The sequence below is a fragment of the Mesorhizobium sp. M0621 genome (assembly GCF_040320745.1).
In the GTDB taxonomy this organism is placed as follows: Bacteria; Pseudomonadota; Alphaproteobacteria; order Rhizobiales; family Rhizobiaceae; genus Mesorhizobium.
Genome location: NZ_JAMYQF010000028.1, coordinates 1 through 57,671 on the forward strand (window position 1 = coordinate 1; position 57,671 = coordinate 57,671).

At 61.3% G+C, this 57,671-nt stretch carries 42 protein-coding genes and 2 tRNA genes; 23 read left to right on the plus strand and 21 right to left on the minus strand.

Translation table 11 applies throughout. From position 1 onward, the window contains the following. A partial coding sequence (locus tag NKI38_RS19430) for an IS4 family transposase (protein WP_352659807.1) occupies positions 1-639 on the plus strand: 639 nt, incomplete at its 5' end. Positions 640-807: 168 nt separating this feature from the next. On the opposite strand, the gene NKI38_RS19435 is transcribed toward NKI38_RS19430, so the two are convergent. The 4 genes from NKI38_RS19435 to NKI38_RS19450 form a co-directional block, all read right to left on the minus strand. Further along, complete coding sequence (locus tag NKI38_RS19435) at positions 808-1,056, minus strand: Trm112 family protein (RefSeq protein ID WP_352632134.1); 249 nt, start codon at positions 1,054-1,056, stop codon at positions 808-810. Between the two features lie 97 nt (positions 1,057-1,153). Then, positions 1,154-1,825, minus strand: coding sequence for an LON peptidase substrate-binding domain-containing protein (locus NKI38_RS19440; RefSeq protein ID WP_352632132.1), 672 nt, complete (start codon positions 1,823-1,825; stop codon positions 1,154-1,156). Between the two features lie 203 nt (positions 1,826-2,028). Further along, positions 2,029-3,030 carry a thioredoxin gene (gene trxA, locus NKI38_RS19445; RefSeq protein WP_352659808.1) on the minus strand — a complete coding sequence of 334 codons (1,002 nt, stop codon included), beginning with the start codon at positions 3,028-3,030 and terminating at the stop codon, positions 2,029-2,031. An 84-nt stretch (positions 3,031-3,114) separates the two neighbouring features. Beyond that, positions 3,115-3,612 (minus strand): prolyl-tRNA synthetase associated domain-containing protein, encoded by a 498-nt coding sequence (locus NKI38_RS19450; RefSeq protein ID WP_352659809.1) that lies wholly within the window; start codon positions 3,610-3,612, stop codon positions 3,115-3,117. 259 nt (positions 3,613-3,871) lie between these two features. On the opposite strand from NKI38_RS19450, the gene NKI38_RS19455 reads away from it, so the two are divergent. Next, positions 3,872-3,946 (plus strand) — tRNA-Gly (locus NKI38_RS19455). 833 nt (positions 3,947-4,779) lie between these two features. On the opposite strand, the gene NKI38_RS19460 is transcribed toward NKI38_RS19455, so the two are convergent. Further along, positions 4,780-5,421 carry a hypothetical protein gene (locus NKI38_RS19460; protein WP_352659810.1) on the minus strand — a complete coding sequence of 214 codons (642 nt, stop codon included), beginning with the start codon at positions 5,419-5,421 and terminating at the stop codon, positions 4,780-4,782. Positions 5,422-5,614: 193 nt separating this feature from the next. Between NKI38_RS19460 and NKI38_RS19465 the strand changes: the two genes are divergently transcribed. From NKI38_RS19465 to NKI38_RS19485, 5 genes are all read left to right on the plus strand, one after another. Continuing rightward, complete coding sequence (locus NKI38_RS19465; protein ID WP_352659858.1) at positions 5,615-5,845, plus strand: helix-turn-helix domain-containing protein; 231 nt, start codon at positions 5,615-5,617, stop codon at positions 5,843-5,845. A 306-nt stretch (positions 5,846-6,151) separates the two neighbouring features. Next, positions 6,152-6,484, plus strand: a complete 333-nt coding sequence (locus tag NKI38_RS19470) for a hypothetical protein (protein WP_352659811.1) — start codon at positions 6,152-6,154, stop codon at positions 6,482-6,484. Positions 6,485-6,487: 3 nt separating this feature from the next. Then, positions 6,488-7,414, plus strand: a complete 927-nt coding sequence (locus NKI38_RS19475; protein ID WP_352659812.1) for a hypothetical protein — start codon at positions 6,488-6,490, stop codon at positions 7,412-7,414. Continuing rightward, a complete protein-coding gene (locus tag NKI38_RS19480) occupies positions 7,389-8,018 on the plus strand; it encodes a hypothetical protein (protein ID WP_352659813.1) in 630 nt (209 codons plus the stop codon). The genes NKI38_RS19475 and NKI38_RS19480 overlap by 26 nt, the downstream gene beginning before the upstream one ends. Before the next feature lie 242 nt (positions 8,019-8,260). After that, positions 8,261-9,046 carry an abortive infection family protein gene (locus tag NKI38_RS19485; protein WP_352659814.1) on the plus strand — a complete coding sequence of 262 codons (786 nt, stop codon included), beginning with the start codon at positions 8,261-8,263 and terminating at the stop codon, positions 9,044-9,046. Positions 9,047-9,260: 214 nt separating this feature from the next. On the opposite strand, the gene NKI38_RS19490 is transcribed toward NKI38_RS19485, so the two are convergent. Then, on the minus strand, positions 9,261-10,130 hold the full coding sequence (locus tag NKI38_RS19490) for a hypothetical protein (protein WP_352659815.1): 870 nt from the start codon (positions 10,128-10,130) through the stop codon (positions 9,261-9,263). A 186-nt stretch (positions 10,131-10,316) separates the two neighbouring features. Between NKI38_RS19490 and NKI38_RS19495 the strand changes: the two genes are divergently transcribed. From NKI38_RS19495 to NKI38_RS19515, 5 genes are all read left to right on the plus strand, one after another. Further along, the gene (locus tag NKI38_RS19495) at positions 10,317-10,853 is read left to right on the plus strand and encodes a hypothetical protein (protein ID WP_352659816.1); all 537 of its coding nucleotides are present in this window, start codon (positions 10,317-10,319) and stop codon (positions 10,851-10,853) included. 1,033 nt (positions 10,854-11,886) lie between these two features. Continuing rightward, positions 11,887-13,050 (plus strand): hypothetical protein, encoded by a 1,164-nt coding sequence (locus tag NKI38_RS19500; RefSeq protein ID WP_352659817.1) that lies wholly within the window; start codon positions 11,887-11,889, stop codon positions 13,048-13,050. A gap of 466 nt (positions 13,051-13,516) precedes the next feature. Further along, complete coding sequence (locus NKI38_RS19505; protein ID WP_352659818.1) at positions 13,517-14,056, plus strand: RNA polymerase sigma factor; 540 nt, start codon at positions 13,517-13,519, stop codon at positions 14,054-14,056. Next, positions 14,053-17,265 (plus strand): DEAD/DEAH box helicase, encoded by a 3,213-nt coding sequence (locus NKI38_RS19510; protein ID WP_352659819.1) that lies wholly within the window; start codon positions 14,053-14,055, stop codon positions 17,263-17,265. The genes NKI38_RS19505 and NKI38_RS19510 overlap by 4 nt, the downstream gene beginning before the upstream one ends. A 7-nt stretch (positions 17,266-17,272) precedes the next feature. Beyond that, on the plus strand, positions 17,273-20,392 hold the full coding sequence (locus NKI38_RS19515; protein ID WP_352659820.1) for a sacsin N-terminal ATP-binding-like domain-containing protein: 3,120 nt from the start codon (positions 17,273-17,275) through the stop codon (positions 20,390-20,392). Positions 20,393-20,685: 293 nt separating this feature from the next. Here NKI38_RS19515 and NKI38_RS19520 read toward each other — a convergent pair whose 3' ends face one another. The 3 genes from NKI38_RS19520 to NKI38_RS19530 all read right to left on the minus strand — a co-directional run bounded on the left by NKI38_RS19520 (position 20,686) and on the right by NKI38_RS19530 (position 26,565). Further along, positions 20,686-23,196 (minus strand): S8 family peptidase, encoded by a 2,511-nt coding sequence (locus tag NKI38_RS19520; protein WP_352659821.1) that lies wholly within the window; start codon positions 23,194-23,196, stop codon positions 20,686-20,688. Between the two features lie 6 nt (positions 23,197-23,202). Beyond that, complete coding sequence (locus tag NKI38_RS19525; protein ID WP_352659822.1) at positions 23,203-24,186, minus strand: AAA family ATPase; 984 nt, start codon at positions 24,184-24,186, stop codon at positions 23,203-23,205. Between the two features lie 1,260 nt (positions 24,187-25,446). Then, positions 25,447-26,565 (minus strand): hypothetical protein, encoded by a 1,119-nt coding sequence (locus tag NKI38_RS19530; protein ID WP_352659823.1) that lies wholly within the window; start codon positions 26,563-26,565, stop codon positions 25,447-25,449. Between the two features lie 356 nt (positions 26,566-26,921). Between NKI38_RS19530 and NKI38_RS19535 the strand changes: the two genes are divergently transcribed. Next, on the plus strand, positions 26,922-27,536 hold the full coding sequence (locus tag NKI38_RS19535) for a hypothetical protein (RefSeq protein WP_352659824.1): 615 nt from the start codon (positions 26,922-26,924) through the stop codon (positions 27,534-27,536). A 137-nt stretch (positions 27,537-27,673) separates the two neighbouring features. Here the strand turns inward: NKI38_RS19535 and NKI38_RS19540 are convergent, their stop codons facing one another. Beyond that, on the minus strand, positions 27,674-28,927 hold the full coding sequence (locus NKI38_RS19540; RefSeq protein WP_352659825.1) for a tyrosine-type recombinase/integrase: 1,254 nt from the start codon (positions 28,925-28,927) through the stop codon (positions 27,674-27,676). A gap of 174 nt (positions 28,928-29,101) precedes the next feature. Between NKI38_RS19540 and NKI38_RS19545 the strand changes: the two genes are divergently transcribed. From NKI38_RS19545 to NKI38_RS19555, 3 genes are all read left to right on the plus strand, one after another. After that, a tRNA-Ser gene (locus NKI38_RS19545) sits at positions 29,102-29,177 on the plus strand. Positions 29,178-29,380: 203 nt separating this feature from the next. Next, the gene (locus NKI38_RS19550; RefSeq protein ID WP_352659826.1) at positions 29,381-29,749 is read left to right on the plus strand and encodes a hypothetical protein; all 369 of its coding nucleotides are present in this window, start codon (positions 29,381-29,383) and stop codon (positions 29,747-29,749) included. Between the two features lie 144 nt (positions 29,750-29,893). Further along, entirely contained in the window at positions 29,894-32,056 is a 2,163-nt protein-coding gene (locus NKI38_RS19555; RefSeq protein WP_352659827.1) for a tetratricopeptide repeat protein, read from the plus strand. Between the two features lie 16 nt (positions 32,057-32,072). Here NKI38_RS19555 and NKI38_RS19560 read toward each other — a convergent pair whose 3' ends face one another. Continuing rightward, positions 32,073-32,573: a YHS domain-containing (seleno)protein gene (locus NKI38_RS19560; protein ID WP_502899338.1), complete on the minus strand. Its 501-nt coding sequence runs from the start codon at positions 32,571-32,573 to the stop codon at positions 32,073-32,075. 12 nt (positions 32,574-32,585) lie between these two features. Further along, positions 32,586-33,185, minus strand: coding sequence for an ankyrin repeat domain-containing protein (locus NKI38_RS19565; protein ID WP_352659828.1), 600 nt, complete (start codon positions 33,183-33,185; stop codon positions 32,586-32,588). Between the two features lie 524 nt (positions 33,186-33,709). Between NKI38_RS19565 and NKI38_RS19570 the strand changes: the two genes are divergently transcribed. Continuing rightward, positions 33,710-34,273: a type 1 glutamine amidotransferase domain-containing protein gene (locus NKI38_RS19570; RefSeq protein ID WP_352659829.1), complete on the plus strand. Its 564-nt coding sequence runs from the start codon at positions 33,710-33,712 to the stop codon at positions 34,271-34,273. Here the strand turns inward: NKI38_RS19570 and NKI38_RS19575 are convergent. Continuing rightward, on the minus strand, positions 34,270-34,560 hold the full coding sequence (locus NKI38_RS19575) for a SapC family protein (RefSeq protein ID WP_352659830.1): 291 nt from the start codon (positions 34,558-34,560) through the stop codon (positions 34,270-34,272). The two genes, NKI38_RS19570 and NKI38_RS19575, sit on opposite strands and share 4 nt — an antisense overlap. A 26-nt stretch (positions 34,561-34,586) precedes the next feature. Between NKI38_RS19575 and NKI38_RS19580 the strand changes: the two genes are divergently transcribed. The 5 genes from NKI38_RS19580 (at position 34,587) to NKI38_RS19600 (ending at position 39,232) form a co-directional block, all read left to right on the plus strand. Further along, positions 34,587-34,787 carry a hypothetical protein gene (locus NKI38_RS19580; RefSeq protein WP_352659831.1) on the plus strand — a complete coding sequence of 67 codons (201 nt, stop codon included), beginning with the start codon at positions 34,587-34,589 and terminating at the stop codon, positions 34,785-34,787. Between the two features lie 85 nt (positions 34,788-34,872). Next, positions 34,873-36,750: a TPR end-of-group domain-containing protein gene (locus tag NKI38_RS19585; RefSeq protein WP_352659832.1), complete on the plus strand. Its 1,878-nt coding sequence runs from the start codon at positions 34,873-34,875 to the stop codon at positions 36,748-36,750. Positions 36,751-36,887: 137 nt separating this feature from the next. Further along, positions 36,888-38,219 (plus strand): gluzincin family metallopeptidase, encoded by a 1,332-nt coding sequence (locus NKI38_RS19590; RefSeq protein ID WP_352659860.1) that lies wholly within the window; start codon positions 36,888-36,890, stop codon positions 38,217-38,219. Between the two features lie 26 nt (positions 38,220-38,245). After that, the gene (locus NKI38_RS19595) at positions 38,246-38,842 is read left to right on the plus strand and encodes a hypothetical protein (RefSeq protein ID WP_352659833.1); all 597 of its coding nucleotides are present in this window, start codon (positions 38,246-38,248) and stop codon (positions 38,840-38,842) included. 42 nt (positions 38,843-38,884) lie between these two features. Beyond that, positions 38,885-39,232, plus strand: a complete 348-nt coding sequence (locus NKI38_RS19600; RefSeq protein WP_352659834.1) for a hypothetical protein — start codon at positions 38,885-38,887, stop codon at positions 39,230-39,232. Here the strand turns inward: NKI38_RS19600 and NKI38_RS19605 are convergent, their stop codons facing one another. Together NKI38_RS19605 and NKI38_RS19610 are read right to left on the minus strand one after the other, a co-directional pair. After that, positions 39,233-39,358: a hypothetical protein gene (locus NKI38_RS19605; protein ID WP_352659835.1), complete on the minus strand. Its 126-nt coding sequence runs from the start codon at positions 39,356-39,358 to the stop codon at positions 39,233-39,235. 170 nt (positions 39,359-39,528) lie between these two features. Continuing rightward, on the minus strand, positions 39,529-40,317 hold the full coding sequence (locus NKI38_RS19610) for a SapC family protein (RefSeq protein ID WP_352659836.1): 789 nt from the start codon (positions 40,315-40,317) through the stop codon (positions 39,529-39,531). A gap of 263 nt (positions 40,318-40,580) precedes the next feature. Here NKI38_RS19610 and NKI38_RS19615 point away from each other — a divergent pair, with 263 nt between their 5' ends. After that, a complete protein-coding gene (locus tag NKI38_RS19615) occupies positions 40,581-40,850 on the plus strand; it encodes a DUF6916 family protein (protein WP_352659837.1) in 270 nt (89 codons plus the stop codon). Between the two features lie 155 nt (positions 40,851-41,005). On the opposite strand, the gene NKI38_RS19620 is transcribed toward NKI38_RS19615, so the two are convergent. The 6 genes from NKI38_RS19620 to NKI38_RS19645 form a co-directional block, all read right to left on the minus strand. After that, positions 41,006-41,533, minus strand: coding sequence for a GNAT family N-acetyltransferase (locus NKI38_RS19620; protein ID WP_352659838.1), 528 nt, complete (start codon positions 41,531-41,533; stop codon positions 41,006-41,008). Positions 41,534-41,551: 18 nt separating this feature from the next. Then, on the minus strand, positions 41,552-42,853 hold the full coding sequence (locus NKI38_RS19625) for a DUF8189 domain-containing protein (protein WP_352659839.1): 1,302 nt from the start codon (positions 42,851-42,853) through the stop codon (positions 41,552-41,554). 29 nt (positions 42,854-42,882) lie between these two features. After that, on the minus strand, positions 42,883-43,407 hold the full coding sequence (locus NKI38_RS19630; protein ID WP_352659840.1) for a phage tail protein: 525 nt from the start codon (positions 43,405-43,407) through the stop codon (positions 42,883-42,885). An 11-nt stretch (positions 43,408-43,418) separates the two neighbouring features. Next, complete coding sequence (locus NKI38_RS19635) at positions 43,419-43,922, minus strand: phage tail protein (protein ID WP_502899339.1); 504 nt, start codon at positions 43,920-43,922, stop codon at positions 43,419-43,421. 12 nt (positions 43,923-43,934) lie between these two features. Continuing rightward, on the minus strand, positions 43,935-44,438 hold the full coding sequence (locus NKI38_RS19640) for a phage tail protein (RefSeq protein ID WP_352659842.1): 504 nt from the start codon (positions 44,436-44,438) through the stop codon (positions 43,935-43,937). A gap of 135 nt (positions 44,439-44,573) precedes the next feature. Continuing rightward, on the minus strand, positions 44,574-57,557 hold the full coding sequence (locus NKI38_RS19645; protein ID WP_352659843.1) for an inverse autotransporter beta domain-containing protein: 12,984 nt from the start codon (positions 57,555-57,557) through the stop codon (positions 44,574-44,576). Positions 57,558-57,671 lie beyond the last annotated feature (114 nt).

The window sequence follows — 57,671 nt, forward strand, 5'->3', positions numbered from 1 at the left end:
ATCACCATCGAGCCCGCGGCGACCTATGTGTTCGACAAGGGCTATTGCCACTATGGCTGGTGGACGGCGATCGCCGAGGCCGGGTCGGTCTTCGTGACGCGGCCCAAGACCAACATGGGGCTGGCGCAGGTGTGCAACCGCCCCGTGGCCGAGCCGCAGGGCGACGGCTTCCTGGTCCTGGAAGACAGTGAGGTGAACCTGGTCAGCAAGGGCGCTTGCAAGCTGCCGATACGCCTGCGGCGCCTGCGCATCCAGCGCCAGGAAGGCGACACCATCATGCTTTTGACCAACGACATGGAGCGCTCCGCAGTCGAGATCGGGCAGCTCTACAAAGGCCGCTGGCAAATCGAGCTTCTGTTCCGCTGGATCAAGCAGCACCTCAAGATCGGCAAGTTCCTGGGCAACAACGGCAATGCAATCCGCCTGCAGCTCTTCGCGGCAATGATCGCCTATGCACTGCTGCGCATCGTCGCGCGCACCCGAGGTGTCGTCATTCCAATCCTGCGGTTCACAGAGCTGGTCGCCCAATACTTGTTCGGGCGGCGAAAAATACACGCCATCGATAAGCCGCCGCCGGTCAATCCGAGCCGACCAAGAGACCGATCCTGCCTCAATCAGATGGCCTTCATATATGAATAACTTTCCCCGGACAGTCCTGCGCAAGGGGGGAGATTACGCGTTCATCGGCTTTCGCCAATCTCCAGCGTCGCAGGAGATGCCGATCTCCCCACCTGCGGGGGCCGGCAGGCCAGAGGGGGGTGCTGTCCCGCTAGCCACGGCAATTTCTGCGCCCCAGCGCGCTCGAATTCACGAAGGCCCGCTCAGGCGAGGCGGCGGCGGGGCCAGCACATCCTCCACGGACAGCGTCCGCGCTTCCGAGGGCAGCATGATCGGGATACCGTCGCGCACCGGATAAGCGAGCTTGGCGACCCGCGAGACCAACTCACCGCGCTCCGGATCCCAGGTCAACGGCCCCTTGGTCAGCGGGCAGGCCAGCAGTTCCAGCAGCTTGGGGTCGACATTGACCTTCTTCCCGTCACGTCCAACCGCCGCCATAAGATTCACTTCCAGCCAGTTGCGGGCCTAAGATGTGTTGAGATTCAGCTCAGGCCGCGCCGTTTGCAGGCCGGCCTCACCTGAATATCGCCACATCTTACTGCAGACTCGACCCAAAATCCTCATTCTCGCGCGCCAGCGCCATTTCGGTGATGGCGATCAGCGTTTCGGCCCGCGTCTTCAGGTCGGCCGCTTCGAGCAGAGCCTGTTTCTCGGCCGGCCCGTAGGGCGCCATCATCGACAGCGCATTGACCAGCATGGCATTTTCCGCCCGGCTGACGCTTTCCCAGTCGGCCTCCAGGTCGTTGGCCTGCAGATAGGCGCGAAATGCCTTGAGCAGCGATGGCCGGTCGATCTCGTTGGCCGCCTGATCCTCATCGAGATCGGCGAGGAAGGGCGCCAGCTTGGCCTGCCGAAACGGCGTCTTGACCGTCAGTTCGCGGGTAATGCGGAACCGGCACACGCCCTGCAGCGAAATCAGATAGCGGCCGTCGCCGGTCTCGGAAAAGGCGATGATGCGCCCGGCGCAGCCGACATTGCAGAGTTCCGGCTCGCCGTCGTCGCGCAAGGCGCCGTCGAGACTGGGCTGGATGACGCCGATGAGCCGCGAGCCGGTGATGGCCTCGTCCACCATCTGCAGGTAGCGCGGCTCGAAGATGTTGAGCGGCATGCGGCCTCCCGGCAGCAAAAGCGCACCCTCGAGCGGAAAGATCGGGATCGTCGACGGCAAATGCTTGGCGAGCCGGTAATGCGCGTTTCCCGCTTGCACCTCATTCCTCCGATCGCGCCATCAAGAAGCGCGTCAATTCCCCGTCCTAGGACGTCCACCGTTTCACGAAAACGCTGAATCGCTCTATCTCTTTGTTTTAACGCATATCGTTCTCCCAAAGCCGGGAACACTTCTGGGCGATATGCTTTAATCTGGCGCGGTGATCGCCGACGCCAAGCCCGTGCGGCAAAACAACCGCAAGGTCAGGAAAACAGCAGCGCCGACAATTTGCGCCGCGCCGCAAGCGTCGCCTCGTCGGTCATGCCCCAGGCCTCGAACAGTTGCAGCAATTGCGTCCTGGCGCCGTCCTCGTTCCAGGTCCGGTCGGCCTTGATGATGGCCAGCAGATTGTCGGCCGCCGCGGTGCGGTCACCGTTGGCGTTCTGAATCATGGCCAGATCGAAACGCGCCTGATGATCCGCGGGATTCTCCGCCAGGCGACGCTCGAACTCGGCCGGATTACCAAGCGCCGCCGCTTGCGCGGCAACCGCCATCTTGGCACGCAGGGCGGCCAGCGGCGGCGCATCCTTCTTGGCTTCCGGCGCTGTTGCCAAAAGTGCCTCGGCGCCTTGCACGTCGCCAGCCTCAAACAGCAGCTCGCCCAGGCCGCCGATCGCCTCGACGGTCTCCGGCGCCTGCGCCAGGATGGCATCATAGATGTCGGCAGCGGCCTGCATGTCGCCGGCGTCGCGCGCTTCCGCAGCCGCGGCCAGCGCCTCGGCCACCGGCGGCGCGCCATCGCCCTTGCCGCCGACCTTGGTGATGAATTCGGCGATCTGGCTCTCCGGGATGGCGCCCATGAAGCCGTCGACCGGCTGGCCGTCCTTGAATGCGATAACCGCGGGAATCGACTGGATGCCGAGCTGGCCGGCGATCGAGGGATGGTCGTCGATGTTCATCTTGACCAGCTTGACCTTGCCGCCGGCGGCCTTGACCGCCTTCTCCAGCTGCGGCGTCAACTGCTTGCAGGGCCCGCACCAAGGCGCCCAGAAATCGACCAGCACCGGTTGGCGGCGCGATTCCTGGATGACGTCGGCGGCAAAGGCGGCGGTCGTCGTGTCCTTGATGACATTGGCAGGGGCAGTGGGCGCATCGCCAAGCGCGACCTTCGCCGGCGCCGGCGCGGTTCCACCATACTGCACGGATGTGGTGTACTGGCCGCCATTGCCGCCGAAGGGGCCGCCAAACGGATTGTTGTCGCTCATCTCTTTAACCCTTCCGTAGCGCGGCCGGCTGGCAGCCGGCGCCATATCCTTCAGACCATCGGTTTCAAGCCATCCATGTGGCGATCACGCGGAGACTTTCAAGATAGCAGCATCGTGCCCGGTTGCCTCGACGAATCTGATCAGGTCCACTGCGGCGATCGATGTCGTCGCCTCATTGGTCAGCGGATGCCCGTTGATCACCGCATGCTCCATCAAATCCTTGTCGAGCACGAGCTTGACCCTGTTTGCCGTATCGTTGATGACGCCAAAGACCGTGACAGCGCCCGGCGTGACGCCAAGCAGCTCCATAAGCATCTCCGGTTTGCCGAAGGAGACGCGGCTGGCGGCGCCGATCACCTGGTGGATCTGCTTCAGGTCGACAACCGCATCCTCGCCGACGGTGACGAGGAAGAAATTGTCCTTCTTGTCCTTCAAAAACAGGTTTTTCGTGTGCCCGCCCTCTATTTCACCACGCAGCGCCTGCGAATCGGCGACCGTGTAGAGAGGCGGATGGCGTTTCGTCGACGTGATGATCCCGAGTTCGGCAAGAAAGGCCATCAGGTCGGCTTCGGTCTTCGGCATCGGTTTGTCTTCGTCCCGTTGGTCAGCCCATGCCGTTTACGGCCAATGGGGCGGACGACACAAGACCGTCATGCGACATCACTGTGAGCGGCACCGCCCTTCGCGGTGCTGCCGCCGCCCACCACTCGCATGCCCGCCGCGCAGTGCCGGCGGCTTGCCGGCATCGCTTGCCGGTTGCAAAAAAGCCTGCGATTTCCCTGTTGCAATCGCCGCGCTCTTCAGCCATATAGGCCCGGCTTGCGGCCAAGACGCCGTGCGAGCGGGTGTAGCTCAGGGGTAGAGCACAACCTTGCCAAGGTTGGGGTCGAGCGTTCGAATCGCTTCACCCGCTCCAGTTTTCTCTAAGAAAATCAAGCGACTAAGAGGCGTCCTTCGGGGCGCCTCTTGCTTACATGGACTTGCGGACCGGTAGTGTAAGCTCCTTGTAAGCACGACAGGCGAAATCGTAAAAACCGGACTCTGGAGCGGTAGCAACCATCTGCGTCTATAGTCGTGCGGACTGCCGAAATCGGCGGCGACGCAGATTCGCTTGCGTGACGACCTGTCGGCCTAGGCCGTCTAGCGCGCGTCCAGCGCCGGTTCTTCGGTCGCCGCGCTGCCTCGGTCCGTATCGAGGACCGCCAATTCTTCCGATCAAGGCCGCCACCCGGCCGCGTACGCGCGAATTAAGATTCATCAAACCCTCAACGAGACGCCGGCCTTCCGCACTGGCGAAGAAGTCTATGCGCTCGTCTACCGGCAGAGGTCGAGTTTCCCGGGTGGTCTTGTTGCCCGGCAGGCCTTCGACGAAGCGCTGACGGGAACGCCAAGTGATGTGGAGATCTCGTAGAGCATCGATGCGCTCACGCGGTTCTTAGCGTTCTCGTATTTCTGGAGCTGCAGAAATCTGATGCCGTTGGATCGAGCAAGCTGAGCCCGCAAAAATCTGATTGGGCACGAACAGCTGTGATCTGCCTGCCGACATGCTGATCAGCAGGATGAGGGCTCGTAAGCTTAGGCTTTATCCATACCGCAACAGGAGCAGGCCGTTTCGATTCCGACGAGGCTTCTCGCTTTTGCATCTGTCACTCCCCGGAATGTGAGTCTGTCGCGGTGTGCTGACAGGAACTCAGCAAATTTCCGAATGCTTGGGGACTTACAGACTTGCGCGAAAGGGCATAGACGCCTTCAACCCGGCTCTCGCTGCCTGCTAATCCGGGCGATATCCTCAATGACCGAGCGGATTTGGGGCCAGGGAAACTCGGCAGCGTCCTCAGACGACTGACCTTCCTTAAGCACAGCATCAAGCTTGGCTCCTACGCCGGCAAGGGTAGTGGCAGGCGTTTCAGACAATTCTTTGAGCAAGGCCTCCGCTCGATTAGCCGCCTCGTGCTCAGCACGCATCGCGGCGGAATACCCTATTTCCCTGTCGGCGGCATCCCAGCGCGCCTGATGGGCCGCGAAGTCAGCTTCAGCCTTCGCGCGAACCGCTGCGTCGATGGGGTCGACGCCTAATGATTCACGAATTTCCTTCAGTGAATGCAGTGTCACACTCTCACCATTCGAGAGTATTGTCGCACTCGGAAAACCGATGGTTTCGGCGAGCTTTCGCTCTAAGCGTTGTTGCTCACGGCACAGCCGCTCGGTCAATTTGAAGGCGTCCTGCCATTCGCGCCACACCGTTACCGCGGGATCGGAAGTTCGGTCCTTTTCCAAGTCGTGTCGCGCAAACTCGGTTGACGGCGGTCGCAGCTCTACATTTGCCGTTCGCGCAAGTTCCTTCCCGCTCGTGACGAACGGCAAAGGCGTGCTATTGTCGGAATCGCCCATGTCCGAGCTCCAACAGGCTTGGCGTGGTTAGGCTGGGCTATGTGTAGTCGCACGTCGCCCTGCCGTACTTACGCGCAGCCAGTACGTGCAGGACTTGGGACACTGCAGACGGCTCGCGAGCAGTCTGTTATCACCTAGCAGTTCAGAGATCACTTTGCAATCACATGATACGAAAGATATCACAGGCGCACAGATGCGAGCGGCGCGTGCGTTGGTGCGTTGGAGCGCAAAGGATCTGGCAAATGCCGCCAGCGTGGGGGTGGCGACCGTTAGGCGCGCGGAATCCGACGACGGCATACCGTCTATCACCGCGGCGAATCAAAAAGCGATTCGCAATGCACTTGAGGCGGCCGGCATCGAGTTTATTCCAGCAAATGGCGGCGGCCCAGGTGTAAGGCTTGCCCGTCCATTTGATGGCGGATGATTAGTAGATAGTCTACCGCTCTCGAGCGACAGCGCAATCGACCAGCTCATCGAGCGTTTAGATTGTTCCTGACATTGTAGGCAAAATAGAACCTTTAGCATTGGGCCGTTTTCTGCCCTGCAGGTTCCAAGCGCCGCCGACAGGTCAGCCGCTCATCACTTAAACCGAGATGCTGCCGACTGGTCCCGGTCAATTGTCACCACTCGACCCAACTTTCAGGTGATTTCCAGGTCGACCAGAGGCACGCGACCGATTGACTGTCTCGCGCCGCTGATCCACCACGGCGATTACAAAAGGAGGACGACCATGGCGACCATTTCGATCAGCATTCCCACCGACCATGCTGGCGAGTTTCAGCAACTCTGGAAGGAACTCAGGCTCGCCGACGCGCTCGATCTCCAAAACGATCTGGGTGATCCAATCGAGGTCGGCAACTTTGACGGCGCAAACCTTGTCCAGTGGGTCCTGGAGCTGGAGCCGATTCTAGTGCCGCTAGTGACTGCCTCGCTTACCTATCTGATCACATCGCGTGGCGAATTCGAATATGAAAAAGATGGAGAGAAGGTCCGCTTCAAGAATCTCAAGCCGTCGCAGGTAAAGGAGGTCCTCGCGCTGCTAGACGCGCGCGACAAGGACTGAAGCATGATCCCCCGTCCGGCTTGGCAGATAATCAAGCAGCGCCTGGGCCGCACGCCGGCAGGACGCGTTACCGCCTCCCATCGCGCTGCACTCCATCGCCTGCGCGGTTTCCTTGCGAACCACTATTCCTGGACGCTCGACCACTTCGCCTTGGTGCCAATCAGCACTATGCAATGGTCGAGTGTAGTTATGAGCTACGAGGGTGCGCATGTCGCCTTCATCGACATCGAGCAGGCCAATGCGCTCGAGCTACTACTATTGCGTGGCTTCTGGGGCGAACGGCCGATCATCTCACATGTAGAATTTCTTGTCCGGGCGGCAGAGGCGCTCTATGACGACGGGGATCTCGCCCTTGCTGCCGCGATGACCGAGCGCGCCAATGCGCGCCTCGCAGCTTACAGCGCAGATCAGGGGGCGGGCAGTGTCGTCCCCCGGCCCAAATATTTCGACGAGCAGCTCGTCGCTATCTTGGAAGCTCAATTGCTCCTCAGCTTCATCGCCGGCCACGAAGTCGCGCATATCCTGCAACAGGCCGAGCAAGCACCATCCTTCGAGATGTTCGCTTGGATTGCGAACCGATATCAAGAACTCCGCTTCGACAACAGCAGCGATGGTCCCAAGCGCGAACGCTTCCTCCTGCCCGAGACCCTCCAGAAGTTCGACGACAATGGTCGGCCCAATGGCGTCGCCACACTCGGCAGCAAGATGGGGCGGCGGATGCACGCGATGATAGCGCGGCTGACTGGTGAGATCCAAGCCGACGGGCTTGGCCTGCTAGCAGCAAGCGACGCTGCGATCGAAGCCAATATCTCGGCGGATACGTTGTTTCGTATCCTTTTCATGGCACTCGAATACACCGAAATGCTAATGATGCTTCGCCGGCTCCTCCCGTCTGCCCCGCGGCATGAAACGTGCCGCGATCGCCCATGAAGGAACCAACCTATTTGCCCGTCAGCTGATGCTAGTGCGACTAGTTCGGGGCATTCGCGACGGCGAGACTCTGGTTGCGGAGCCGATTCGCGCCTTCTGGAAGAGCTTCGATCCCGTAGTGCTCAAGCATTACGAGACGCTCGGGCGCGAAGGGCGGCTCGAGCAATATGGATTGCGGTCGGCAGTCGCGGCTCGTGGCGGAATCGAAGTCGGCCTATTTGGGACCCTAGGCCAGCATGTGCAGGCAGCGGAGCGTATCAAAAAGCTGGGGCCGCTGCTGGCGGGTGGGCTGATCGTCGCCGAAGCGCATCGGGGCTTCGGCGAAGCCTACTACCGGGCGGACGAGCATTTCGCCTGGGGCGGCGCTGAGGCTGAAGGCGACCCAGTTTTGATGGGCTTTGCCCATGCCCTTCAGGATATGGCCGAACTCGTGGCGACCGAGACGCGGCCCAAACACTATTTTAGCCGCGCCAGCGTGCTGCGCGACGGCAGCGACGGCGCCTTCGTGGAATTTCTGCGCTCGACGCGCTCGCAAGTCTTCCGGATGGAGATCAATCCCAACTGGATGGCGGGGTTTGAGGGAATGCTGCGATCGTACCCATGACGCCGTCGTCCACAAGTCGCTGCCGGGAGAAGAGGCTCCTGTGGGGCGAAAACGGGCGGGCGGCTCTCAGCGTCCGAGTGGCCGATTTGCAGACGCTAAGCCGACGCGACGAAACAGCGTAATTTGGACGACGTGGATGATTGTTCCTTCCACGGACCGCAACGAAGAAGACGCCGGGAAAGACGTCAAGAACAGGCCGTGCCGATCTTGCGACCAGTCCCAACCCGGCCTAAGCGTCATCCATGATGTCACGCACCTACGAGCAGTTGATCCCTAGACGCCTACGCGATCCGTTCGAAAAGGCGCTCGCTATGGATACTGGTTACGTCCTTGATTTTAACGACCGAACCTTTGCAGACTTCTTCTTCGAAGAGTTAGGCATCGACACCTCTGTCTCGAACCTCTTCGACGGCAGGGGAACATCCAAGGCCAAGCGGCTCCGCTCGTTCATCGAAAGGGCGCCTGCGGGCGTAGTTGCGAAGGGGCTGCGCGAGCTATGGGAGTACCGCGAGTCCTTGTCGTGGCCGAGCGTCGGCATCAGAGACAACTACTTTACCGTCGTCGCGATATTTGAAGGCGCAAGCGATCACATCGACGCATCAGCATTTGAGGCGTTCGAGCCCAGTCAAACGCTGGACGAGCTAATTGCGTCGATCCGTCGTGATCTCGATGCGAAAAAGCCCCAAGCGGGACTTGACCGTCTGCACACCTACTGCATGAAGCGGTTCGCTTCACTCGTGCGCAAGCATGATGGTGGCGAGTGCGGGGAGAACGATGCGCTGCACGCCAGAGCTGGTCGATACGTTAAACTGCTTACTGCGCAGCGCAACCTGACCGAGATGTCGGAGCGCATAATCAAAAGCTCAATCAGCGCTTTCGAGTCGTTCAATACGATTCGGAACAACAAATCGTTGGCACACGACAATCCCTATCTGATCCAACCCGATGAGGCGCGCTTCATCTTTGACAGCATTGCTGCATTCCTGCGGTTCATCAAGGCGGTCGACGGTCGGTCATTCGAGGACTGATCGGGGCCGCAATGGCCACCCAGAGCCAGGCGCCATATGTCAGTCGGCTTGCTAGCATAGCCAAAGTTTTCTGGAGCCATCCAGCTGGCGGGGAGATGAATGGTTCGCTTGTATCAGTTGGAAGGAGGCTGAACACGATCTGCTTGGATCGAAGCGGTGACGGCCGTCATGTTTGCAATCTGCCTGCTCGTGATAGGACTTCCATAAGGCGCGGTCACAACACGGTCGCGATCGCCGCAAACATCTCGGCAGAGAACTTCCGATATTCCGCGTTGTGACGCGCCATGAACTTGGCAATCGGGATATATCCATCGGCGGGCTCGTAGCGGATTTTGTGCTCGACGACCTCTGTTGTGCCATCGTCGTAGCCAACGGATGCGTGCCATTCGGACCGGCTCAGACCTACGGGGAGATCGGTTTCTAACGCCCTGGAGCGTCGGGTATCGTAGCCACGCTTCGGTGTCGTTCGGGGAACCACGACAGGGATGATGACTGTCGATGTCTTCCCCTTCTTGGACACCAGCCAGCCCGAAGTCGGGGCTTGGACTACGACGCGGTGGACGACTTCGTCGCGGTATTCGCGGAGCTCCTTGAGCCAGGACGCGTGGGCTTTGACGACGTGGATAGCCGGACCGTGATGCGGCTTCGGTTCGACGCCCTCCAGGGTGTGCATAGACGGATTGGTCATGCCCTTCATGCTGCGACCCGCTGCGACGGCGAGGAAATCGAGCCCGGACCTGATCGCGGCGAGGAAGGCGGACAGCTCATGGATGTAGGCTTCCGAGGACCACGTCACCGAGGCCGATGACGCCACGACGTTGTCGGGATGCTTCTTGGCCGCCGCGGCTTTCGCTCGCTTAACGGCATCCGCCTTCGCCGTCTTCAGCATGGTGTCGACGTTGTCGATGTGATGCTGAGCGGCCTGCTGCTTCCGGTACGAGAACATGAGCTGGGTCTCGTAGAACTCCTTGTCGTCCTCCTTCTTGAATATGGGGTGGTCGGATGAGATCAGAGCTGCGTCGATCGCCTGGAGCAACATCTCCATGGCGTCGTGATAGGTCGGCTGTGGAGAAGGCTTCTTCATCTGTGACCTGACCGAAGAGTCGCGCGGCGACGGATCCTGCAGGTCGCCACAGTGCCATCACCAATCCGACAACATTACGGCTTTGCCCAAGCCTTGCGGAGAACCTCCTCGAACTCGCCGCTTGCACGGCGGCACGGATGTGCTGACCGGCTTTTCTGAACGGTTTCGGATGCCTATCATGGCTAAATGTCCAAAACGCTCACCCTAGACAACGGCAAGCTCGTCTTCGACGGCGAGACGATCGCCAATCACGAGTACCGCGACGGCCAGCACATCGTAACCATCAACTTCAGCTATGCCGTCAACGGCGAGAATTGGTTCCGGCCCGTCATCGATCTTGTGAACGGGCTGAAGCAGCTCCCGGAATACAAGGACGTCGCACCTGAGGTCCTGCTCGTCCTCCAATCTGACGAGGATGATGTCGAGATTCTGAGTGGCGTCATGCGTCGTCTCGACGAGAAGACCTTCAAGGGCGACGGCTACAAGTGGCGCTTCCACAAAAATGATGCCGATAACTTCCCGTCACCCCTCCACGGTCACGACTACGAGCGCGGATTGAAAATCGACATACTCACCGGACGCATATTCGATGCTTCGACAAAGAACCACTGCGAGACCCTAAGGCCAAAAGGTCTGGACAAACTGCACCGCGAGCTGAAGGCATCGGCGGACTTCAAAGATAAGTTGGAAACGCTTTTGCCTAAATCGGCCGACAAAACCTGAGCGGTTACTCGTTTCGATAAAAACTATTGGAGGTGCATACCCCCAGGGCTGTGCGTCATCGCCTGCCAAGCCAGCGCCCAGTTCAGTGTCCGGCACAGCCTCTTCGCCAGCCCTGGCCGATCAACTGGCGCTCGTGTGCCAGCCGCGGACCGCCCTCCGGTCGCTTGCGTCGGCTAAGAGGCGCTCCGACATCCCGCCCCGGGCTCGATGTCGCCCGGAGAATTCATTCTCGATCCTCGAGAAGACGGATCTCGCCCGGCCGACCAGGGGTTGGGATCGGGCAGGCTTGTCGCGACCGGACGCTTCCGTTGGGGCCGTGAAGCCTATGCATCCGCAGTGCGGAGTATGGCGCCAGCCGACAAGCCTGCGGTCGGCCGCCATCATACGGCCGACGCCGGCGACGTCGGCTCCCGGGCAGAGGCGAAGACCGCCGCGGCTGCCGTGCCTGCCACTCCACAGCGAGCCACCGCAGACCAGGTTGACGAGGTGGTTATCTCAGCAGTCGTCTCCGATCACGCCCCTTCCGGGCCGCGAACTCCTCAAGTCCAGGCCCAGGCAGCGCACGTTGCACTAAGCCTCGGAAATCGCTGAGAAATCGCGATTGTCGCAAGGTGCGGTAAACATGCGCACATTGCGAAATCACCTCGTAACCCATTGAAAAACAAAGACCCAACCGCAGCGCAATGTGCTCCCTTTTATCTTGCCATCGGTCTTCGGTCGTTTTTCGCGGCCCTCACTCGATAGCGCCAAGCCTCCCTCTGCCACGCGGCAATGTCCGGCTGCCTCCAGTTGCGCGAGGGACTACGAAAGGAAACAGATGCCTTCCGAAATATCGCGCTGACGCTCACTGAGCCGGTGTTTCAGCTACTGCCGATCTGCAGCCGCTTTGATAACGAAAGCGCATTCCCTGGAACGATCGAGGGTACGTTGGAGCTGTCAGATTTGACCTTATATGGCACTGGCCGGCCTGTCATATCGACACCGCGAAGACGTGTGAGAAGCGGCCTGGTCGAACAAATGGAGGTAAGCCGACGTGTGGCAGAAAGACATCCTTGTGTTGCCTGACGATCTGATTGCGTTCGCTTGGTCTGCGCCGATGCGGGACTTGGCGGCGAAGCTCGAACTGTCCGACGTCGGGCTGAAGAAGCTGCTGACGCGATGTGGAGTCGCGTCACCGCCGCAGGGATATTGGAACAAAGTTCGTGCCGGAAAGAGAGTGCCACAAATACCAAAAGCGCGACCGAGGCGACCCGGTGAAATGGGCAGAGCAAGTGTCGACGCCCGCTTCAAAAATGTGCTGACGATTGCAGCCCCTCTTCCATCCAGTGGTCCATTTGCATCCGCGTTGGTTCCAGAAGACCTCGACGAACTCCATGCACAGGAGTTGCAGGCGATTGGCAAAGTGCCCGTCCCGCAGACGTTGGACAGGCCTCACAAAGGGCTCGTTCAAATACTCAAGCAGGACCAGCGTCGCCGCGACAAAAATGCAGGACGCGAGTGGACCTTTGACGAACCCAAGTTCGACAATCCACTGGGCAAGCGGCGGCTGAAAATCTTCAATGCGTTGTTTTTGGCGCTCAGCAAGCGCGGCCATGACGGTGATGCCTACGAGCAGAATGGAGAAATATACGCGCGAGCAGCCATCGGCGATTCCTATCTTGGTTTGGACATTGGAATAGTCGGCAGCCACCGCACCGTGCGTCAGCATGGGTACCTGCGGCCGGCGCCAGACCTGCCAGCATCGACCCCGCTTGCCCTGCGGATCGATCCGGCTTTCGACCGCAAGAATACAGTTTCTTGGCAGGATGACGGTGACGCCAAGCTTGAGTCAAAGATTGCTGAGATCGCGGCTGCAATCATCGTGGCGGGCGAGAAAAAGTTTCGCTTTGGCCTGCGGGAAGCAGAGGAGCGTGCAGAGCGGGAGCGGATTGAAAAGGAGAAGCAGCGCCAGGAATGGCTGGTTCAACTTAACCAAAAGCGCCTGCAAAACCTCCGGACTAGCGGTGAGCTATTACGCCAAGCCGAAGATATCCGTGCACTTGTTGAGCGCGTCCGTCGCGCGATCGATGAAGGCTCGGCTGATATCGATGCTTCGGCACTGGAAGCATGGCAACGTTGGGCACTGGCAGAAGCAGACAGGATCGATCCAGTGCGGTCTGGTCAGATTTTAACGCATCTCAACGAGCCGTCGCAATAGTAAGTCGACCTACGCCTTTCTGACCGACTGCCCGGGTGTGGGCGAACATCGCAGGTAGCGATGTAGTAGCGAAGTGAAGAGACGCGCGACGCCATGGATCTTATTCTACGGGGTTTTCACCATAGCATTTTCAGTCGCGCAAATGACGATCGAAGAATGCAAATATCCCGGTGAGCTTGCACATGCGCTGGAACACGGGCAGCGCGTCCGCACGAAACCGCCTCGTATCTTCAGTCTAGACGATTGCGCGGCGGGATCGGGATCGTCGCGCGGATAAGCCTTGGCCTTGAATGGCTTTGCCCCACTTTCTCCGGCGTTCCGCGGATCCAGTCGCTGAGCACCTAGCGCGGCGAAACATTTCAGCCATGGCGACGAAGCCGAGTCTGACGCTGCACATTTTTTTCGTAGCACCTTCCCAAATCCCCGCGCTGCCGCGCACTGTGAGGAAAGGAGCTGACAACCGGCTATGGACGACGAACAGGCCCATCTTTCCCTCGGCGAGGTTCGTCGCGCACTAGACCGCCTGAGGCAGGCGGACATCGTGCGTCTGTCGGTGTTGGCGCGAAACTGGGCCCGCGGCCTCGACCGGCGAGACGCGGACGATCTGCTCAACGAGGCCTTTGATCGGGTTCTCTCGGGTCGGCGCCCTTGGCCAAGCGACGTCGCGATGCCCGCATTTTTCAACGGCGTGATGCGAAGTATTGCAAGCCAATGGCGGCATGAAGACATACGTGAGACGTTGATCCTCGATCACACAGAGGGGGCGTCGGGCGAGATGGAGGAGAGCCCGCCTGCTGATCACGAACTGAGCGATTTGCTTTCTCGTATGCGACTGGCGCTTGGTGACGATCCGCAGGCGCGGAACATAATGGAGCATATTCTCGCGGATAGCGACCGTGACGAAGCTCAGGCCGCCCTTCGCATCGACGCGACCAGTTACGACACCGCTCGGCGGCGGATGATCCGACATTTATTCAAGATGTTCAATTCAGGATGGACGACATGAGCAATGCCACAGACGAACGCGCTCTGGCGCTGATCGCTGAAGGAATTCTCGACGCGAGCGATGATGAAATCATGCGCGTCGCCAACGAGCACGGCGTCAATGTCGCGTCTCTAGAGCGCAAGGTTCGAGCAATGATCGCCGATCGGATCGCGGCCGCAGAGCAGACCGACCGTGTGAGTTTCACGATTGGCGAAACAGTCGCGCTGCGTTCGGACCCGAGCCGAATTGGGGTTGTTATTTCGATGACGCCGAGCAATCGCGAGGTGCGTTATGGCGTCTTTATTGAAGGTCGCATGGAGACACTCTACGCGAGCCAGCTCGCGCCTGCCGAGATCGCGCCGCGGATGATCCGCGCCACGCTAGACGAACTGAACGCTCGCCTCACGGCCCTCCAGCTCGTGGCGCCCAGCTTGGCGAATCTTTATTCGCTGCAAGCTGGTCGCATTGATTTCATTCCCTACCAGTTCCGCCCGGTCTTGAAGTTCATTCGCGCTGATCGTCCGCGGTTGCTGGTGGCGGACGAGGTGGGCGTCGGCAAGACAATCGAGGCCGGCTTGCTGCTGCGCGAACTCCAAGCACGGCGGCCGCTGCGGTCGGTTCTCGTCGTTTGTTCGAAGACGCTCGTTGTCGAGGAGAAGTGGCACCGCGAGATGCGCAGATTTGATGAAGAATTCGTCACACTGTCGAGCAGCGAATTACGACACTGTATCGATCAAACTGACCTGGATGGTGAGTGGCCCGAGCGGTACGCGCGAGCGGTGCTTCCGTTCTCACTCGTGAACGACAACCTGCTCAATGGCTATGCTATCCGTGGTGGGCAACGCTCGAAAGGGCTGGCCACGCTTGATTCGCCGCCCCGCTTCGACCTGCTGATCGTCGACGAGGCTCACAACGCGCGGAACAGCGAGACCAATCTGCACCAGGGTTTGAAGCTTCTGGCCGACAATGCCGAAGCCGTAGTGCTTATCACTGCGACGCCTGTACAGTTGGGGACGAACGACCTCTTCTCGCTGTTGAACCTGCTTCGCCCAGATCTCGTCATCGACAAGCCCACATTCGAACGAATGGCGCAGCCAAACGCAGCTATCAACGCCGCCATCGCGGTAATCCGCGCCGGACAGGATGGTTGGCAAGCAGTCGCGCTCGACAATCTTTCGGAGGCGGCCGCGACCGACTGGGGCCAGGCCATGCTGGCACCGGCACCAGAGTATAGGGCGCTGACCGCAGCTATCGGCGACGCGAACGATGACGAAGCGCGTGTTCGGCTTGTGCACCGCGCCGAAGGCCTGCACAGCTTCGCTTCGCTGATCAGCCGGACGCGACGGCGCGATATCGGCGCCTTCACCACTCGAAAGCCGCAGACGGTTTCGGTGCCGTTCACGCCAGCGCAACAGGCTGTTCATGATGCCGTTCTCAGGGTACAGCGCGAGGTGTACACGCGCACTCATGGTTCAGGGCCGCTTGGCTTCTTGATGACGACGATCCGTCGGCAGGCGGCGAGTTCGCTGCACGGGCTCGTACCGTTTCTCGAAACTATCCTCACCCGCCGCCTTTCGGAAATCGAGCGTGCCGAGATAGACGACGACGGCGTAGAGCTGCTTGACACAGGTGTCGATGATATCCGTGCCGAGATCGCTATGGTGCTGACGCACGCTCGCGCGCTTCCCGCCGAGGACCCTAAGCTAGACCGGCTGCTGGCGATCGTCGCGCAAAAAGGCGAAATGGCCAACCGTCGGCTGCTGCTGTTCAGCGCCTTTCGCCATACGCTTGCCTATCTCGAGGCGGCGATGCGGTCACACGGCGTGCGCGTGGGACTGATCCACGGCGACGTCAGTGATGACGACCGCCGTGCATTACGGCGAGCATTTGCCTTGCCGCCCGAGAATCCCGGCGCGATCGACGTTTTGCTGTCGTCGGAAGTTGGTTCGGAAGGGCTCGACTTTCAATTCTGCGACGGGTTGGTCAACTACGACATTCCCTGGAATCCGATGCGGATCGAACAGCGAATCGGCCGCATCGATCGCTACGGCCAGAGCAGCGAGACAGTGGCGATCTACAATCTTGTCACGCCGGGCACGGTCGACTTCGACATTTACAGCCGCTGCCTTTTGCGGATCGGCATTTTCGAGCGGGCGATCGGCGGTAGCGAGGCGATCCTAGGCGAGATCGCGACCCGACTGCAGCAGGTTGCGGAGGACTTTTCACTTACCGAGGACGAGCGCAACGATCGGCTGCAGCAATTGGCGGACAATGAAATCCGTGAGATCGCTGAAACCGAGGCACTCGAGGAACGGGAGGCCGAATTGTTCGGCGTTCGCGTTGCCCGAAACAGGATAGATGACGACATAGCGCAAGCGTCCAGTCGTTGGCTGGAGCCATCGGCTTTGGAAAGGCTTGTCGGCATTCATCTGGAGCGCACGCTGGAGGTCGGCCGCAATCCCATCCTCGGGCAAGGAGCGGCGAAGACGCTTCGGCTTTCGGCGGAGGCTCGACGTCGGCTAATCCCTGCTCGAACGCGAGGCATGCGACCGAGCCTTGCTGACCGAGAGTGGGAAACCTGGCTACGAGGTGACCAACCGATGCTCGGCCTCACCTTCGAGCGGGATACGGCCAATGCCGATCGATCGCTTGCCTTCATAACGCCGGTCCACCCCTTAACGCAGGCAGCTGCGCGCGGTGTCGCTGCTGATGAGGAGCTTCAGATATCTCTTGCGGCGTCGCTACCGGGCCTGTCGCCGGGTGAGTATCCGTTCGCGATCTATCAGTGGCAGTTGTCAGGGTTGAAGGAGGACGCGATGCTCGTGCCCGTCGTAGCCGATCCGGAAGTCTCGCGGGTCTTCATGGATGTGCTCGCTGCCGCGCGGGACGTAACCGACCTACCGCCGCCCTCGTTGTCCACGATCGAGGCACTCGACGGGTGGCATCATGATCTGTGGGTGTCACGCCGCGCCGAACATGTTGCCGAGGCCGCTGAGATAGCGCGGTTCCGTCGCGACAGCCTCGAGGCGAGCTACAGCGCGCGAATGGCAATTCTCGATGAGCAACGTGGCCGCGCCAATGAGGAGCGTATTCGCCGGATGCGGACAGGACAAATCGACCGCGCCATGGCAGATCATCGCGAAGCCCTTGCAAGGCTGGCGCGCGACGAGGCCCGCGCAGATATACTTCCCCGCCGCGTCGCGGCCGGCATCATTCGGGTGGAGGGTTGAGATGACAATGAGCTTCGAAGCATGGCTGCATGAGCTGCGGGAGAGGCGGCAACGCTGGGTCGATGCGAGCCACGAGAATGATTTTGACCGAGGCATCTGGAACGCGACGGTCGAGAAATATGCCGATCCGTCTCACTTTATCTTCGAGTTGCTCCAAAATGCCGAGGATGAGGGCGCTACTCAAGCGTGCTTTTACCTAGAGCCCAGCACAATTGTCTTCGAGCACAATGGCAAGCCGTTCGACCGAGACGACATCGAGGGAATTACTGGGATTGGCAACACCACGAAACTCGAGGAAGCGAACAAGATCGGGTGCTTCGGCATCGGATTCAAATCGGTCTATGTCGTCACCGAGCGACCTGAGGTCCATTGCACGACCGAAGGAATGCCGATCGCCTTTGGGATACGGGATCTGGTCGTTCCCGAGTTAATTGCAACGTCACACACCGCCTCGACAACGCGCATCGTCCTGCCATTGCTGCGGGACAAGGCGGCGGCGATCCTCGACAGAGTACGCGATGCGCTCGACAAGGCCGGGCCGCGCAGTCTTCTTTTTCTTCAAAATTTGACCCTTCTCAAATGGGTCATCGGATCGAATTCATCCCAATGTGTCGTCGAAGACGGCGAAGGTGGTTTACGGATCTTGCGTTCGACCCTGGGTGCGAAACCCGTACAAGCCGATCGTTTCATCATGCTTAGCCGCCCCGTTCATCGTAAGGACGACGCTCGAAGCTATTCTGTGAAAATTGCGATGCGACTTAATGACGGCGGCGACATCGTGCCAGAGGCGGCAACTACACGCCTGGCCGTGTTCTTCGAGACCGAAGAGCCGACGGGCCTGCATTTCCAAGTGCATGGACCGTTCCAGCTGACCGACAATCGCGCGAACATCAAGCGTGACGATCCGTGGAACACCTTGCTGATCGGCGAAGTGTCGACGCTCCTCGCCGAGAGTCTCCCCATGCTGCGCGATGGCGGTCTGATCAAACGCAGTTTCTTGGAAGTGATGCCCAACGCCGGCGACGACTTGCCCGAGCCGTGGCAGCCGCTACTGGCGGCAGTCGTAAAGACTTTCCAGGAGCACGCCCTCCTCCCCGCCTTTACCGGCGGGCATGTGTCTGCACGGACGGCTGTCCGTGGCGCCTCTGAGATACGAGATCTTCTCAGCGACGAAGGCCTCGCAAATTTTGGCGGCATGCCAGACAAACGCTGGGTCGGGAGTGGCATGCGCAATAGCCGTACCGACGCCTTTTTGGCGACGTTGAGACTGACCGAATGGGGCTACAGCGAATTTCTCGCCGCCTTTCAACGCGCCTTTGGCCGATCGTGGTATCCAGCCGATATTGCTACGAGCACCAAGGCGCAGGCGTGGTTTGATGCATTGCCAGATGACCAGGTTCAGCGGCTGTACCTTCTCGCCGACTCGGCGACGCGTGCTCAGAAGTCTCCAACAGCGATGACCCATCTCACATTTGTTCGGCTTGAGGATGGGACGCGGGCAAGTCCGGCAGAGGCGCTGCTGCCACCCTCTGATACACCGCTTGATGAGGAGGCGGCCGCCCATGGCCTCGTTCTGGTTCGGTCCGCTCTGACCCGAACTGGCCGCGCGCGCGGGAAGGACGTCGAGCAATTCCTCAAGAAAGCCGGCGTAAAGGAAATTGGCGAGCGGGATTACCTCACCGCAATCCTCCGGGCGAACTATGGCGACGGCGTGCGCCCTCCCAGCAACGAGCGCCACCTCCAGCACATGCGCCGATTCCTACGTTGGTATGCACAAAGTGGGGACTGCCGGCTTTTCGACGACGTCGCTTTCCTCCGTGCTGAAGGGACGGAAGGTTACCACAAGGCCGGCCGCATGTTTCTTGATCGGCCTTATGCCGACGGCAGTCTGGCAATCATTTATAGCAGCGGCGTGAAAGGGCGCGACCGCCTCCCCCTTTGGAATGGTTATTCGAAACTCAAGCGGGCCGACCTACTGGCTCTTCTGAGGAAGGCAGGTGTGGAACAGGCGCTGACGATTCTTCGGACAGGAATCTCATATAGCCATCCTCAGTACAGCAGTTTGGTCTATGGGTTCGGTCAGAGCAGAGCGACACACACCGGAGTGAATGACGACTACACGATCTTCCAGCTTACTGAACTGACCGCCAAGCGGAATCCAGAAATATCGAGGCTGATTTGGAAGGCAATCGCGACTGTCGGCGGCTATGTCATGCAGGCTTCTTACGCACCAAATCAAGCTCACGAACCGCATAGAGCCCCATCTACCTTGGCGCTGTGCCTCAAGGATGCGGAGTGGATCCCTGCAAAGGATGGCTCATTGAGGCGCCCAAGCGCGATCACGACGCCGGAGTTGGCCGCAGGATTTTCGACAGCGGGCAACGACGCCTGGCTAAACGCCATTGGATTCGCCTCAGAATACCGCCAGCGCTCGGAGCAAAGTCAGGTCCGTAGAAAGGCCGCGCAATCGATAGGTTTGCCGGCGGAACTTGCTGATCAGTTGGCTTCCCTGTCGCCTGATGCCCTCAGGACGTTTGGCAGCGAAATGCTGCAACGAATAGCAAGCGGGGCGTTCACGACACCTGTGTTTCCTGAACGCGAGGCCCCTAATCCCGAGCGGCGCGCAGAGCGCCTCGTGGAGCGAGCGAGCGCCGCGCCCACCAAGGTTTATGAAACGCGGAGCAGGAGTGTTCGCACAACCGACAAAGAGGTGCGGCAGCTCGCCCGTCCCTATCTGCGGGACCTTTACACCAATCCTGACGGCGAGATGATTTGCCAAGCCTGTCATCTCGAGATGCCGTTTCGATTAGAGGATGGGACGCCGTATTTCGAGGCACCGGAGCTGCTCCAATCATCATCGGCCGAGTTGACCGAAAATCATCTTGCCCTGTGTCCAACGTGTTGCGCCAAGTGGCAGCATGCCAACGGCACTTCGGACGCCGAAATCGGCGAGGGGATTGAAAATGCCGAGCTACCCGAACTAAGCATCGTTTTGGCCGGGGAAGCCACACGGCTCCGTTTCGTCCAGGTACATTTCGATGACCTGCGTACAATATTTGGGGTCACGACCCCGAATGCACCTGCGGTCGTTGGCGCAACCTTACCGCTCGTGGCCGACGAGCCATAGGGTTAGAATCGCAAGTCTGTCCCTGACATCCGAAGGAGCGGCCACTGGGTAGAGCTATAGCTCGCGGGGCACTGAGAGCTGTTCGCCTGTACACCGAGTTCCTAGCAGAAGTGGACCGCCATGTTCTTAATGGTCTTGAGGCCAAGACGGCGCAGGCCATTGCCTTCCCAACGCTCGCCGCTCGGCTGTCCGAAATAGAGTTGATCGCAATCAACACCGTTGTCGAAGCTGCAAGGGGTATCCGCTAAACGCAGCGGATCTGTTCGGTCACATTCCCTGCCGACAAAGGCCCATCAGACCTCGATCTCTACCTCAGCGGCCACAGGCGCCTCCACCGGCGTAGCAATCGGAGTATAGAGATCCACATCTTCGGCGGTACGCAATGTCGCCACGAGGCTGTATCGGATTTCTCGGTCGGTGCGACCCTTGCCGGGGTTTTCTCGCCACCAGCCGCCAGTCGGAAACACAGCTATGGCGTTGCGCTGCGACAACTCCACAGCGGATCCTTCCCAAACGTCGGCGTGCAGTGACCCTCGATTGCGCAGCACAGGACCAACGGCCCAGCCTGTATCTGAAGCGCGCTTCGGAGGCCTGGGGCCTGCATCGGCTGTGACGCGACGAACGAACACATCCACGCGTTCATCGCCGGGCTTCAACGCAAACCTTAAGCCGTGAGACGCATACGTGTGTCGACGGGATTGTCCACGCTCGCCCGGATTGGGTTCGATGAAGTAGCTCAATGTCACCCGAAGCTGCACGCGTCGTTCAGCCAAGGCCTCTAACTGGGCGACAGGCCAGCGGAACTCGTGCAGCACCATATCCTTCGTTTCGACATCACTGCCCACCTTTTGGAAAGGTTGCATTGTGCGCTCGACGACCATCGTGACATCGTTCCGGAGGCTGCCAAGAGCCCGAACGAGCGAGGGCACCCCAAAACCGTAACGCCGCAAAAGGGCGGTCTTGTTAATTGCGCCGAGATGACGACGCATTGCCGGGGTCCACTCGGCAGAATGCACGACCAGCGCCCGAACAGTCTCGGGCCATAGCGCCGGACGTTCGGCGAGAATCTGGGCCCCCATCCGGGCTGCCAACGCGGTCGCCGCACTCGTTTCGCCCGTTGTCGTGAAGGCCCGGTTCTCGGGGATTCGGTACGTCGTAAGGAGCGCCAGATCATCGACGTGGTCCCCCAGGCCCGTTCCCGGATCTACGCCAAGGTTCCCGCCTTCAAAAACGACATCCGGCTTGAGGGGCCATTCACGGTTCCAGCTCACCGATGTCCGGCTGCGTGGCATGAGATCGCCGACGGAGGCCATCGCGGTCCAACCGTGATAGGTGGGATCGACTATGGTGTCTTTTTCCGTGAAGGCTCCAACCGTGAGCGCATTCCATGCCTGAGCGGGGTTTTCGATCGGCGTGGTGTCGTTACGATTGAGGTAGTCGTTGCGATGAAAATTGTCTCTTATGTTGCCGGCAGACACCGCGATAAATCGCGGTGCGTTGTCGGCCCCGAAAGCCAGCGCATCAATTGCGGCTGACCAGGAGGATGGCCGTCCGCGCCAATGATCACCTTCACTGGTGAGGGCGAGACAAATGCTACGAGGCCGCTGCGGCGCCGCTATCTCCGCTCGCGCGATGGACTGCGCAGTGATCGCCCCATAGAGATCGGGGTCGTTTGCACCGTGGTCGCGCAGAACCTTCACGGATTCGAGTCGATGCGTCAGTGGCACCGGTCCCTCGCCAGCCAGCAAATCGACGAGATCGCCATAAAGTGCAATGCCGGACAATTGCGTGCCGTGGCCCCCATGCCCTTGATTGCTGATGTCTTCTACCGACCAGTCCGGATCAAAAGCTTGTTGGTCTCGTTCTGCCAGGGCAGGCAGGATGAGCGGATGCCGGCGCGTTGAGCCTGAATCCAGAAGGCATACCGCTGGGGCATCGTCAGCGGGAGCGGTAATCCGGTCGACGGTCTCGGCGACCCACGCGCGCTGTTCTGCTCCATCCATCTCGGTGAAGAACGCGGGCGTGTCCCGAGCCATGCGAAGCTCGGCGATTGAATCGATATGTGCGACTATCCGCCCGAGCGTTTCGGCCGTCGATGACACGATAAGCACCTCCCTTTCAGGGAAGGTCAGAGCGTGCTCACGGACAGGTAGATCGAGGTGGCGCGCTGCCGCTTCGAATGTTTGTCGGGTCCCGAAGCGCAGCCAAATCTCCCACCATGCAACGACCCCGGGATCCGGAAAGAACGCCGGGTCATCCGTATAGAGCGATCGGGCCACGGCGAGCCGTGCTGTTTCCAATGATGCAATCAGGAGTTCGTTGCGTGGTCCGTTGTTCGTCTCGACAACCTGGCCATCGACTACGGAGCGCTTTATGCGGTCTTCGTCGCGATATTGTGCAACCTTCTTACGATAGTATTCCCGCTGCTTTTCTGGGACGAAAACCGTTGCAGCAACCGCCTCCCCGCGACCCTCAATTGGTCTGACGTTCACAAGCTCGATTGGAAACTTTCCTTGTCGATTTTCGAGTTTGTCGACGATGGCGGCTTGAGACGCAGGCAGTTCGAACTCAAGGTAAAATCCAGGTGTTCCGCCAGCAAGCGCTCGATCGCGTGCCTTTAACTGTGCTTCGGCGTTGGCCACCGCTTGGGTGAGCACACGCGTCAATTGTTCGGCATGTCGAACCCGGTCTCGCGTCGGTGGTTTTGACTTGTCGCCGCCGCCGCCATGCGACGTATAGTCCTGGATGTCGCCATGGTCTGGAAGGTAGACATGCGGAAGCGGTCTAGGTGCTTCATTGGCCATCGATGACTACAGCGTCGCCCCCTTGCGCTCGGCAATCGTGGTGACCAGATCGTCAAGCGTGATCCGCTTGCGATCATCAAGAACCGCCAGCTTCGCCGCGTCGGCGGCTGCTCGCGACATCTCGGCTTGGCTGAGGCCCGCACCCTCGGTTACTGCGGCTGTCCAATCCAGTCCCTTCGTATCGAAGGTCGAGAGGCGAGCCCGCAGAATCTTCTCCGCCACTTCGTTCGTTGGAAGAGCGTATTCGATGACGTCATCAAAGCGACGGAAGAGCGCAGGATCAAGCAATTCCGGATGATTGGTCGCCGCGACGACAAGCCCCTCGCTTTCATCCTCTTCGAGAAACTGAAGAAATGAGTTCAATACCCTGCGGATTTCTCCGACATCGTTGCGCTCAGCACGCTTCGCACCAATGGCATCAAACTCGTCAAAGAAATAGACGCCTTTCGTCTCAGCCATCGCCGTGAATACGAGCCGCAGTTTCGATGCGGTTTCACCCATGAATTTGGTCATCAGCCCGTCGAGTTGGACGGTGAAGAGCGGGATATGCAGTTCGCCCGCAAGCGCCGCCGCCGTCATAGTCTTCCCCGAGCCAGGCGGGCCAATCAGGAGAAGCTTCCTCCGCGGCGTCAAACCATGTCCACGAAGCTTGTGCTGCTGCCGTTGCTCCCTAATAACTCTCTTCAACCGATCGTCGAGCCCTGGAGGCAACACCATGCTCGCAATCCGGATGTCTGTGTAGCGAACGGTTACCAGGCCCGCGAGATCGCCCCGCGGCTGGGTCAATGGCACGGGTGCGTTCTTGCGCGCGCGGTCACGGTTTTTGCCCGCTCGGGCTTCGTCAACGAGTTCGCGCAATTGCACTGCAACGTTCCCATGACCTCTGCGCGCTTCATTCGCAGCAGCTTGAAGCGCGATCGTAAGGAACTGCTCGTCATCTCCTTCGACGTGGCTTTTCAAAAGCGCGATGAGCTGCTGAGCGGTGGTCACGCGATCACCAGGTGGCGAGGCAGCCATTGCCTAGCTTTAGCAAACGACCAAACTGGCGCCATAGCGATCTCCTCGCGAACTCTCATCGGCTGAACCGAGAGATAGACGCCTGTCCCCAAAATCAGGTTAACTCTATTGTCGGGTACAGACCGAATCAATTTCGACATTGCCATAGTTCCCAACATTTAGATCGCAGCGTTCGGGAAATCAGCGGGCGCGGCTCCTCTGCTGACATGGAATGGTGCCTTATTACATCACCCCAAACCAAGATGGCTATCGCGACCGGTACTCTATAACGCTGAGCCCATGGAGGAGGTTCAAAGCACTCCGGGCCGCGCAAGCCGACCGCGCAGGCTAAGGCGGGCTGCCGCCGATTGGAATTGAGGCTAGCGCCGAATGTCTCGAGCAAAACACTGCTCCAACAGCGTTTGCTGGAGGCCCGCTAAAGAAATGCCTGTCTCGACCTCGTGCCGAACGGCACTGGTGTAAGTGCTTGCCGGCAATCCGGATGCAGCAGGCCATCCTCACCGCGTCGACCTCCGCGCCGGCGCCTGCCGGCGCTCTAAGGAAAGAACGGCGTATAAACCGCAGTCCTGCGCGCGTCCGCACCAGCGGACAATTGTCGCGCATGGGACGGAGGAAATTCGCCCCCGCGGCGGGCGGTGAACGGGACAGCCGCAGGAGCTCAGCATAGCGCCGGCCGCAGGACGGGACGCGGGGCCGACTGTCGCCGTCCGCGGCGGTTCGCGTCTTGGAGGTTCCCGGATACGTGCTGATAACGCGCATGGCTAAACTGCCACAGTGCCGCAAGTCGCTGTGGTGTACGGCAGTAGCGCAGCGCTGAGGGCGGACAGGGGCAATGTTCGACCGCCACGCTGGGCACAGCCACGCCGCCGGCGCCACCCCTGGAACAGTCAAATGTGCTTGGTGGAAACGCCACCGGATACTGCACCAAATTCCCCCGGCTCCGGAACTTTTCGAACGACCGATTAACCCCCTGCGACTGCCAAATATAGACTGGGCTGCCAGTCGCAGTTCTCAATGCGTAGCCGGATCAAGCAGCAACCGTTCAGGCGACGGCATCGTTGCCAATAGTGCGCCAATCGCGAAGTTGCGACTGGGTCGACGTGCCGCCCTCTTGAGTGGCCGGTGCGAGGCTAGCACCTCCCCCAATTACTCGCCAATCGTAGGAAGAAGCAGGCATAGAATAAACGCTAAGGATCGAGAGAACCGTAGCGCACAGAGCATTCCGCAAAATCTTCATTTCTTCTCTCCATCTACCATTGCCTTGATGGCCTCGGGATAACTTCCGCATCTTGCGATCACTGATCGTGCTCTCTCTGCGGCGGCCACCATCTCCGCCAGATCCGGATCACCCGACTTCAGAATCGCGCGCAATTCATCGAGTCCGTCCGTGCTGCGGTCTTCCATCACCGCGGCAATGCCTGGCCACATTTCCGGGTCATCCTTGACGGCCTTCAATCCCATCACTGACGTTTTGAGAATCGGAAAGTCTTCGAACAGCCCCTCAGCGAATCTGAGCGACGCCTTCCAGTCTCCAGCATTCATGGCCATCAACCAAGCGTTGTAGGAGCAGCCGATCTCAGACGGCATCACTTTGCGCAACCAAGTCAAATCGTCGGCCAGGCCGCGCTTATACGCGTTTGCCAGCACCCGTGTTCGGTCTTCGGTGTCCAGGCCTGGAGACATCCCAAGCCAGCCAGTGTGATCTGAATCCAAGATGATACGAAACATTCGGTAACCGTTGCGTTGTGCACGCACGTCGCCATGGTCGAAGAAACCTGGCGGCGGGTCCGGATGCTCGGCGACGATGGCAACCAACGCTTCCACGACTGCGACGCCGCGCTGCGCAACTTGATCGTCGGGAACGGTGAAGTGATGCGTCTTCACTGCCCGACGGCGTTTAGCAGCCTTCAGCCAATCGAACATCACACGATGGGCCTTACGTCCAATGAGGATGCGATAGGCAGCAGGTAGACCGGGATTGAGAGCTTCGATCGCCCAAACCCCGTAGGCAAGCGGAATCAAATAGCGATCCATTTGTTTAATGTCAGGAAGCTTCCCTGCGCTCTCGTCGCCCAACGCGTTCTTGATTTCGTCAAAAAACGCGCGGTACTCGTCCGAACCGGGCTCGACTAGAAACTTGCTGAACTCGTGGTTCAGCTTTCGCCGTACGGCTTCGCTCTTGAGGTTGCCGTCACCGTCACCATTCCGCGCGTCATCCCGCAGATTCTTCAGTGTCGATCTGCTGTCTATGCCAATTAGAAACAGAACTCTTTTTTGCGGATCTTGGTATCCGGATTTGCGCTCTCTCGCTATCAAGATCTCGATCTTTTCGAGGTCGCTCAGCGGCTTCATTGGTCACTCCCAAAAAAACTTGCCGTATGAACATGTGGGATGTGCTTGTTCAAATGCGAGAAGAAAATTTGCACCTTCCCTAAATGACGTCGAACGAGGCCGAACGGATGAGCGATTCCCGAATACAGTCAAGCACCCATGTGCCGAATATGGACTGTCTAATTATGTCTTATTTTTGTCGTTTGCCAAATACTAAACATACGTACTTGAAATCGGAAACCGATACAACAGTAGTACTTCCAATCCCAATGTAAATCGCACAGGCAACCCGTCAACTTCTCCAACAACGGGCTCGGTCTGACGAGAGCAATAGCGCCTCGTGACTGTTTAGCGGCCCGTCAAACGGAGTGACGGCCATGCGCAAATTTCTTAAAATTCTTGTGATGACGACCTCTCTTCTCGGATGCTCCACCACCGCAGCTCAGCCTTCTGCGCATATGACGGGCGTGTCGCCGCAGGGCCAGCAGCCCGATGCAAGGGGGTTGCCGCTTAAGATCGTCGGTAACTTTAAGGACGGTGTTGATTCCCGGCTCATGGATATCCTGAACATCGCGGCACAGCGTTTCGGCGGATATCGGGTGGAGGCTTACTCGGGTTTCCGGGCTGGTGACCCGCGCTTCCATGGCAAGGGTATGGCAGCGGATATTTGGCTCGTTGACCTGAAGACGGGCCGCAAGCTTCCGAATTATCAGGACCCGAGTACGTTTCGTATCTATGAGCAGTTCGCGCAGATTGCGCGCATCGTTCAGTTGGAGAAGTATCCGGAACTTACCGGCAAGTTTCGGTGGGGCGGCTACTTCAGTGGGCCGAAGGGCAAGTACGGCGCTACCGATGAGATGCATTTCGACCTCGGAGGCGGTACCGTCGGAATGGGCGGTGGCTCTTGGGAGAACGGTTTGACGCCGGCACAACGGGCATTGCTGCCCGGTGTCGTAAGCGTCGGTATGGGCGGTGTGGGACATAACGGATAGCAGGGGAATTCCAAGTCCCGGCCGGCGGTAGCCGCGGGCCGGGACTACTCGTGACAAACAACATCTGCCTTCGGGGGGCATAATCGGCCGCGCCAACCGTTGCTAGTGGTGATGAGATCCTTGCCGAGCCCGCTCGTCTAGCTTTTAACAGCCGAGCCTTGTCCGCCGGTTTCAAGGAGAGAGGCGATTTCCTCGCACGTCCGTGTCGCGGCTAATTTGAGTGCCTCGTCGATATGAACATAGCCTTGAGTGACACCCCTGGCGGCATGGCCGAGAAGTGCGGCAATCGTCAACTCGGAAAATCCCAAATCGCCAGCCACGCTGCCAAAGGTGTGCCGCAGCGTGTGCGGAGTGACGCCCTCGATGTTGGCGCCGGCGCACAACCGAGCAAGACAGCTTTTCGTCGCCGTGAAGTGACCATCGCCGATATCTGACGGTAGTATGTAAGGGCAGTTCTTGCGCGCCGGCTGGCTGGCTGCGAGATCAGCGGCTCGCGGTCCGATCGCGCGCACCTGACCATCGCTCTTAGTATCAGGGAAATGGACATAGCCCTGATCGGCGTGCAACCAGTCGCGCTTCATTCCTTGAACTTCCGATATCCGAAATCCCGTCAGCAGCATCAGTCGCACTCCGGCCAGCGCCACTGGGTGCTCGTCATTCCTTTCGGCGACGCGCATCACCTCGCCCAGCCTTTTGATCTCCGCGACGGTCAGGCGGCGTTCCCTCCTCTTCCCGACGCGCTTGCGCACGCCCACTGCCGGGTTGGAGGCAACAACGTCAAGCCGCACTGCATGCGCAAAAAGACTCTGGAGCGTCGAGACGGTTCGCGCCGCAACACCGGCGCCCCCGGTGGTAGCTCCGCCGCGGCCAACGCCGCGCGGTTTCGCAGTCCTTCCACTCGCGATATCAGACTGCAGGGCCTCAATATCTCCGAGCTTGAGCGCCCGCACTTGCCGGCGACCGAGCAGCGGCTTGATATGAGTTTCAATACGGCTCCGATCCATCGCCAACGTGGACGTCTTGATGGGACGATGACGACGCCCCAGGATGCGGCCTGCCTCAGCTTCTTTAAGATACCAGTCGCACACCTCAGTGACCGTGATCGCTTCGCGCAAACTAGCGTTCTCCGCTGCCGGGTCAGCGCCGCCGGCTACAGCACCCAGCTTGACTTTGGCCTGATCGCGAGCTTGCTCGACCGTCATCACTCCGTAGCGGCCGATAGTCATGCGTCGGGTGCGGCCTTCAATATTGCGGTACTGAACGACGAACGTCTTCAGGCCCGAAGGCACAACGCGGACGCCAAAGCCCCTTATTTCGCCGTCCCACAGGAACGTCTGTCCTTTGTCCGGGGGCGTTTGGGCATCTACAGCGCGTTTGGTCAGTTTTCCCATTGAACACGGCTCGCGGTTGTTCGCTTCTATGCTTACATTATCACAGCGATGGCAGAATGTAAGCGAAATGTAAGCAGCCGGAATAGTAAGCGAGGTGTCTGCTGGATATCCATGCGAAGCATGGTGTCCGCTATATGCTGAAACATCAATGGCTTGTCGAAGAATAGCGAAGAGGCGGATAGGAACGCGCAGTTGAAAATTGACCTTGCCAAGGTTGGGGTCGAGCGTTCGAATCGCTTCACCCGCTCCAAATCTTCTTTAGATTTGAAAAGCATAAAGGGCCCGGGTAACCGGGCCTTTTTGCTGTCTGGGCCCGGGGGAGCGGGAGGGGGAGCGCGAAGGCGCCGAGCTTCTACCCACGACTACCATGTCGGCAATTAGCCGGCCGGCCGCCAGTGGACTCCCACAACGCGCCCTAATACAAATCGGAGATTGGCACCTTGAGGAAATGTGATGGCCGACTCTCGTGCCCCGCGCCGTCTCGCAGCGATTCTCGCGGCCGACGTCGTCGGCTACAGCCGTCTCATGGAGAACGATGAGAAAGGCACGCTGGCGGCGCTGAAAGCTCGCCGCAAGGAAGTGTTGCAGCCGACGGTGAGCGAGCACGTCGACGGAAAGGCCGTTTTGCGGCCAAACGTCCCGGTCATGGAGCCCGAAGACGTAGTGGAGGCCTCGCTTGCCGGCCTCGCTCTCGGCGATGTCATCTGCTCGCCGGCACTTGCGGATCGCGGCCTCCTCAACCATGAACGCCAAGCCCGCCACGCTGTCTTCGGCGGCGGTCGGGGGGCTGAGCTGTCGCCTCGCTATCGGAAGGGCCTTTGAGCTGCAGTGCCAGCAATCGCCGCCGGATCAAAGCGGATCACCTTCCGTCCGACGTCAGCCGCGGGTCACGGGTGCGTTACGATTATCGCTGTAGTAGAGTGCGTCGGGTGGCCATCACGCGCCGGCAATGGAGCACAGGCACACATGGAGCGGCGGCTGACCGCCATACTTGCCGCCGACGTCGTCGGCTACAGCCGGCTCATGGGCGCCGACGAGGTCGGCACGCTGGAGCGCCTGAAGGCCTGCCGGCGCCAACTGGTCGATCCCTCCATCGCCGGACATCACGGGCGCATGATCAAGCTCATGGGCGACGGTGCGTTGGTCGAGTTCGGCAGCGTGGTCGATGCGGTGCAGTGCGCCGCCGACATTCAGCGCAAGATGGTCGAGCGCGACAGCGACCTGCCGGAGGAGCGGCGCATCCGCTTCCGCATCGGCGTCAATCTCGGCGACATCATCGTCGAGGGCGACGACATCTACGGCGACGGCGTCAACATCGCCGCGCGCCTGGAGGCGCAAGCGGAGTCGGGCGGCATCTGCATTTCCGGCACTGCCTTCGACCACGCCGTGCACAAAGCAAACGTCGGCTTCGCTAACCTCGGCGAGCAGCGGCTGAAGAACATCGCCGATCCCGTGCGCGTCTATCGCGTGCTGCTGGATCCAGCCCAGGCCGGCAAGGTGGTGAGCGGCGCGCGCCGTCGGCCCGGGCCGGCGATCCTGGTCGCGGGCGCGGCGATGCTGGTCGTCGCGCTCACCGGCGCGGTGATTGCATGGCAATGGCCGCGAACGCCGCAACGCCCGTCCGTCGCCGTGCTGCCGTTTGCCAATCTGAGCGGCGATCCGGGCCAGGACTATTTCGCCGAGGGCCTCACAGAGGATCTGATCACCGACCTGGCGAAACTCTCCGGTCTCGACGTCATCGCCGGCAACTCGGTCGCCGCCTACAAGGGCAAGCCGCCCGATTTCGCCGACATCAGGCGCCAGCTCGGCGTCGAGTTCCTCGTCGAGGGCAGCGTCAGGCCGACCGGCGAACTGATACGCATAAACGCGCAGCTAATCGACACGGCAAACGGCGATCATGTATGGGCCGAGCGCTTCGACCGGCGCGCGACCGACGTACTCGCCGTGCAGGACGAGATGCGAAAGGAGATCGTTGCCGCGCTCGACGTCGAGCCCTCGGCGACGGAAGCGAAGAGAATGGAGCGACCGCCCACCGCCAACCTCGAGGCCTACGACTACTATCTGCGCGGTGAGCACGCCGCGTTCACGGGCCGCCCACAGGGCATGCGGGAGGCGCTGGAGTTCTACGCCAAGGCGGTTTCGCTCGATCCTTCGTTCGCCGCGGCATTCGCCGCCGATGCGCGCACCGCCGTCTACATCTGGCGCAGCGCCTACGACGATGTGCTGCAGTCCGCCCCGGCGCGCAAGCGCGCCTATGAGAGCGCCGGGCGTGCGCTGCAACTCAATCCGGATTTGTCGCTGCCCTACGCGATGCTCGCCATCCTCCAGACTGTGGACGAGCGTTTCGACGAGGCGATCGCATCGGCCAAGCGGGCCGTAGCGCTTGGACCGGGCGACATCGAAGCGCAGGTCGCGCTCGGCTACGTCTACCTGTTCGACGGCAGGTTTCCGGAAGCCGCCGCGGCGATCGAGACAGCCTTGCGACTTGACCCCGATCTGTCGCCAATCAACCGCCGGATCGCCGGCATCGTCTTCTTCTTCAACGGCGACAGCAAACGCGCGATCGCGGCGCTGGAACGCGCCCGCGATGATGCGCCAGGTGTCGGCAACATCCTGATATCGCTCGGTGCCGCCTATGCGCAGGCCGGCCGCCTCCCCGAAGCGCAGGCGGCGGTGAGCCATGGCCTGAGCTATTTGCCCAACGACGACTCCATCGCCGGGATCAGGATGGGATGGCATTTCCGCAATCCGCAGGACCTGGAGACCTTCATCAGCGCATTGCGGCAGGCGGGGCTGCCGGAATGGCCATACGGCTTCAAGGGCAGCGAGCGCGATCGGCTGAAGGGCGAGGAGATCGCCGCTCTGGTCATCGGCCACCTGCTGAAAGGTCTCGCGGAGCCTGGTTCGCGGCCGGCGATCATGCAGATCGGCAAGGACGGCCAGGCGGCCTTCCGCTCAACCACCCAGTTCATCACCGAAACCGTGTTCGTGAAACAGGATCTGCTTTGCGAGCAGAGCGAAAACGCGTTCGGCCGCCCGGATTGCGGCCCGGTGTTCAGGCGCGAGGGCGAACCCGCGTTCACCTTCGTGAACGCGCGCGTGGTCTTCCACTTCTCGCCGGCCGGCTGAGGCCCGATCGGAAGGGTCAGTTGATCTGGTCCCGCTCCAGCCGCGTCTTGATGGTCGGCCAAGCGGCTTCCGCCTTTGGCAGCACGTCGTCGGCATGGGCCGCGATGATCTCCATGTCCGGCTTGTCGTAGGCCAGATAGAGCTTGCCGTCGATGATCTTGAACGCCTCGGGATCAACGTTGACAGTGACCGAATCCAACGAAACCTCGCCCACGCAATAGCCTCCATATTGCGGAGCGTATTTGACGGGCTCGCTCATGAACATTTTGCGATGCTCGTCGTTGGCGAAGTGCCAAGGCGTACCGAGCCAATCGTAAGAAATCTTCTCCGAGCCTTTGACCGCCTTGCCATCAGTGAAATAGGAGACGGGATCATAGCCCATGATGGCCACGCCGCCGAAGTAGCCGGTGTTCACCGTGCCGTCGGCATGCGCCGGCGCCGCGCCCATCACCGTGAAGGCGACACCGCCGGCCAGAACCAAATTTCTCAGGGATTTGGGTATGTCGATTGTGTGCATTGCGGTTCTCCATCAATCGTGAATGTCCATGCAGCGCTTATAGTTCTCTTCCGTGTCCTTCATGGCGGCCGCGGACTGGCAGGTCGCGCCATGGCGCTTGTAGAGCTTGACGATGTCGGCATGGCGTTTCCCGAAGGCGCGGGTGATCGGAGTATAGCCGTGTACCTCGGCATGGCCGATGTCGGCGCCGCGCGAGATCAGGAACTCGACCACGTCGCCATGGTCCTCCTCGCCGGCCACCATCATCGGCGTGGCGCCCGCCTTGTTGGCCGCATCGTCGAGCACAGCGCCATGGTCGAGCAGGAGCTTCACGACCGGCAGGCTGCCGGAATAGGCCGCAGCGTGGAGCGGCGTGAAGCCGCCGGAGTTGCGCGCCATGACCTTGGCGCCCTTGCCGATCAGCAGCTCGGCGATTTGACGCTGACCGCCGAGCGCGGCGTCGATGAGAGGGGTTGCCTGGTCGCGGGCGCGGCTGTCGACTGCGGCGCCGCCGGCCAGGGCCCGCTCCACGGCCGCCACGTCTCCCGCTGCAACGGCATCAAACAAAGGATCGGCTGCGGCCGCCGTGGCGACCGTCAACGCCAGAACGACTGTTGCCAGCAAGCCGCGCATCGCCTGTCCTTTAGAGGCGCCTAAAGTAGCATGAGGCCGGTCGCTTGGGTAGTCCAGGAATGGCGCGTGATTGAACAGCAGCCTGCCGCCCCGTCACCGCCAAAATGTGCTGCGAAGGTTCAGATAAACATGGAGGACGTGTAGCTCGTCGCAGTCGGGACTATCCCGTCGGCGGGCCGCTTCCCAAGCGCGCGAAACCGGAACCAGCTAGTCACCTTCGCCGATCTCCGGAACTGGCATACTCCTGAATAGGTTGCGGCTTGCGACGAGAAGTGTCGTGGAATCAATGGGTTGCCAGGGTGGGGGTCGCGTTCGAATCGCTTCACCCGCTCCAATTTCCTTCCGGGGAATCAAGCATCGAAAAGCCGCGGAAACCCGCGGCTTTTTCGTTTTTGGGCCGACGCTGGCCGAGCTGCTTGGCCGAAACTTCCTCGTCCTCCTCAGAAATCACATAAAATTACAGCGAGGAACGGTTCCCGCTGGGTCTCGTTAGCCCACCGTCAATCCAACGATGGAGAGAACCAATGCAGGATATTTCCGGCAAGCGCGTCGCTATCCTTGCGACAAACGGCTTTGAACAGGCCGAACTTGAAGTGCCGCTCAAGAAATTGCGTGAAGCAGGCGCTAAAGTCGATGTCGTGTCGCTCGCAAGCGGCAAGATCAGGGGCTGGGACCACAAGGATTGGGGCCGCGAGGTTCCCGTCGACAAGATTTTGGATGAGACGCGGGCGGATGACTACGACGCGATCGTGCTGCCCGGCGGCGTCATCAATCCGGACCTGCTGCGGGTGGAGCGGAAAGCCCTGGATTTCATCAAGTCGTTCTGGTCGGCCAACAAGGTCGTCGGCGCGATCTGCCATGCGCCCTGGCTTCTCGTCGAGACTGGAATTGTGAAGGGCCGCCGGGTCACGTCCTACAAATCGATCAAGACCGACGTGATCAATGCCGGTGGTGTCTGGGAGGACAGCGCGGTGGTCACCGACCAGGGGCTTGTCACCAGCCGCAACCCAAGCGATCTCGACGCGTTCTGCGGCAAGCTCGCCGAGGAAATCAGGGAAGGGCGGCACGACAGGAAGGCGGCAGCCTAGCCCGCCTGGGCCTGGATTTCATGAAGGTCGCGCCAATCGGCGCAGGCTTTTTGAGCGAGTCGGTCGTAGCCGCGCCAGGCGCTCTTCGTACCGTCCGCCTTCCGCAGCGATGCCTGATGCACCAGCGAGGTCCAGCTGTTGGTCGAGGCGAGGTGGCAGTAGAGCATGCCGAGCGTGCCGGATTTGCGCAGGTCGAGAAAGGCCTCGTCGCTCAGTTTGTTGAAGGCCGGCTCGTCGATCGCCTGGAAATCGGTGAGGTTGCGCACTTCGCCACCTTCCAGCGTCACCTTGCTCTGGCGTGCGAAAACAGGCCATGCGCGTCGATCCTTTCGATCATCGATCTCGTGGCATTGAAATCGATCTGAAACTGGTTGCGGAGGCGAGCGCCTGCCTGGTCGCCTCGGTGCCGATTCCTATTCCCGTGTACGACGTCGACCGCACGGCCGAATCGCTTAGGCTGCGACCAGTGCTGCGCCGCCTGGTTTGGCAGCCGTATCAGGACCGGCGCGAGTGACCATTCCAGCGGCGTTGGCGCCGACCAGGTAAATCAGATAGAACTAAATCAGGCAGAACCATTGTTTGCGATTTCAGGAGGCGACATGTCAGAGGAGCATGTTGAGCGTCGGCTGGCGGCGATCCTGGCGGCAGACGTGGTCGGCTATAGCCGTCTTATGGAGGTCGACGAAGAGCACACGCTTAATCTCCTTCGGCAGCATCGACGGGAGTTCTTCGATCCGACCGTCACCAAGCACGGTGGGCGCATCTTTAAGGTGATGGGTGACGGCTTCCTGGTGGAGTTCGGCAGCGTAATCAATGCGGCGCGCTGCGCGGTCGAGATCCAACGCGGCATGTCCGAGCGGAATGCCGGCATCCCCGAGGACCGGCATTTCAAGTTTCGCATGGGCATCAACCTTGGCGACATCATCGTCGACGGTGATGATTTCCATGGCGACGGCGTCAATCTTGCGGTGCGGCTGCAGGGTCTCGCGATACCCGGCGGCATCGCCTGCTCGGAAGCGGTGCGCCATGAGGTCGGCAACAAGCTGGGCGTCGACTTCGCCGATCAGGGCGCCAGGACCGTCAAGAACATTGCGCAGCCGGTGCACGTCTATTTCGCCAACTGGGACCAGGGCGTCCCGCATGTCGAGACGCATATTGCGGCCGGGAGCGTCCAGACGCTAGTGCGGTCCGACAAGCCGTCGGTGGCGATCCTACCCTTCGCCAATCTGAGCAATGATCCCGACCAGCAGTATTTCAGCGACGGCATCACGGAAGATATCATAACCGACCTCTCGAACGTTTCCGGCCTGTTCGTGCTCAGTCGCAATACGGTCTTCGCCTTCAAGGGCAGGACCGACAAGATGGAACGCATCGCCAGGGAGCTTGGCGTCGGCTACATTGTCGAGGGCAGCGTCCGCAAGGCGGGAAACCGGGTCAGGATCAATGCCGAGCTGATCGAGGGCGCCACAGACGGACACGTCTGGGCTGCCCGCTACGACCGCGACCTCACCGACATCTTCGCCGTCCAGGACGAAATCGCCAAGGCGGTCGTGGCGCAGCTCAGGGTCAGGCTCCTGCCCGAGGAGAAGAAGGCGATCGAGCAGGCGCCGACGGACGATGTGGAAGCCTATACGCATTATCTTCGAGGGCGCGATTACAGCCACATCGCGACCAGGGCGAACCACCTGATGGCCAGACAAAGCTATATCAGGGCCATCGAGCTCGATCCGGAATATGCCCGCGCCTATGCAGGCCTGGCGGTCTGCGACGTACGCCTTCAGTCGATCTACGGCTCACCGATCCAAGTGGACGACATTCTCGCGACCGCCGATCAGGCCCTGGCTCTAGACGCGAATTTGGCCGAGGCGCATTCAGCCAGGGGCTTTGCCCTGTCCCTCGCCGATCGCCGTTCCGAGGCCGCGTCGGCGTTCGAACAGGCTCTCACGCTCGACCCCAATTGCCACGAGGCCAACCGCTACTACGCCGAGTTCTGTGTAACCGGCGGCCAGTTCGAACTCGCCGCGACGTACTTCATGCGCGCGATGGAGATCAAACCGACCGACTACGGCGCACCGGTCATGCTGGTGAACGTCTTCCGCACCCTCGGCCAACAGAACGACGCGGAGCTTTATGCGCGGATCGCATTGGAGAGAGCTGAAGAGGAACTCCGTCTGCATCCCGAGAACGCCAATTGTGCCTGCCTGGGGGCGATCGTGCTGGCCTTCCTTGGTGAACGCGACAGGGCAGGGAAGTGGCTTGACCGGTCTCTGGCGATCGACCCAAGCGATATCAACGTCCAATACAATGCCGCTTGTACCTATGCGTTGCTGGGGGAGTTCGAACGCTCGATCGACCTTCTGGAAGCGTGGCTGCCGCAGGCTGGCGCCGAGATGAGACTCTGGTTCAAGAACGATTCCGATTTCGCCGCTGTTCGCAGCCATCCTCGCTACCAGAAGTTGCTCCAGCTCCTGCAGTAGCGATACGCATTGTTCTTGAGGCAATTTTATTGCCGATAATCAAGAACCGGCCTTCAGGAAGATTTACCGGACAAACCAACGCCCTCGCCATCCTACAGATATTATGTTATTTTACTAATATAACCGAGAGGTGGGGAATGGGTACCCGGTTCAGGCTGTTCGTTCAGCCTCCGTTTGAAGACCCGACGTCAAGCCCTGAGATCATTACGGTTTCTTCCCCGCCAGGCAGCGTCGGACCAGGTCCGTCCGACGATCGTATGTATGTCGTCGAGCCGGTCGACAAGACGCGGCCCTATGGCGTCAATCACGGCCCGCTGGGCACGCCCTTCATCTCCCTGCCGCCCTGGACGCGAGCGATCCTCGATCCGGCCGTTCCCGACGAGGAAGGCAATTTCGATCACTATCAGCCCTCGACTCCCGGCTTCGAAGCAGCGCACGCGTTCGGTTGCGTGCGCTTCGCACTCGACGTTTGGGAGCGTTACATCGGCCAACCGCTCACCTGGCATTTCAGCGATCACTACGACCGTCTGGAAATCTCGATCCTGCCGGATTGGGATAACGCCCAATACGGCTATGGCTTCCTCGAGCTCGGCAGCCAATTCGTGAAAGACGGACGCGCGCTGCCCTTCAGCCTCGACTTCGATATTATCGCGCACGAGGTTGGCCATGCATTCGTCTACGGCGTCCTCGGCATACCGAAGCCGGGAGCCGAGTTCCCCGAATATCTGGGCTTTCAGGAGGCCTTTTCCGACTGCGTTTCGTTGATCGCGGCCATGCATTTTCCCTCCGTGATCGAAAATGTTCTGACGGTGACGCGCGGGAATCTCTACATCGCCAACCAACTCTCTCGCTTCTCGGAATTTTCGCCGCACCGCCAGATACGCGAGGCCAACAACAAACTGACGATGGCCGATTTCGCGGACGGCTGGACCGACGAGCATGCACTGTCACAACCTCTGACGGGCGCCGTCTTCGACATTCTGGTCGATGTCTTTCACGAGAGCTTGGTGGCTCGAGGACTGATCTCGCCGGAGGCCGAAAATCTTGCCGACCTCGCCGAGATCGACCCAGCTGCCGAGCTGCCGCTCCAGGAAGTCTTTGACCGCGATTTCGCCCGCAATCCGGACAGTTTCGTCGAAGCGCTGCTCGACGCGCGGGATATCGTAGGTACCTATCTCGCCGAGACGCTGTGGGCTCTCGCCCCGGATTTCCTGGACTACGGTGACGTGGCGAGAACGATGCTCGCGGTCGATGACAGTGTGACCGGAGGAGAACTATCAAGGATCATCTTCCGGGATTTCGACCGGAGAGGGATTTTTCGCTACCGCGCCGGGCCTCGCCTGACGAAGCCAAACCGAAAGAGCCATGTTCATGAAGGCCGAATCGCTCGCCCACGGGACCAGGCGCGTTTGCCGGACATGAGCTATTTCGAGAAATATTGGATGTCCAGAAGTGGCGCCGATCTTTGATCGACATGCAGGAGATGGGGTGATCCATGGTAACTGAAACCATTCTAAATACTTCCGCCATACATTTGTTCGGCAGAGTTCTTGAGGATTTGAAGCTCAAGAAGAGGATCGATGGGGGACGTCCCCCAAGGCCTGGCAACAACAGATTCCTGCAGAACCAGATCGACGCCTCCGGTAGCCTGCTTGCAAGGATATATGCGTTCACCTTCGAGGCGCAGTTCTACGAGCTGGCTCGACCGACCATACTTCTTGTTCATGGGCCTGGCAGTGCGGTTGATTATCCAGCCCCGGCGGACACCGATCTCAAGGTCATGAGCCGCGGTCCAAGCGATCCTGCCTATACCGGATTATCATCGCAGACAGGCTCGTTTGCGCGCGGAATGCTGGTCTGGGTCTACGACAAGAGTGACCTGACAATGCGGCTGGAACTCGACACCGGAACGCTCGAGGATGTCCTGTTGAGTGCCGAGCTGGACCCGCGTTCGTTTGGTCGATCGGGTGGAGCAATGGGCCGATCCGGCGGTGCGATGGGGCGATCCGGCGGCGCCATGGGCAGGTCTGGCGGTGCGATGGGACGGTCCGGTGGCGCCATGAACCGCAACGGGCGTGGCGATCTCGACTAGCGTTTCCGATCGTTAATTGAGAATGCCAAAGGGAGATGGACCATGGCAAAAGTAGATATAGTGCGTGTCGATACGCCTGAAGGGAATGCTGTAAGAGCCGGAGAGCCGGTCGCGGTCAGCGTGACGGTGGCCCCAGACCGTGGTTGGTTTAACGACACAAAATACTTAGCAATTGATTTTATTAATGTAGACACTTTAAAAATAACTAGGCATCTAGAGATATATGACAACTATGTAACCATCGAGGATACTACAACAATAAACTTCAAGGTTAAAGCGGACGCTGACGCTTCAAACGGGGAATACTATGTTCAAATCAACAATAAACACTTCAAGGAAATCATCGTAAGTGGCCCTGAGGATGGGACTATCACCGTGTCCTCAAGCTAGTCACTTCCAAAAATACGCTGTGACTAGCCGCAAAGTCATATCGGTAATCAGCGGCTCTGCCCTCACGCCGGCAAAATCTTGCCGGGGTTCATGATGTTTTTGTGGGTCGAGCGTCTGCTTGATCATGCGGCTTCCGCAGCTGCCTCCTCAAATCATTCATCTCGCTCCTTGTTGCGGACGAACTTCGCCTCCCAGAAGGCCGTTCGACTTTGGCGCATACGTGAGAGCCAACCCTGAACGTGCCAAAAGCAACATGCACCTCGACGCACTTGCGGCGCGAGGAGAAGGCGATGAAATCAGCCCGCCGGCAGCCCCGCCTTCCGCAATGACGCCTGGTGCACCAGTGACGTCCAGCTGTTGGTAGAGGCGAGGTGGCAGTAGAGCAGGCCGAGCGCGCCGGATTTGCGCAGGTCGAGAAACGCCTCGTCGCTCAGTTTGTTGAAGGCCGGCTCGTCGATCACCTGGAAATCGGTGAGGTTGAGCACTTCGCCGCCTTCCAGCGTCACCTTGCTCTGGCGGGGCGCGAACAGGCCGTGCGCGTCTATCCTTTCGATCATCGCGCGGGTGGCGTTGAAATCGATCTGGAACTGGTTGCAGAAGGCGAGTGCCTGCCTGGTCGCCTCGGTCGGCTCGTTGCCGCTGAAGAAGGGCGCGATCTTTTCGTCGCGGGACGGCGCCAGCAGCTGGTCGACGACGCGGTCGCTGGCCCGGTCGACGCACAGCGTCAGCCGGCCGGGTGCCTTCGGGTCTTCGGCCAGGATGAAGGGATAGCGGCGGACATAGGCGGGGATGTAGTGCGGCCCGGTCCATTTGCCGTCGGCGTCGACGAACAGGTTCTCGTCCTGGCGCACGCCGGTGATGATCACCGGCGCCTTGGCGGCGCCGATGAAGACGATCGGGTAGGAGCGCATCGCCGCCGGCATTTCCGACGCCACCACCGGAATGGCGTGCGCCGAGCGGGCGAAGCCAAAGTCGCTGCGCGCGGTCAGGCCAAGCGAGCCGTGCCGCGCCGGGTTGAGCGCCTCCGGCCTGGAATAGAACAGCGGCATCGCATCGCCCGCCACGTCCGTCTTTGCATCCGCCATTGTCCGTCTCCCGCAAGCCGATCCGGCCGTCAATGGTCCCGAAGCCGGGATCCAGTCTTGGTTGCGCTGATCTTGAATCGAAAAGAATCCCGCGCGCGAACAAAGTACTACAGCGTCTCTTGCGCGCATAAAAGGACAGGCAGTGCTGTATTTTGGGGTTTGCGGCGGCGAATTGTCTTGAGGCAGGGCCCGGCAGACTGGCCGCCTCTGGACAGCCTACCGCGAAGCGGCGACAGTGCCGGCAGCGGACAATTGAGGCTAGCATGGCGTCGGTATCGGATTTCGAACAGGGGCAAACCTTCACCATCGAAGCCGGGGGCCAGCAGATCCCGCTCGAACTGAGCGCAGTCAACCCCATCGCCGCCAGCCCGCGCCCGGGCGGCGGCTTCTCGCTGCTGTTCAGGGGCCCGCGCGAAATCGCGCTGCCGCAGGCGACCTATCTCTTCACCGGCACAAGCGGCACGCACGAGATCTTCATCGTGCCGGTGGCGGCCGATGCGACGGGGCGGCTGTATGAGGCGGTGTTCAATTAACTCCCTGCAAGGCGAAGCCGCTCCTTCTGCCTTCGTCATCCTAGACTAGGGCGAAGCAGTCGCGAAGCGACGTCGCGGAGACCCTAGGATGACGAAGCTGGTGAGAGCCTCGCTTGCGATCGTTCGCCGAAGCGCGTCGGCAGGCCTTCAGCCCGTCACGTACCAGCCCCCGGCGGCGCACAGGCCATCAGATCATGGACGCCCTTGTCCTCGACGACCGCGAAGCCGAGCTCGACATAGAGCCGCCTGGCCGGATTGTTTTTCTCGACGTGGATCGAGGCTGATTTGCCGGCTAACCATGCCTCCTCGATCAGGTCTCGCAACAGCGCCGTACCGTAGCCTTTGCTGCGATGATCCGGCAGGAAAGCAATGTCGATGATGCGGTGCTGGCTCGGCCAACGCTCGACATAAAGCCGGCCAATGTCTTCGCGATCGCGTTCCACCACCAGCCAGTCGGCCTCTGGATAGTGTTTTTGGTAATGCGCGTGCTGCGCCTGGAACTGCATGTCGAGGAACGCCGTCTTCTGCGCGTCGGTCCACGATGTCACGGCAAGTTCTTCCATGCGCGTCGAGGCGTAGAGCCGCGACAGAAAGGGCATGTCGGCCGCTGTCGCCTCACGGAAACCGAGCCCGGCCTTATCAGACCGGGGCCAGACTGGACGGGCCTGCTTCGCTTCTGTCACGCTGCCGGAAATCAACCGTCAGACCGGCGGCGTCAGGTCGCGAACCACGACAATCTGCTTGAGATTGTTGTTGGCAAGCGTTGTCCAGCCATACTCCCATTCGGAGCTGTCGATGCCCATCTGCGAGATCGTCCACAGCCCGTTCGTACCGTCCGGCATGAGCAGCAGGCTGAACAAAGCGAGCCGGCCATCGGCATTGTAGTCGAGCGAGAGCCGTGTCCGCAGCGAAGACATGCTGAAGTCGCGCCATCCCGACCAATTCTGGGTGACGGCATCATATTGGGCGTTGAATGAGTGGACAAGCTGCTGGTCGGATGCGACCAGCACGATGTCGCCGTCGCCCTGGATGCCCGCGGCAAGTGTGTATTTGGACACCCTGCTGTAGCCGGGCGTTGCCCACTGCGTCCAGCTGTCCGATCCGGCAGGCTTCTGGCGCGTGTGCAAGACCTGGCCATTCTGGGTCAAGGCGAACAGATTGGTGGCGCCGAGCGGGCCGACCACCGGCGCCATTTCGATGAACCCACCGGTTGGCCCGGTGTCGATCTGCACCCATTGCGTCCAGTCGGCGACCTTCAGTGCCTGCGGCTTCGCCTGCTGGCAGCGATAGAGATGGAGGCCCGAATTGATGCCGAACAGCGCAATGCGGCCGTCGGCCTGGCGGATCGCCGTGATCGCCACCAGCTGCCCGGTCAGTTGGATCCAATCGCTCCACATCTTGGCGGGCGGCGCGAGCACGTCGACGGTGACGACGATCGGCGTCGTCGAGCCGGGCGGCGTGATGGTTTTCTGCACCTGCACGATCTGGTCCGGATTCTGGTAGATCCACCAGATACGACCCTGATTGTCGGTGAGGAACACCTCGATGCGACCGTCGGCATCGTTGGCCATCGAAAGCTTCTGATAGGAAGTGGCGCCGGGCGGCGCGCCGATGTCCATCGGCGCGGTCCATTTGTCGATCGGGCCGATCTGGTTTGCGTCCTCGGTGATGAAGGACAGCTTGGTGGTACCAGACGGCTGCGCGATCACCGCCACCCGACCGTCCTTGGTCAGGCCGGCGGTCATGATCACCCAGGCTCCTGGAGCGATGATCGACCAGGCCGCCGGCCACGCGCCGTTCGGCGCATCTTGAGCCTTCTGGATCAGGTGCCCTGCCGCGGAATCGATGCCCACCACCATCAGCCGCGACAATTCGAAGAAGGAAGCGCCGGCCGGCATGCTCTGGAAAACGGGCGCGGTCGGCGACGCGGCCGTAGCGCTCGCGGCCGTCTTCCTGGCTGCGGAGGTCGGCGCTTTGGACTTTGGTGCTGCTGTCTTGGCCATCGTATCGGTCCTGCCCTGTTGACTCGGTGTCAGCCTCTTGGTGGGAAAACGCCTTGCAGCGCGATGCAGAAGTAACAGGTGAGATAGGGCTGCAAATTGTTATGCGGCAGGCCGCCGCCGGCAGGCGATATTGTCTGGTCCGACAGCGACACCATGCTGCCTGGCGCGACATATACATTTCCCTGGCTCGACTTGGCGAACGCATTGCCGGGAGCGATGTTGCTGTCCCCGCTGACGATCGAAGGAGCTGCCTGGACGAAATGGGCATGCATCGGCATCTCGGACTCCAGCAGAGGCACGGTTTCAGAACCGCCGGTTTCTCCGAGATCATGCAGCGACAGGCCCGGCCCTTGCCCCGGGTGCATCGGCGCGCGGCCTTGCAAATCGGGCAAGGCGAAGTTGGACTTGCCGTCGCCGCCATAGGTGGTGCCGAGCAACGAGAAAAGTGCGGTGTTCTGCGACAGCGGCAGCAATTGACCGTCGCACCAAGCCCAGCCCTTGGGTGCGAAATTGAACGGAAAGATACGGATTTCGGCAACGAACGGATCGGCCATGACGGTCCTCTTTAAGTCGGCGAAGGGAATATGCCGAACAGCGAGATGATGAAGTCGACGCACAGATAGGGCTGGAAATTGCTGTGTGGCTGGCTGCCGCCGCGGCTGGCTAGAAACTGGGTGCTCATTGGCACCGATGGACCGCCGTTGATGAACGCGTTGACCTGACCCGACCTGCCAATGACGCTTTGGCTGGGGTTGGGCTGATTGGCGATGTCGTTTGAGGCCAGCAAGGCGTGGGTATGCGCCGGGATCTGCTGGATTGTCAGCGTGAGCTCCTCCACGCCCCCCGTCTCGGCCAGGATGAACCCGTTGCCCTGGTGGATGGGAAGGCGGCCACGCAGGTCGGGCAGCGCGAAGGTGCTCTCGCCATCCCCGCCATAGGTGGTGCCTATCAGTTGGAAAAGCGTCTCGTTCTCGGAGATCGGCAGAAGCTGCCCTTCGCAAAACATCCAGCCGGCCGGTGCGAAATTGCCGGCAAACATACGGACCTCACCAACAAAAGGCTGTGCCATGACCGTGTTTCCTCAATTTGGCGACGGGAAAATGCCCTGCAGGGCAATACAGAAGCTCAACGTCAGAAATGGCTGCATGTTGAGATGCGCCTGACTGCCGCCGATATCGGTGACGGTGCCGGAAGCCATGGCACCTAGGTTTTGCACCGGGCCATAAAGGAGGTTCGGCGTGCTGTTGCCCAGTACGTTGTTAGCCGGAAGGTTGCTTACGCCGGTGGCGGATGATGCGCTGGCGCCGTGTATATGCGTGGGTATTTCCGCGATAGATAGCGTGTGGGCCTGCTCGCCGCCGCGTTCGCCCAGCGTATGGCCGCCGCCGACATGAATTGGCATGCGTCCGCGATAGTCGGGGAGCGCAAAATTCACCCGGCCGTCGCCGCCGAAGGTAGTGCCGAGCAGCGAAAACAACGCTTGGTTCTGATTGATGGGCAGGAGCTGGCCGTTGCAGAGTGCCCAGCCTTTTGGCGCGAACACAAACGACATGATTCTGATTTCCGACAAAAACGGTTCAGACATAAGCCCTCTCCCAAAACTACTTGTACTGACCTTAAGGCGATTACATTAGTAAGTCGACAGAAATATCGAAGAAAATTAACGCCGCTCTACTGCTGATGGACATACCTAATGCTTCGTAAGTATGCCCCATCGAAATTAGTTGGTCGGCACAAGGACCAGCCCGCCATTATGCCCACCCGGGATCGCGGTGTAAGCCAACGCACCGCCAGCGTCGAACGAGAACACCGAACCTATCGGCGTGTTGCCGCCGGCATTCCAGACGGCGGTGGCAATCGCCTGATTGTTCGCGCCGCCCGCAAAGTTCTGGAAATACAGATGCGACGTGTTGCTGCCTTCTCGGGTCAGGAAGGCAATGTCGTCGGCTGGCTGGGCCAGGGTCACTGCATTGTTGGCGATGTTCAGATAAACGGATGAGAGTTCGCCGTTAGCAGCTCCTGAACGCACGTCGATGCCGACTGCGCCGTTGCCCGCCGAACCGGTGCCCGAAAGCGTGATGTTGTTGTTGCGGATCGTCAGATCGAGCGAGCCATTGTCGGCGCTCGGGCCGGCGCCGTCGCCATGCGCTATGGCAAGAATCGCCGGATCGTTGCCGGACTTGGTAATCGTGTTGCCGATGATTTCGACAACGCCGGTCGAAGCGTCCTCGGGATGGATGTAGATCGGCGAGCCCGCCGAGCCGACGCCGCCGCCCTGGATATCGGCATTGTTGTTGATGCGGCCCATGATGACGGCATTGTTGATGCCGAAGACGTTGATGACCGGGCCGCCATTGCCATAGATTTTTTTGTTGTTGAGGATCTTGAAATTCAGGTGGGCGGTGTCCTCGGCGTTGAGGCCGATGGCGCGGCCGAGGCCGCCTTGCGGATCGAACGTATTGCCGTTGCTGACCGTGCCACCGTCGGTGATGTTGACATTCAGCGTCGAGGTGTCGCGGGCGAAAGCTTCGACGCCAGAGGTCTTGAGGCTAAGGAAATTGCTGTTCGAGATGTTGAGCGTCGCGTTGGCGCTGCTAAAGGCCTCAAAGTTGAGACCCTGCGCTCCGTTTGCGGAAAGCTTTGTGTTGCTGAACGTGCTGCCGGCAATATTCAGCGTCAGGCTTGTCCCGGCATCGTTGCGGATATCGACCAGATTGTCGCCGCCAGCGCCAGCGGTGAAGCTGAATGTGGAATTCGTGATCGATGACGTGCCGGTGAGATTATAGAACCGCATGCCGCCTTCGAAGACGGCATCGCCGAAGCCGGTCACCGTGGTGTTGGCGATCGTCAGGTTCGAGACGTTCTGGCCGTTGATGCCTACCTGGACGCCGCCGTTCAAATTCAAATTGGCGAACGCTGCCGTCGCCACGCCGCTCATGTTGATCGCCGCCTGGGCCGCACTGTTGAATGTCGGACCGTCGACGTTGTTGAGCGTGCCGTTGCCGCTGTTGGCATTGGTGAAGTTCATGTTCGAAAGCGACAGATTCTTCGTCGACGTGAACAGCGCGCCTTGCACTGTGTTCTGGATTGTGCCGCCGGAACCTGCCGTAACGCCAGTGCCGGTGACCGTCAGCCCGCCATTGCCGGCGGCGAGGCCCGTTGTGTTGAGCACGATGCCGTTGGTGCCGCCATTCGCCGAGATGCTCCGGAACGTCAGGCCCGAGGCACCAATTGTCGTGTTGGCGACATTGAGCGCCGTGCCCGTTGTGGACGTGATCGTGTTGCCGGTGCCTTGCACCGTCACCGTGCCGCCGCCGGTGGCGTTGAAGCCGATGCCGCTGGTGGTGTCGATGACCAGCCCGCCATTGGTGAAGTCGATCGTCACGCCGGTGTTGTCGGTCAGGGTGACGCCTGCGCTCGTCGTCGAAGTGATTGACTTCGACATACCCGAGAAGGTGATCGTTCCGGCGGCGTTGTCGTCCAGCACGATACCGATCTGGCCGCTGACATTGTGCGTGATATTGCCCGACAGCGTGATGTTGCCGGCGCCGGCGGCGCGGTCCTGGATATCGACCGCACGGCCGGTGCCGCTGGTGATGGTACCGGCGTAGCTGAAGCCCGTCGTGCCGCCGCTGTTGACGCCACCGGCGCCGTCGCCGATGCGGATCGTGGCGCCGCCGCCGCCGAGCAGCGCGCCGGTGCCCAGGTCGATCGCCCCGCCGGTGACGGTATCCAGGATGACGGCATTGGTGCCAAGGGCCAGCGTCTTGTTGGTCGTGGCGAAATTCACGCCGCCGCCGGCGACGACGACGGTGTCGAGGTTTACGGCGACGCCGCTCGTCGTGGTGATGGAATTGCCGGCGCCCGTCACGGAGACCGTACCGCCACTGACGGCGTTGAAGCCGGTGCCGTTGGTGGTGTTGATCGCCAGCCCGCCATTGGTGAAGTTGATCGCCGTTCCGCCATTGTTGGTTAGACTGACAGCATTGTTGCCGCCTGTGGTCAGCGTCTTTGTCGCACCGCCGAAAGTGATCGTGCCGGCGCCATTGCTGGTAGCGAGGATGCCCAGCCCATTGTTGGTCCGGGTGATCGTGCTGGCAGCGTCGAAAGTCACCGAACCGCCATTCATGCCTTGGATATTGACGACATTGCCGCCCGGGTTGGTGATGTCGACATTGTTCAGGTTGACGACGGCGCTGACGTCGTTGTTGGGCGGCAGGCCTTGATCGCCATCGACAACGAAGGCGTGGTTCGTCGCCCCGGCCGCGGTCTGGATGGCGACACTGTTGAAGGTGAAGGTGCCGGTCGCGTTGTTCAAAGCGTCACCGAGGATGGTGATGCCGCGCGCTCCGGTCAGGCTCGCATTGTTGACGGTGACGTTGCCCGCCGCACCGTCGATCAGGATGCCGGTGCCGGTAGTGGCCGAGTTGTTGAGGCCGTTCGCCACCGCTGTGGTGAAATTGACCGCGCCGCCGGTCGTGTTGGCGATGGCGATCATGCGCTGGCCGGCCGTGGCCTGGGTGATGGTGCCGGCATAGGTGACGGTGGCGCTGCCGCCGCTGACATCGAACGATGTGCCCGTCGCGCCGCTCAGCGCACCGTTGCCGAGCCCAGCTGTGCCGGTCACGTTGGTCAGGTTGACATTATTGACGCCGCCGCTCGAATTGGTCGAAGTGAAAGCGACACCGGCAGCGACACCGTTCAGCGCGACGACCTGCGCACCCGTCGAACTCACCGTTCCGGTGGTGACGTTGACTGTGCCGCCATTGCTGGCGCTGAAGCCGGTCGTGCCGTTGGTGGCGATGGCGAGGTTGGAGAAGCTGACCGTAGAGGCGGTGGCATTGTTGTCGATCGAAACGGCGGTGCCGGTCAGCACCAAGCTGCTGCCGAAATCGACACCGCCGGTGAAGCTGACCGTATTGGCCGCCGTCGCGCCGGAAACGCTGATGCCGTTCGCCGCGCCATTCGCCACGACCGAGCCGGCAAAGGCGAAGCTGCCGCCACTGCGGTTCGCGATGGTGACCGCCGTGCCACCCGACGTGCTGGCAGCGAAGCTCGCCGCATCGAACGCGATGGCAGCGTTACCGCCGGTAACCTTGATACCGCCGCCGGCGCCGCCTGTGGCATCGACATTGGTGCCGGTGATCGTGCCGCCCGGGCCGGCGGGTGTGCCGCCGAAGACGATGCCGGTGCCGGTTGCCGCCGTGGTGACGTTGAGGTTGGCCAGCGTCGTGGTGCCGGTCGTGTTGCGGATATCGAAGGCGATGCCGGTAGCGCCGGTGCTGAAGACGTTGGTGATAGTGGTGTTGAGCGCGTTGACGATGACATCGCTGGCATTGCCGGCGAACGTCACATTGTCGATCGCGGTGCTGGTCGACGGCGTGATCTCGACGCCGGCGGTGGCGAAGTTCCGGATCGTCATGTGGCTGATGATGTTGCCGGAAGCGCCGCCGCCATTGTCCTTGATGCCGCGCGCCGCGCCTGCCGGGCTGCCGTCGAGGATGAAGCCGTCGATGAAGTTGCCGCTGGCGCCGAGCGTGATGGCATTGCTGCCAGCACTCGTCGTCAGCGTGGCGGCGCCATCGGCCGTGGCGTCGACGATCGATATGTTGTTGTTGGCGAGCTGGATGGTCGACGGCACCGACATCGCCAGGTTGATGTTGCCATTGCCGAAGCCGCGCACCTGCTCGCCGGTGGCCAGCACCAGCGTGTCGTTCAAATTGCTGCCGACCGCGGTGATGGTCCCGCCATCGTTGACCAGCACCAGGACATCGCTCGTTACCGCCGCTGCTTCCGCTGTGGACAGCGTCGCCAGATTGCTCTGGTCGCGGCCGGTGCCGTCGCCGGTCGCGCTGGCACCGACGAAATAGACCTTGCCGACGCCGAAGCCGAGGCCAGGGCTGGCGGCAAAGCTGACGTCCTGGAAGTTATAGGTGCCCAGCGTCGGCGCGCTGGACGCGTCGATGCCGACAGTGGCGCCGATGGTCGAACTCTGGTCGATCGCCGATTCGCCGTCGCCATAGGTGAAGGCAAGGTTGGTGGCGCTGTCGAGGTACACGCCGGTGTTGACGCCGGAGATGCTCGAGCTGGCGCCGCCCGCAACGGCGTCGCCGAGGCGCACGACCTGGCCGCCGGTGGCGCCGCGCAGGTCGACGCCGATCGATGTGCCAGCGCCTATCGTGTTAGTTACGTCGAAATCATTGGCCGTGATCGCGGCATTGATCTGCGCACCGTTGAGGTCGAAGCCCACGGCCGTGGTGCTGGTCAGGCCGATGCTCAGCGAGTTGAAATTGAGCCCCGCGCCGAGTGTGCCGGTGACGTCCACACCACGTGAACTGATGCCTTGCAGGTCGACCGTGCCGAGATTGACGGCACCGCCGGACGAAGCGACGTTTGTGAGCGCGATGCCGGTGGTCACGCCGCCGCTGGTCGAAACCGAGTTGAAGTTGATGCCGCTGCCAACGGTCACGGCGTTGAGGCTGAGCGCGTTCCCGGTCGACGTGATCGTGTTGGTGGTGCCGGCCACGCTGATCGTGCCGCCGGCCTGGGCGGCGAAGCCGACGCCGCTGGTCGTGTTGATGGCCAGGCCACCATTGCTGAAATCGATGGTGCCATTGGTGTTGCCGACCAGGTTGACGCCGGCGGTCGCACCCGACTGGATCTGCTTGGTGGCGCCGGAGAAGTTGACGGTGGCCGCGGTGCCGTTGTTGATGTTGGCAACGACGATATTGCCGCCGCCGGCAGCGTTCGTATCGGTCAGATTGCCCGACAGCGTCACCGAGCCACCGGTCAGCTCCTGGATCGAGACGGCGGCACCCAATCCGGCGCTGACGATGGTGCCGGCGTAGGAAATATCAGCGTTGCCGCCGCTGAGATCGGTGCCCGAACCGACATTGAAGGCGGCGCCCGCGCCCAGGTTGTTCAGCGTGCCGGTGCCGAGATTGAGCGAGCCGGTCAGATTCTGCAGATTGATGCCGGCGCCGGCGCCGAAGGTGGCGCTGGTCGAAGTCAAGGTGCCGTTGACGTTTGCCGAAGTGATGTCGACGGCCTCGCCGGCCTGCGCGGTGATGATCTTTATGCCGGCACCCGTGAAGCTCACGCTCGTGTTGGCGGGCGTGGCGCCACCGACGACACGCAAACCGGTGCCGGTGCCGGTGGTGATCGCCAGCGTGCCGTCGAAGGTGGCTGACGTGACGCCGGCTGCATTCTCGATGTTGACGCCGCGTCCGAACGACTGGGAATTGTCGATCGTCGTGTTGCCGAACGTGTAGGTGCCGGCCGAATTGAGGATTTCGATGCCGGCGCCGTTGGAAGTTGTCACGGTCACTGCGTCGAGGTCGACCGCGCCGCCGCTGGCGCCGCTGATCAGCACGCCCTGTGTGCCCGCGTTGGTCGAAGTGACACTGTCGAAATGGACACCGCCGGCGCCGAGTGTGCCTTGCAGCGACAATGCCGTCTGGCCGGTCCCGTCGATCGTCGTCGTGCCGGCATCGGCAACAGTCAGGCTGTTCAGCCCGGCAAGGCTGAGGCCGGTGGCAGTCGATGCGGTGATGGCGAGGCCGCCGTTGAAATTGACCGCCGCCGCCCCGCTGCCGGCCGAAATCGCCACGCCGCCGCCATTGATGGTGACCTGGTCGGTGAAGGTGACCGAGCCGCCGGTGCGGTTGGCGATATTGATGCCGCCGCCTGTCAGCGTGCCTGCCGGTCCGGCGTTGGGCAGCAAGCCGCGCGACATCGAGATGGTGCCGGTACCGCCATTGACGTCGAGCAGCGTGCCGGCGACGTTGATGTTGTTGTTGATGACCGACAGATTGCCATCAAGGCCCGCAACCTTGATTGCCGTCTGGCCCACCGCGACATTGATGATCGTCACGCCTTCGATGGTGATGCCGCTGGCATTGCTGAAGCCGACCGCGCCCTGGTCGATGAGGAAGGCAGCGCCGGTGGCGCCGCTGAAGTCGAAGGCGGTGTTGCGCACGGCATTGTCGCCGAGCAGCTGCATGAGATTAGCCGTGCCGCTGACCACGGCCTCGTCGCCGGTGATGTTGCCGCCGCTGGCTCCGAGATTGCCCTGGACATTGGCCGGCTGGATCGTGCCGGTCGAAACGACGCTGCTATTGCCGAAGCCGGCAATGGTCTGTCCTGAGTCGAGTGTGAAGGCGGTGGCGCCGAGATCGATCGTGCCAACGAAGACGAAGTTCTGCGCGCCGGTCAACGCATCGGCTGCGGCGAGCGAGATGGAGTTGACGCCCGTGCTGAGATTGCCGGTCGTGCCGGCCGCGATGAAGCCGCCCGACTGCGAAACCATGGTGACCGAACCGGGAGCCGTGGCCAGATTGGCGCTGCCGGTGAAGGACACGTCGTCGAAATCGTAGCTGCCCTTCGTCGGATCCAGCCCGACGGTGTTGACGGTGTAGCCACCGGATGCCGCGATGATGAAGGATTCCAGCCCGTCGGTCGAATCGCCGTCGCCGAAGGTGAAGGTGGCGTTGGCAGTGGTCGCGGTGCTGAGGCCCGACGACAGGTCGACGCCGATGCCGACATTGTCGATCTTGGAACCTTGCAGGAAGGTGATGACCTTATTGCCCGTCGTCGACGACAGGTCGATGCCGCGCGAGGTGAGGTCGCCGGTGCCGGTGATCGTGGTCAGGCCGAAATCTGCGGTCGTGGAGGAGCCGCCGAAGTCGATACCAGTCTGGTTGGCGCCGACATTGCCGACGGTCGTCGTGCCGAAGGTGACGTCAGCATTGGCGAGCGCGAAGTTGATGCCGGCGGTGCCGGCCGTGGTGCCCAGCGTGATCTGGGTCGTACCGAAAGTGACTGAACCGGCATTATTGCCGATGCCGATGCCGTCGGCGCCGGCGCCCGTCACCGTAACCGCTCCGAAGGTCGCCGATGCGGTGCTGGCGACATTGGCGACGGCCAGGCCGGTGGTCGTGGCATTGGTGATAGACAGCGGGGCGGTGACGTTCAGCGTCGCCGTGCCAGCAAGGCCGACAACAACCACACCACCTCCGCCCGTCGCAGACAGCGTCGAGCCGGTGAAGCTGATCGCGCCGCCGACTGGGGGCAGCGACGAGCCGATCGCGAAAAGATTGCCGGTGCCGGTCGAGGTGACGCTGCCGCTGAAAGCCACCGAGCCGCCGGTGGTGCCGTCGACCTTGACCGCCGTGCCTGGCACGGTTGCCGAGCTGGAGATGTTGGCCGCTACACCGATTGTCGCGCTGCCGCCGGAAACGACGACACCGTCGCCAGTGCCCGAATTGGTGATGGTCCCACCGAGGATCGAGATCGAGCCGGTGTTGTTGGTCAAGCTGACATCGGCGCCGGCAACGCCGGTGGTGACAAGGTTGCTGACGCTGACGGTCGCGGCGCTGCCCTGCACCGCAAAGCCCGGACCGCCACCAACGACCGTGTCGAGCGTCGTCGTGCCGTTGAAGGTATAAATGCCGCTGGCGATATTGGTAAGGCGGATGGCATCGCTGTTGACGCGGTTGATGTTGACGCCGCCGAAGGTGACATTGCCGCTGCCGGTACTGATGTTCTCGATGACGATGCCGCTCGAAACGCCGCCGCCCGAGCCATCCACGATGACGCTGGAGAAGGTCACGCCGGCCGCGCCGATCGTCATGCCGGTGCCGCCGATGAGAATCCCCTTCTCATCCGGCCCGGCGCCGGTCGCCACGGTGTTTCCGGAGCCAGTCACCGTCAGCGTGCCGCCATTGATGGCTCTGAGGCCGTAGCCGCCGTCGGTGTTGAGGTCGAGGCCGCCGGTGAAATTGATCGTGGCGCCCGCATTGCCGGTCAGGTCGATCGCGTTGGCGGCACCGGTGCTGGCGGTGATCTTGCCGCCGAACGTGGCGGTGCCGCCGCCGTTCAGGCTGGTGATCCTGACGGCGCTTGCCGCGCTGGTCTGGCTGATGGTGCCGTTGTAGGTGACCTTGGCCGTCGAGCCGCCGCCGATGGAAAAGGCATTGCTGCCAGTGCCGGCGATGGAACTCCCGGTCCCGAAGGTCAAGGTCCCGCTCGAGCCGCCGACGACAGCGGCACCCGTACCGCCGCCACTGATATCGAGGTCGTCGAAAGTGGCGGTGCCGTCGAAATTGTTGGCGAACAGCGCGGTATTGAGGGCGCTAGTAATCCTGGTGTTGCCGGTGAAATTGAAGGTCGCGCTCGAACCGATAATCGCGATACCGGTCAGGCTCGCGCTCTGGATCGTCAAATTGTCGACCGCGACCGTACCGGTCGTGCCGTCAAGCAGAAGGCCTATCGTGGCCGCACTGATCGTCACGCCGTTGATCGTTGCACCATCGCTGCTCTCTCCGTCGATCGCACGGTTGGAGCTGCTGACGGTGAGGTTCTCGACGACGTTGCCGTTGGCCAGGTCGATGGTGTTGCCGGCTGCATTGTTGAGCGTCGCCGCGCCGAAGCCGAACGGATCGCTCTGCGTCGCGCCGGAAACAACGTTGGTGCCGGTGACATTGGCGGGCGGCGAGCCAAGGCTCACGGAAGCGCCATTGGCGAAGGACACGATCGATTGGCCGTCGGCCAGCGTAAAGCCGTCGGCATCGGTGTCGATGTTTCCGGCCCCGTTGTTGACCAGAACGAAGATGGTGTTGGCCGGGGCCGCCAGCGCGTCCGCCGCGGTGGCGTTGATCAGGTCGTTGACGCTGGAGCCATCGCCGAGGCCCGTGTTGGCGGCGCCGACGTAGATGACATTGGCGATGTCGAACAGTTGTGGACCGTTCAGCACCGTGTCGTTGAAGGCGTAGGTGCCGCTGCCCGGCGACAGGCCGCGCATGTCGAGCGATGCCGTGACGCCCGATATCGACGCGCCGCCGGCCGCGCCGAACGAGAACGCCGTGTTGGCGGTGGTGCCGGCCAGGCCGTTGGTGCCCAGCTGGACGCCGGTGTCGACACCGGTGATGACGCCGCTGCCGATGGTCACCGAGCCGCCATTGGTGCCGGACAGGTCGATGCCGGTCGAGGAGCCGCCGGAACTACCGCTGACGTCGAGCGTGGCGGCGGTGAAGGTCGAGGTGCTTCCCGACAGGTCGAGCGCGGTGGAGCAGTTGCACAGGCCGGTGATATCGATGTCGCCGAAGCTGATAGTGCCGTTGCTGCCGACGACGTCGATGCCGTTTCCGAACGGCTGGTCGATGGTGACTGCGCCGCCGAACGAAACGGCGCCGGTGTTGTCTTCCAGCCAGATACCGTCTCCGGGATCGGTCATGCTGACCGGGCCGCTGAAGGTGATCGCGCCGGCGTTGCCGATGGCGAGGATGCCCTCGCTGTCGACATGGGTCAGGGTCACCGGCCCGCCGAAAGCGACCGCGCCACCGGAATTCTGGACGTCGATGCCGATGCCGCCCGGGGCGGTGATGTCCGAGATGTCGACGGCTCCGAACGTGAAATCGGCGGTGCTGTCGAAGATCCCGATGCCGTCGAGGATGGTGTTGCTGACAGTCGTTGCGCCGGAAACGGCGAAATTTCCCGACACGCCTGCAAACATCGCGCCGAACCCGCCGCCGTCCTGCGTCAAGCTGGCCAGCGTCACGTCGATATTGGCGCCGAGCAAGACGACGCCGGCCGCGCCATTGCCGGAGATCGTGCCGTCGGTGGTGCTGAATGTGCCGGTGGTGGAGAGGACGTTGACGCCGAAGCCGGAATTGCCGGACGCGTTCAGCGTCTGGAATGCGTATGTCCCGTCGCCGACGATGAACAGACCGTTGTCGCCGTTGTCCGACAGCATCGTCGTGCCGCCGAAAGCGTAGGCACCATCGCCCTGGATCGACAGGCCGGCGGCGCCATTGTTGCTGGAGTTGAGATTGCTGCCGGAAACCGTGTTGGTGCCGTCGAACAGCACGCCGTTTAGACCAGCCCCCGAAGCGGACACGCCTGAAATCGTGACATTGCTGACGCCGCTGCCGTAGATGCCATTGGCGCTGCCGCCGGAGACGTTGAAGTCCAGCAGCGAGCTGTTGTTGGCCAGCATGACGACATCGCCGGCGCCGGAATTGGTCAGCGTCGCCGCGCCGCCGGCATCCGAGATGGCACCGGTGTGGGTGACATTGTCGCCGGTCACATTGACCGGGAGGCCGCCGAGCGAGAAGGTCCGCCCGTTGCCGAAAGAGGCCAGTGTCTGCCCGGCGCCCAGCGAGAAGCCATCGGCGTCGTCGATGGCCGTCCCGCGATTGACCAGCACGAAGATCGCGTCCGCGTCGGTGTTGGCGTCCGCTGTCGCGACCGAGGCCAGGTCCAGCAGCGACGAGCCGCTGCCCGTGCCGGTCGCGGTGGCGCCGACGAAGATCACATTCTGCACATCGAACAGCTGCGCGCCGCTGAACGTCGTCGAGCCGAAAGCATAGTGGCCGAGCGTCTGGTTCAGGCCGCGCGCGTCGAGCGAAGCGGTGATGCCGGCGATGGAGCCGCCGCCGAAGGTGAACTCGGCATTGGCCGAATTGGCCAGCGACCCCGATATGCCGAAGCGCACGCCGGTGTCGACACCGGCGATCGAGCCGCCATTGGTGATGATGATCGTTGCCCCGCCCGCACTCGGCGACGCAAGGTCGATGCCGATCGACCCGGCCGCGCCGGGGCCGGTGATGTTGAGCGACTGCGCGGTGAAATTGGTCTTGGATCCGGAGAAGTCGAGGCCGGCTTGGCCGACGCCCAGGCCGGAGATGACGATGTTGCCGGCGACCACCGCCGCATTGACGCCGGCAAACGACATGCCGTCGCCGCCGGGTGCCGAGATGGCGACGTCGCCGAAGCGGATCGCCGCCGGCGAATCCGAGATGGCGATCGCCGGTCCGGCCGTGTTCGAGATCGTCGTCTTGCCATTGACAGTGAAGCTGCCCGAAACATTCTCAAGCACGACGCCCGACGTGCCGCCCGTCTGGCTGATCGAATCCAGCACGACATGCGCGGTGATCGGGTCGATGAGGACGCCGATCCCGCCATTGCCCGAGATGGCACCGCCAGTGGTGGTGAACGTGCCGCCGCTGCCCTGAACAGTTATGCCGCGGTCGGCATTGTCCTGCGCGTTGACGATGGCGAAGGTGTAGGTGCCCTTGCCCGTGATATCGAGGCCGTCGTCGGCATTGTCAAGCAACGACGTTGTGCCGGTGAAATTGTAGGTGCCGTCGCCATCGATGTGCAGGCCGTCGAGCCCGTTGCCGGTCGTGATGAAGTTGGAGCCGGTGATACCGGTCGAGCTGCCCGTGAAGTCGGCGCCGTTGCCGCCAGCACCGTCCACGGTCACCTTGGTCAGCGTCGCGCCGGTGATGTTGTTGCCCAAGATGCCGTCGGCGCCACCGGTGATGGTGATGCCGTTCAGCGTGTTGCCATTGCCCAGCGTGATGACGTTGTTGGCGACATTGGTGCCCTGGATCGTGCCGTCGCTGCCGCCCAGGTTGAAGGTGCCGGTGCCGCCGCCGGAAAGCTTTGCCGTGACGCTTTCGCCTCCGCCGATGACGGTCTGGCCATCGGCAAGCGTCGCGCCGTCAGTCGTCAAATTGCCGCTGCCGCCGAGCGCCACGACAAAGCCGTTCGCACCCGATTTGGCAACGGCGTCGTCCAGCGTCGTCGGATCGGCCAACGTACCGGCGCCGGCCAGGCCGCCGTCAGCGTAGTAGAACTTGCCGAAGGCGGCGTTGGTGGCGGCGTTGATGGCAATGCGCGTCGTCGTGCCGCCGCTCAACGTCTGCGACTGGATCCTGACGCCGACATCGCCGCGCACCCGCTCGTTGACGCGCTTGCGCAGGCCTTCGCTGACCGGGTAGACCGGCTCCGGCCCGCTGTCGGCCCCGTCGTCGGCATTGTCCGAGCCATGGCCGGGATTGAACGGGATGTTCAGCCGCACGCTGCCGGCGAACTGGGTGTCGTCGCGATTGTCGTTGCGCACCTCGCCGGCGAGCACCAGTTCGGTGCCGATGCCGAAGACATCGCCGATCGTGTATTCGAAGCCAGCCTTGGCGCCGGTGACGCTGCCGTCATCGCCATGCGGGTCCTCGAAATGGTAGCCGCCGATGTCGAGCCGCAGCGAATGCTTGTCGGGCAGGTTGATCGGCACCTGGGCGCCGATCTCGCCTTCGATGCCCCATGCCGCGTAGTCGCGATGGTCGAGGACCGAAATCTGCTCCATCAGCTGGTTGCCGACCATCGACAGGGTCGAACTCGACGAGTGATCGGTGTGGTCGCCCTTGATTGGCAGATAGACGTTCACATGCGCGTCGAAATGCGGCGTGATCGCCTCGGCGCCCAGCGTGGCCGATGTGAACTGGCTGGAGTTGTAGTTCTCGACGTTGAGATAGGCGTAGCCGCCGATCATCAGGTCGGGGTTGACGATGCGGCGAATGCCGAGGCCGACATCCTGGCCGAAACTGTCCTTGAAATCATGCTTGGCCCGGAGATCCAGGAACAGCACCGATTCGGCCGTCTGCTTGAGCGGGATGAAGCCTTCGAGCGCGGCGTTGCCGCCATTGTTGTCGGCACCGATGATGGCGCGGATCTGCGGCTGCCACAGCCCGTTCGGGTCGCCATGGGCGGCCATGCCCGAAAGGCCGAGCGCCAGCGTCGTAAGCGCCGTCGTCTTCCACAGATGCCTTGCAATTCGCGAACGGCGATAGCCGGCGCGAACGTGGAAATCCTCCCCACGCGCCGCCACCCCACCAACTTGCCGAGAATTCTCGGTAGTGCCCATCCCTGGCGAGTCCTTCCGGGACTACACGTCCCCCTGTAAATTCTTACTCGAATTCTATTGTATAGCGAGTCTCGGACTCCCCGATTTCTAGGGCTTTCCTCCAAAATTGCTCGC

Bases quoted from the DNA above. Each gene is read 5' to 3' on its own strand.
- NKI38_RS19580 (WP_352659831.1), top strand. From the start codon at position 34,587: ATGCGCGTCGATCCTTTCGATCATCGATCTCGTGGCATTGAAATCGAT.
- NKI38_RS19630 (WP_352659840.1), bottom strand. From the start codon at position 43,407: ATGGCCGATCCGTTCGTTGCCGAAATCCGTATCTTTCCGTTCAATTTC.
- NKI38_RS19485 (WP_352659814.1), top strand. From the start codon at position 8,261: ATGATGTCACGCACCTACGAGCAGTTGATCCCTAGACGCCTACGCGAT.
- NKI38_RS19515 (WP_352659820.1), top strand. From the start codon at position 17,273: ATGAGCTTCGAAGCATGGCTGCATGAGCTGCGGGAGAGGCGGCAACGC.
- NKI38_RS19520 (WP_352659821.1), bottom strand. From the start codon at position 23,196: ATGGCCAATGAAGCACCTAGACCGCTTCCGCATGTCTACCTTCCAGAC.
- NKI38_RS19610 (WP_352659836.1), bottom strand. From the start codon at position 40,317: ATGGCGGATGCAAAGACGGACGTGGCGGGCGATGCGATGCCGCTGTTC.
- NKI38_RS19550 (WP_352659826.1), top strand. From the start codon at position 29,381: ATGGCCGACTCTCGTGCCCCGCGCCGTCTCGCAGCGATTCTCGCGGCC.
- NKI38_RS19645 (WP_352659843.1), bottom strand. From the start codon at position 57,557: ATGGGCACTACCGAGAATTCTCGGCAAGTTGGTGGGGTGGCGGCGCGT.
- trxA (WP_352659808.1), bottom strand. From the start codon at position 3,030: ATGAGCGACAACAATCCGTTTGGCGGCCCCTTCGGCGGCAATGGCGGC.
- NKI38_RS19600 (WP_352659834.1), top strand. From the start codon at position 38,885: ATGGCAAAAGTAGATATAGTGCGTGTCGATACGCCTGAAGGGAATGCT.
- NKI38_RS19505 (WP_352659818.1), top strand. From the start codon at position 13,517: ATGGACGACGAACAGGCCCATCTTTCCCTCGGCGAGGTTCGTCGCGCA.
- NKI38_RS19535 (WP_352659824.1), top strand. From the start codon at position 26,922: ATGCGCAAATTTCTTAAAATTCTTGTGATGACGACCTCTCTTCTCGGA.
- NKI38_RS19475 (WP_352659812.1), top strand. From the start codon at position 6,488: ATGATCCCCCGTCCGGCTTGGCAGATAATCAAGCAGCGCCTGGGCCGC.
- NKI38_RS19510 (WP_352659819.1), top strand. From the start codon at position 14,053: ATGAGCAATGCCACAGACGAACGCGCTCTGGCGCTGATCGCTGAAGGA.
- NKI38_RS19530 (WP_352659823.1), bottom strand. From the start codon at position 26,565: ATGAAGCCGCTGAGCGACCTCGAAAAGATCGAGATCTTGATAGCGAGA.
- NKI38_RS19480 (WP_352659813.1), top strand. From the start codon at position 7,389: ATGAAACGTGCCGCGATCGCCCATGAAGGAACCAACCTATTTGCCCGT.
- NKI38_RS19590 (WP_352659860.1), top strand. From the start codon at position 36,888: ATGGGTACCCGGTTCAGGCTGTTCGTTCAGCCTCCGTTTGAAGACCCG.
- NKI38_RS19625 (WP_352659839.1), bottom strand. From the start codon at position 42,853: ATGGCCAAGACAGCAGCACCAAAGTCCAAAGCGCCGACCTCCGCAGCC.
- NKI38_RS19435 (WP_352632134.1), bottom strand. From the start codon at position 1,056: ATGGCGGCGGTTGGACGTGACGGGAAGAAGGTCAATGTCGACCCCAAG.
- NKI38_RS19640 (WP_352659842.1), bottom strand. From the start codon at position 44,438: ATGTCTGAACCGTTTTTGTCGGAAATCAGAATCATGTCGTTTGTGTTC.
- NKI38_RS19490 (WP_352659815.1), bottom strand. From the start codon at position 10,130: ATGAAGAAGCCTTCTCCACAGCCGACCTATCACGACGCCATGGAGATG.
- NKI38_RS19585 (WP_352659832.1), top strand. From the start codon at position 34,873: ATGTCAGAGGAGCATGTTGAGCGTCGGCTGGCGGCGATCCTGGCGGCA.
- NKI38_RS19560 (WP_502899338.1), bottom strand. From the start codon at position 32,573: ATGCACACAATCGACATACCCAAATCCCTGAGAAATTTGGTTCTGGCC.
- NKI38_RS19465 (WP_352659858.1), top strand. From the start codon at position 5,615: ATGCGAGCGGCGCGTGCGTTGGTGCGTTGGAGCGCAAAGGATCTGGCA.
- NKI38_RS19495 (WP_352659816.1), top strand. From the start codon at position 10,317: ATGTCCAAAACGCTCACCCTAGACAACGGCAAGCTCGTCTTCGACGGC.
- NKI38_RS19470 (WP_352659811.1), top strand. From the start codon at position 6,152: ATGGCGACCATTTCGATCAGCATTCCCACCGACCATGCTGGCGAGTTT.
- NKI38_RS19615 (WP_352659837.1), top strand. From the start codon at position 40,581: ATGGCGTCGGTATCGGATTTCGAACAGGGGCAAACCTTCACCATCGAA.
- NKI38_RS19565 (WP_352659828.1), bottom strand. From the start codon at position 33,185: ATGCGCGGCTTGCTGGCAACAGTCGTTCTGGCGTTGACGGTCGCCACG.
- NKI38_RS19595 (WP_352659833.1), top strand. From the start codon at position 38,246: ATGGTAACTGAAACCATTCTAAATACTTCCGCCATACATTTGTTCGGC.
- NKI38_RS19570 (WP_352659829.1), top strand. From the start codon at position 33,710: ATGCAGGATATTTCCGGCAAGCGCGTCGCTATCCTTGCGACAAACGGC.
- NKI38_RS19635 (WP_502899339.1), bottom strand. From the start codon at position 43,922: ATGGCACAGCCTTTTGTTGGTGAGGTCCGTATGTTTGCCGGCAATTTC.
- NKI38_RS19555 (WP_352659827.1), top strand. From the start codon at position 29,894: ATGGAGCGGCGGCTGACCGCCATACTTGCCGCCGACGTCGTCGGCTAC.
- NKI38_RS19540 (WP_352659825.1), bottom strand. From the start codon at position 28,927: ATGGGAAAACTGACCAAACGCGCTGTAGATGCCCAAACGCCCCCGGAC.
- NKI38_RS19605 (WP_352659835.1), bottom strand. From the start codon at position 39,358: ATGATCAAGCAGACGCTCGACCCACAAAAACATCATGAACCCCGGCAA.
- NKI38_RS19450 (WP_352659809.1), bottom strand. From the start codon at position 3,612: ATGCCGAAGACCGAAGCCGACCTGATGGCCTTTCTTGCCGAACTCGGG.
- NKI38_RS19460 (WP_352659810.1), bottom strand. From the start codon at position 5,421: ATGGGCGATTCCGACAATAGCACGCCTTTGCCGTTCGTCACGAGCGGG.